This is a genomic window from Parabacteroides sp. An277, assembly GCF_002159645.1.
Classification (GTDB): Bacteria; Bacteroidota; Bacteroidia; order Bacteroidales; family Tannerellaceae; genus Parabacteroides.
The window spans coordinates 1-57,671 of the sequence record NZ_NFJB01000024.1 but is presented as its reverse complement, the minus strand read 5'-3'; the positions used below and the strand labels follow the sequence as shown (position 1 = coordinate 57,671).

At 45.4% G+C, this 57,671-nt stretch carries 29 protein-coding genes and 1 tRNA gene (1 of these 30 running past the window's edge); 27 read left to right on the top strand and 3 right to left on the bottom strand.

From position 1 onward, the window contains the following. The 3 genes from B5F77_RS10595 to B5F77_RS10585 form a co-directional block, all read left to right on the top strand. A protein-coding gene (locus B5F77_RS10595; RefSeq protein WP_087330574.1) for a glycoside hydrolase family 2 TIM barrel-domain containing protein crosses the window boundary here: on the top strand, window positions 1-2,722 show its 3' portion. 314 nt of this gene lie to the left of the window's left edge; 2,722 of the gene's 3,036 nt are visible here — the last part of the coding sequence; the start codon falls outside the window, past its left edge; it ends in the stop codon at window positions 2,720-2,722. Window positions 2,723-2,728: 6 nt separating this feature from the next. Further along, window positions 2,729-3,397: a hypothetical protein gene (locus tag B5F77_RS10590; protein WP_087330573.1), complete on the top strand. Its 669-nt coding sequence runs from the start codon at window positions 2,729-2,731 to the stop codon at window positions 3,395-3,397. A gap of 320 nt (window positions 3,398-3,717) precedes the next feature. After that, complete coding sequence (locus B5F77_RS10585) at window positions 3,718-5,193, top strand: ASKHA domain-containing protein (protein ID WP_087330570.1); 1,476 nt, start codon at window positions 3,718-3,720, stop codon at window positions 5,191-5,193. On the opposite strand, the gene B5F77_RS10580 is transcribed toward B5F77_RS10585, so the two are convergent. Beyond that, window positions 5,190-6,077 (bottom strand): AraC family transcriptional regulator, encoded by an 888-nt coding sequence (locus B5F77_RS10580; RefSeq protein ID WP_087330568.1) that lies wholly within the window; start codon window positions 6,075-6,077, stop codon window positions 5,190-5,192. The two genes, B5F77_RS10585 and B5F77_RS10580, sit on opposite strands and share 4 nt — an antisense overlap. A gap of 123 nt (window positions 6,078-6,200) precedes the next feature. Here B5F77_RS10580 and B5F77_RS10575 point away from each other — a divergent pair, with 123 nt between their 5' ends. The 18 genes from B5F77_RS10575 to B5F77_RS10480 all read left to right on the top strand — a co-directional run bounded on the left by B5F77_RS10575 (window position 6,201) and on the right by B5F77_RS10480 (window position 47,078). After that, entirely contained in the window at window positions 6,201-7,292 is a 1,092-nt protein-coding gene (locus tag B5F77_RS10575; RefSeq protein WP_087330567.1) for a uroporphyrinogen decarboxylase family protein, read from the top strand. Between the two features lie 12 nt (window positions 7,293-7,304). Further along, window positions 7,305-8,864, top strand: coding sequence for a sodium/sugar symporter (locus B5F77_RS10570; protein WP_087330565.1), 1,560 nt, complete (start codon window positions 7,305-7,307; stop codon window positions 8,862-8,864). Next, a complete protein-coding gene (locus B5F77_RS10565) occupies window positions 8,864-9,532 on the top strand; it encodes a corrinoid protein (protein WP_087330563.1) in 669 nt (222 codons plus the stop codon). The genes B5F77_RS10570 and B5F77_RS10565 overlap by 1 nt, the downstream gene beginning before the upstream one ends. A 609-nt stretch (window positions 9,533-10,141) precedes the next feature. Further along, window positions 10,142-11,131, top strand: coding sequence for a uroporphyrinogen decarboxylase family protein (locus B5F77_RS10555; protein WP_087330559.1), 990 nt, complete (start codon window positions 10,142-10,144; stop codon window positions 11,129-11,131). A 48-nt stretch (window positions 11,132-11,179) separates the two neighbouring features. Then, window positions 11,180-11,998 (top strand): AraC family transcriptional regulator, encoded by an 819-nt coding sequence (locus B5F77_RS10550; protein ID WP_239446282.1) that lies wholly within the window; start codon window positions 11,180-11,182, stop codon window positions 11,996-11,998. Between the two features lie 15 nt (window positions 11,999-12,013). Then, window positions 12,014-14,995 (top strand): glycoside hydrolase family 2 TIM barrel-domain containing protein, encoded by a 2,982-nt coding sequence (locus tag B5F77_RS10545; protein ID WP_087330555.1) that lies wholly within the window; start codon window positions 12,014-12,016, stop codon window positions 14,993-14,995. A 395-nt stretch (window positions 14,996-15,390) separates the two neighbouring features. Then, window positions 15,391-15,948, top strand: a complete 558-nt coding sequence (locus tag B5F77_RS10540) for an ORF6N domain-containing protein (RefSeq protein ID WP_087330553.1) — start codon at window positions 15,391-15,393, stop codon at window positions 15,946-15,948. A 533-nt stretch (window positions 15,949-16,481) separates the two neighbouring features. After that, window positions 16,482-20,972 (top strand): DUF6383 domain-containing protein, encoded by a 4,491-nt coding sequence (locus B5F77_RS10535; protein ID WP_087330551.1) that lies wholly within the window; start codon window positions 16,482-16,484, stop codon window positions 20,970-20,972. A 1,232-nt stretch (window positions 20,973-22,204) separates the two neighbouring features. Further along, on the top strand, window positions 22,205-25,378 hold the full coding sequence (locus B5F77_RS10525; RefSeq protein WP_239446271.1) for a TonB-dependent receptor: 3,174 nt from the start codon (window positions 22,205-22,207) through the stop codon (window positions 25,376-25,378). 11 nt (window positions 25,379-25,389) lie between these two features. Then, complete coding sequence (locus tag B5F77_RS10520) at window positions 25,390-27,411, top strand: RagB/SusD family nutrient uptake outer membrane protein (protein ID WP_087330545.1); 2,022 nt, start codon at window positions 25,390-25,392, stop codon at window positions 27,409-27,411. Between the two features lie 265 nt (window positions 27,412-27,676). Beyond that, window positions 27,677-30,388 carry a sugar-binding domain-containing protein gene (locus B5F77_RS10515; protein ID WP_087330543.1) on the top strand — a complete coding sequence of 904 codons (2,712 nt, stop codon included), beginning with the start codon at window positions 27,677-27,679 and terminating at the stop codon, window positions 30,386-30,388. A gap of 421 nt (window positions 30,389-30,809) precedes the next feature. Further along, window positions 30,810-31,730: a FecR domain-containing protein gene (locus tag B5F77_RS10510; RefSeq protein WP_087330541.1), complete on the top strand. Its 921-nt coding sequence runs from the start codon at window positions 30,810-30,812 to the stop codon at window positions 31,728-31,730. Window positions 31,731-31,964: 234 nt separating this feature from the next. After that, entirely contained in the window at window positions 31,965-35,441 is a 3,477-nt protein-coding gene (locus tag B5F77_RS10505) for a TonB-dependent receptor (RefSeq protein ID WP_162607983.1), read from the top strand. An 11-nt stretch (window positions 35,442-35,452) separates the two neighbouring features. Then, window positions 35,453-37,453, top strand: coding sequence for a RagB/SusD family nutrient uptake outer membrane protein (locus B5F77_RS10500; RefSeq protein WP_087330537.1), 2,001 nt, complete (start codon window positions 35,453-35,455; stop codon window positions 37,451-37,453). Window positions 37,454-37,936: 483 nt separating this feature from the next. After that, the gene (locus tag B5F77_RS10495; RefSeq protein WP_087330535.1) at window positions 37,937-38,740 is read left to right on the top strand and encodes a DUF6261 family protein; all 804 of its coding nucleotides are present in this window, start codon (window positions 37,937-37,939) and stop codon (window positions 38,738-38,740) included. A gap of 180 nt (window positions 38,741-38,920) precedes the next feature. After that, window positions 38,921-41,074 carry a TIM-barrel domain-containing protein gene (locus B5F77_RS10490; RefSeq protein ID WP_087330532.1) on the top strand — a complete coding sequence of 718 codons (2,154 nt, stop codon included), beginning with the start codon at window positions 38,921-38,923 and terminating at the stop codon, window positions 41,072-41,074. Window positions 41,075-41,300: 226 nt separating this feature from the next. After that, the gene (locus tag B5F77_RS10485) at window positions 41,301-43,967 is read left to right on the top strand and encodes a glycoside hydrolase family 2 TIM barrel-domain containing protein (RefSeq protein WP_204244966.1); all 2,667 of its coding nucleotides are present in this window, start codon (window positions 41,301-41,303) and stop codon (window positions 43,965-43,967) included. A gap of 345 nt (window positions 43,968-44,312) precedes the next feature. Further along, on the top strand, window positions 44,313-47,078 hold the full coding sequence (locus tag B5F77_RS10480; RefSeq protein WP_087330528.1) for an NPCBM/NEW2 domain-containing protein: 2,766 nt from the start codon (window positions 44,313-44,315) through the stop codon (window positions 47,076-47,078). Between the two features lie 285 nt (window positions 47,079-47,363). On the opposite strand, the gene B5F77_RS10475 is transcribed toward B5F77_RS10480, so the two are convergent. Beyond that, a tRNA-Arg gene (locus B5F77_RS10475) sits at window positions 47,364-47,437 on the bottom strand. A gap of 342 nt (window positions 47,438-47,779) precedes the next feature. Between B5F77_RS10475 and B5F77_RS10465 the strand changes: the two genes are divergently transcribed. Further along, a complete protein-coding gene (locus tag B5F77_RS10465) occupies window positions 47,780-48,148 on the top strand; it encodes a helix-turn-helix domain-containing protein (RefSeq protein WP_087330524.1) in 369 nt (122 codons plus the stop codon). Window positions 48,149-48,160: 12 nt separating this feature from the next. Here B5F77_RS10465 and B5F77_RS10460 read toward each other — a convergent pair whose 3' ends face one another. Next, window positions 48,161-49,309 carry an acyltransferase gene (locus B5F77_RS10460; RefSeq protein WP_087330522.1) on the bottom strand — a complete coding sequence of 383 codons (1,149 nt, stop codon included), beginning with the start codon at window positions 49,307-49,309 and terminating at the stop codon, window positions 48,161-48,163. A gap of 176 nt (window positions 49,310-49,485) precedes the next feature. Between B5F77_RS10460 and aroB the strand changes: the two genes are divergently transcribed. The 5 genes from aroB (at window position 49,486) to B5F77_RS10435 (ending at window position 57,505) form a co-directional block, all read left to right on the top strand. Beyond that, window positions 49,486-50,544 carry a 3-dehydroquinate synthase gene (gene aroB / locus B5F77_RS10455; RefSeq protein ID WP_087330520.1) on the top strand — a complete coding sequence of 353 codons (1,059 nt, stop codon included), beginning with the start codon at window positions 49,486-49,488 and terminating at the stop codon, window positions 50,542-50,544. A 236-nt stretch (window positions 50,545-50,780) separates the two neighbouring features. Beyond that, on the top strand, window positions 50,781-51,341 hold the full coding sequence (locus B5F77_RS10450) for an ORF6N domain-containing protein (protein ID WP_087330579.1): 561 nt from the start codon (window positions 50,781-50,783) through the stop codon (window positions 51,339-51,341). A 27-nt stretch (window positions 51,342-51,368) separates the two neighbouring features. Then, window positions 51,369-51,923 carry an ORF6N domain-containing protein gene (locus tag B5F77_RS10445; protein ID WP_087330518.1) on the top strand — a complete coding sequence of 185 codons (555 nt, stop codon included), beginning with the start codon at window positions 51,369-51,371 and terminating at the stop codon, window positions 51,921-51,923. Between the two features lie 27 nt (window positions 51,924-51,950). Continuing rightward, window positions 51,951-52,511 carry an ORF6N domain-containing protein gene (locus B5F77_RS10440; protein WP_087330516.1) on the top strand — a complete coding sequence of 187 codons (561 nt, stop codon included), beginning with the start codon at window positions 51,951-51,953 and terminating at the stop codon, window positions 52,509-52,511. A 545-nt stretch (window positions 52,512-53,056) separates the two neighbouring features. Next, window positions 53,057-57,505: a DUF6383 domain-containing protein gene (locus B5F77_RS10435; RefSeq protein WP_087330515.1), complete on the top strand. Its 4,449-nt coding sequence runs from the start codon at window positions 53,057-53,059 to the stop codon at window positions 57,503-57,505. Window positions 57,506-57,671: the final 166 nt, after the last annotated feature.

The window sequence follows — 57,671 nt, the reverse complement described above, 5'->3', positions numbered from 1 at the left end:
TAACCGTGCAGACTGGAAGCCGATTGTAGTTCCAGGAGAATGGGCTATGCAAGGATTTAAAGTCGATTCTGCGGGCTGGGCAGGTTATCAAACCTATTTTACATTGCCCGCGGATTGGAAGGATAAACAGATACGATTACGTTTCGATGGCGTTTCAAGTGAGGCTATCGTCTATCTTAATGGTAAACAAGTGGGAACGCATGCGGGAGGTATGACTGCATTTGAATTGGACATCACAAAGGCGCTACTGTTGGGAGAGAATAGGTTATCTGTCAGTGTACGCAGCGAGTCGCAAGCGGATATGTTAGGTAGTCTCACGCAGTATGCAGCTCATCAACTGGGAGGTATTACCCGCAAGGTGACTTTGGTAGCTTTACCCGATGTGTATATTTCAGACATGCGTATCGTGACGGATTTAGATGCGCAATATAAGGATGCAGAATTGAAGGTGTATGCGACTGTCGAAAACCGAAGTTCCCAGCCTCGCACCGACATTTCCTTGCAATTAAATATTGACGGCTTGTCTACGGATATTCATCAAACATTGCCGACCATTGCACCTGGAGAAAGTTGGAGCGGCTGGGTGACGGGGAAAGTCTCGTCGCCTCGCAAATGGGATTGCGAACATCCCCACCTATATACATTAAAGATGGCGTTAAATGAAAGTGACCAGACTAAGGAAATCGTTTCTCGCCGTTTTGGCTTCCGAGAAGTGGAAGTTTCAGGAAACCGATTGTTAGTAAATGGTACGCCCGTTAAACTACACGGCGTGTGCCGGCACGAAATGCATCCTTTGGGCGGACGTGTCATTACGCCAGAGCTTGCTCGGCGTGATGTAGCGCTTTACCGTGAGGCCAATTGTAATTTCATACGCACATCTCATTATCCCCCTTGTGAAGAGTTGATAGAAGCATGTGATGAATTAGGGATGTTTGTAGAATTGGAGGCACCTGTATGTTGGGTAGGACATCATGCCAACGAGAATTGGAAACATCTCGATTATAAAGACCCGAAATATTATCCTTATATATTACAGGCAAACATGGAGACGATCCATTTCTACCGGAATCATCCTTCAATATTATTTTGGTCTATGGCGAACGAGTCGTATTGGAATAAAGGTTTTGCACAGGTCCAGGTTTATGTGGAAAAGGCAGACCCGACGCGCCCGCATGCTTTCCATGACCAGGCGTATGGAGGATTCAACAACCAAGGCAGTACGGCTCCGATAGCGAACATACATTACCCTGGTCCCGACGGATATAAAGTGGCTGCCAAGAGCGACCGTCCGATGACCTACGGAGAATATTGCCATTTGAATGTTTATAACCGCAGCGAATTGGTTACCGACCCAGGTATTCGCAGTGATTGGGCGTTAGCTTTAGCACCTACGTGGGAAAATATGTACCATACGCCTGGTGTCCTTGGAGGATCAATTTGGTCCGGTATCGATGATATTTTCCAGCTTCCTGATGGGCAGGCTGTGGGGTATGGTGCTTGGGGCCCTATCGATGGCTGGCGGCGTCCGAAACCTGAATATTGGGATATGAAGAAAGTATACAGCCCAGTAAAGATACATACCAAATCTTTGTCTCCTGCGAACGAATTTCTTATTGCTGTAGAGAATCGCTATTTGTTCTCCAATTTGAATGAACTGAAGATAAATTGGCGCTATGGCGATGAAACGGGAGTAGCGGATGTCGATTGTCAACCAGGTGATAGTACTTTGTTTTCAATCGTGGTTGACAATCCGAAGGCTACCAACGAACTCCTGTTGGATATTATCGACCCCCGTGGTTTTAACGTAGATACTTATCGTATACCAGTAGGTGAGCAAGTACAGAATAGAATCCAACCGTTAGCGAAACAGAAGACGACATTTCAGGAGACGGAGGATAGTTACTTGATTTCCGGTACGGATTTTACTTGCAAGATAAGTCGGAAAGACGGACGAATCGTTTCCCTGCAAAGGAAAGGCAAAGAGATGCTCGTCGGCGGACCTTATTTGATGGCTTTGCCTTTGACGGGGGGTGGTTGTTATCCGAACCATAATGCAGATACGCCTCCATTCAACGAGCTGTGTTCGAAGTGGAACTGTAAATCGGTCAAAGCTGCTTCTCGTGGAGAGGATATAGAAATTAAGGTGAAAGGCTCTTATCTAGAGTTTACAGGTTCTTATACTTTGTCGATCAATGCCAGTGGAGCGATAGCGGTGACGTATACATTCAAAGCTTTACAGGATGTCAATCCAAGGCAATGGGGATTGGTGTTTGAAGCGCCTACTCTCTTTGACACGGCTTTCTGGCGTCGAGAAGGTTTATGGAGTGTTTATCCCAGTGATCATATTAGCCGTCCGGTAGGCGAAGCCAAGTTGTTTTATAACGGACTTCCGAAAGAGATAGATCCGCGTATGCAACCTTCCTGGCCGTGGAGTTACGATTTTAACCAGTTAGGAAGCAATGATTTCCGAGCTACACGCCGAAATATCTGGTATGCTGGGCTTCGTAGCGAGGAGAACGGACGGATTGTGGTGCCTTCAGACGGCACGCAGCATTGGCGTTCGTGGTTGGATGGAGACCGAATTCAATTCCTGGTGGCTGATTTCGCGACGCCGGGAGATGAGTTATTCCTCTCCAGTTATTACGAACCTTATCGGAAACCGTTGAAGAAGGGCGATACGATAAGCGGGGAAATTCAATTGCAATGTATCCCATCTAAATAGGAAGATATGCCGACTTGCGTATACGAGCCTCGTTTTTCGTTTGCGGAGGAGTCTGTGGATTCCTCCCTTTTCCCTTCAGAATACCTGCCTTATTGGGAAACAGAAGCAGAGGAGGTGATGGCGGATTTGCACGCTTGTTTGGTTCCGCGCTTGGCATATGTCCGGTATGAACATCCGGTATTTACGGATGATGCGGTTTATTTGGAGGGGCATGGGTTGCGCATTGGGCGGAAGTTGGTGCATTTGTTGGATGGATGCCAATGCCTTTTTTCGGTGGTATACACGTTGGGACAGGGCGTACATGACTTGTATCGGCGTTACCAACAAGCGGGCGAGTTCGTCAAAGGTTATGTATGCGATAGTTTGGCAAATCGGGCTTTGGACAAAACGGTGGCGGCTTTCCGTCGTTATCTTACGGAAGAGCAGGGACTGGGTAACCTCTCTTTCGTCGTAAGTCCGGGCTGTTGCGGATGGGGTATCACGGACCAATCCGCGCTTTTTGCCACGGTAGATGCGGGGATGATAGATGTGGAACTGACAGCCTCCCACGTCATGCGGCCATTCAAGTCGGTCAGCGGATTGCTGGCTGCCGGAGGTAAAATAGCCTATCCCGAATCAGGATGCGCTTATTGCGGACGAAAAGATTGCGGTTATCGGAAAATGAGACTTGGTTAGGTCCACAAAGTAGCAAGAGACGGCGTCTCCAGCTTCAAAAAGTTCAGGAAGTGACAAGAGACGGCGTCTCTAGCCTCAAAAAGTTCGGGAAGTGACAAGAGACGGCGTTTCTAGCCTCAAAAAGTTCAGGAAGTAGCAAGAGACGGCGTCTCCAGCCCCAAAAAGTTCGGGAAGTGATAAGAGACGGCGTCTCCAGCCTCAAAAAGTTCGAGAAGTAGCAAGAGACGCCGTCTCTTGTCACTTTGTAAGTAAAATAATGTAAAAATAAAACCGGAAAGGAACGTTTGGCCTGCCGGGTAGGTTTATTTAAAAAGAAAGATATGGAAAAGAACTATACGATACGTCTCGAACCGGGTGGAAAGACACTTCAGGCGGCGGAGGGCACTTCTTTTGCAGAATTGCTTCGCCACGAAGGCTTGGTATTGCCTTGCGGCGGAAAAGGGATTTGCGGCAATTGCCGGATAGAACTGCTTGAAGGAGAAATCGGCCTGGATGAAGCGCATCGCGCCTTGCTGGCAAAGAAAGGGGCCGACCCGGAGCGGTGGCGGCTGGCTTGCAGGAGCCGGGTGACTGCTTCGGCTGTGGTGCGTTTGCCTTGGGGGAAGAATCAGGTATTGACCGACGAACAGATATACCGAAGTGAGACCGAAACGGGTATTGGGATAGCGGTGGATGTCGGTTCGACCACGCTGGTGGTACAAAGCATCGACCTGCCTACTGGAAAAATCCTTTCTACGCAAACCCGTCTCAATGCGCAGAGTGCTTATGGTGCGGATATTATTTCCCGTATCGCGTATGCATTGGAATCGGAAGAGAAGGCAGCCCAACTTTGTCAGACCATTCGAAAACAGATAGGCGAAATGATTTGCCAGGCGACACAGGGAAATAAAGAGTCCGTTCGAAGGGTTGCGTTGGTAGGCAATAGCGCGATGCACCATCTATTCTGCGGGCTGGACGTGAAGCCTTTGTCCGTTTTCCCTTTCCAATCTTCGCACAACGAAGCGCGTACATTTACGGCGTCCGAATTGACATGGGATTTACCTTCAAGCTGTACCATTCAATTTTTTCCCAATATAAGCCATTTCGTGGGAAGCGATATTGGGGCAGGCATTTATCAGGTGGGGATGCAGGAGTCTTCTGCTTGGCAAGCGCTGGTGGATTTAGGCACGAATGGAGAAATCGTTATCGGTAATCGGACCCGTATAGTCTGCGCTTCTACGGCGGCAGGACCTGCTTTTGAAGGGGTGCATATCGCTCAAGGGATGCGGGCTGTGTCTGGAGCGATTGCCCATGTTCATGCCGATGGAAGCGTAGAGGTAATCGACGGTGGAGAGGCAAAAGGTATTTGCGGTAGTGGTCTGATAGATGCTATCCATTATTTTCGTGCCACCGGACGAATAGATGAAGGCGGGGCTTTGACGGAGCCCAGCGATAAATTGTGGTTGACGCCACAAGTGCGCCTCACGGAACAAGACGTGCGGGAATTCCAACTGGCCAAAGCCGCCATTGCAACGGGATTCCAACTCCTCGCGGAACATATCGGCATCACGCCTCAGGATATAGAGCATGTATACGTGGCTGGCGGATTAGGACATTATGCCAATATGCAGAAAGCATTGGCTTTAGGTTTATTGCTAGATGTAACCGAGTCACAAATCGTACAAGCAGGCAATACTGCGTTGGCCGGATGCAAGCGATTCTTGACGGCCTCTCCGTTTTTTCCTCACGTGGAACACTTGGCACTCGAGACGGTACCGAATTTCCAAGATGCTTATTGCGCGCATCTCTTCTTTTAGAGATGTTGTTGGGTGGGGATGTGGTTCAAGAATTTACTGTATTCACTCGGTGTTTGTCCGACAATCCGCTTAAATTGACGATTGAAATGGGAGATGTTGTTGTATCCGCAATCATACGCCACTTCGCTAATCTGGTTATGCCGGTAAGCCAATAGTTTCGTGGCGTAAGAAATACGCATCTCGGTGATATATTCAAATAATTTTTTACCAGTATGTTTTTTATAATAGCGGCATAGGGCACTGGGGTTCATACCTGCATAATCAGCTATTTCATCCAAGGTAATATTTTCTTGGTAATGTGTATTCATATAATAATTAGCTCGCTGGACGATAAGGTCGCTTTCATGGACCTGTTGTTGGATGTAATCTCGGCTGGCCAGGTATCGTTTGGGGCAATTCGATAAATCTTGTAAGATGCCGTAAAGCGTAACTAACCTTTCCATACCGATTAAAGAGGGTAAAAGGCGGAATTTATCCTGAATGGAGGATAGACTCGTTCCTGAAAAAGCCAATCCATTTTGCGATTCCTCCAATAAACGCCATATCGGATGAAACTCTTCCAAATTCCAATCTTGAGAGGGAAAAATGTGGGGCGAGAATTGGGCATATACGGAAACAGACTTGAGCTGGGTCCCGGGTTCATAATATTTATCGGCACTCAACCATAAGTGGGGCAGATTACTTCCGATTAACAAAAAATCACCAGGACCTAATTGATAGACACGGTCGCCCACAAACGCATGGCCTGTTCCCATTTCAAATAGAATCAATTCATATTCCGGATGAATGTGCATCGGAGCCGTGAAGTAAGCATGTTCGAATCTTACGGCCTTGAAAGAAGAGTAACTTGATTTTTCTACTTTTTCAATCGAGATAGGCTCCATTATTAGACTATTTTTTATATTTCGGCAAATATTGTATTGATAGCGGCAAATATAAGGAAAAAGAATGAGCCTGGCAAGCTTTACCTTTGCAACATAGAAAGAATAACATCTAAAACAACTAATATGATGACACACAAAGAAAGAGTTATTCGTGCTTTAAATCACGAAGAGACAGACCGTCCTCCCTTTCAGGCTACTTTCACACCTGAATTTGCCGACCGGTTACGCAAGGAGTTTCATTTGCCTCCCCTGTTTTCAGAACCGCATCATCGCGAGTGGTATGGATATGATTTGGAACGGCTCACGGGTCAAGATGCTTTGCAAGTCGGGGCTGGTTGGGTTACCAATTATTATTTGAAGCCGGAGCCTTATACGGACGAGTGGGGTGTAGAATGGAAAATAGATCCCTATCAGACTCCATTTGGAGAGGGACATTATACCAACATTGCACGCAATCCGTTGCGGGACGACGATGAGGCTGCCATGGCCTATAAGGCGCCGGATCCTACCCGTCCGGAATTGTATCGTAATGCAGAACGTCTGGTAAAGGAATTCGGGGCGGAATATTATATTATCGGGCGCGTACATTGTACGATTTTTGAATCTGCATGGGCATTGCGTGGGTTGGATACCTTGATGATGGATTTCTATCTCAATCCGGATTTGGCGAATCATTTGCTAGACGAAACAGCGAGGTATCATAAAGAGGCCTGTTGCCAGTTGGTCCGTCGTGGCGTCAATATGATTTGGTTGGGAGATGATATGGGAGCACAATCATCGCTTTTAATCGACCCGGAGTTGTGGCGCACCTATTTTAAACCACGTATGGCAGATATTATCCGTACGATTAAAGATATAAATCCAAATGTAAAGGTGGCTTATCATACGGACGGATGTAATTATGATATTATTCCTGATCTGATAGAGATAGGGTTGGATGTACTCAATCCAATTCAAACCGAGTGTATGGACCCAGAAGTTTTAGCCGAAAAATATGGAGAGCAGCTTTGCTTTTTCGGAGGAATTGCCGTGCAATCTACGTTGCCGCAAGGTACGCCCGAGGATATTGCTCGGGAATATGAATGGTTGAAGAACTCCATTGGTAAAGGTGGCGGTTGGATTTGTGCCCCGACGCATCATGTACAACTGGATACGCCGATAGAGAATTTCTTTGCCTTGCTGAACACTATCGGTATCGAAGATATGCGTCCCTAAACAGGTTGTGTCATGGGTACTTTTTCGGTATTGGATTATGCGATCTTCATCGCATACGCTTTTCTTATTCTTTTTGTCGGGCTTTTCGTGAGCCGCAATAAAGGAACCGATAAAACTTCGCAGGATTATTTCTTGGCGAGCAAATCATTGGCGTGGTGGGCTATCGGTTCGTCTATCATTGCTTCGAATATTTCGGCTGAGCAATTCATTGGCATGTCCGGTTCCGGTTTTGCTATTGGATTGGGAATCGCCTCGTATGAGTTTGTGGCAGCTGCGTCACTTATTTTCGTCGCGGTCTTTTTCTTGCCTATCTATCTTCGGGCAAATATCTATACGATGCCACAGTTCTTGGAAATTCGTTACGATAAAAGGGTAAAGACAATCATGGCCTTCTTTTGGATGTTGGTTTTTATCTTCGTCAATTTGACATCCATTCTCTATTTAGGCGCTTTGGCTTTGAACAAGATTATGGAGATCGATATGTTCTGGAGTATTATCGCATTGGCTGTTTTCGCTGGGGTTTATTCGATTTATGGAGGATTGAAGGCCGTGGCCATCACAGACTTTATCCAGGTAATATTCTTGATTGGAGGTGGATTATTAACTACATTCGTCGCATTGAATGCCTACGCGGATGGCGGCGGGTTTTTTGCCGGATTTGAAAAGCTGTTGGCAGAAGTGCCAGAGAAGTTTGATTTGATTCTTTCGAAGGAGGACCCCAACTATAAATATCTACCGGGTATTGGTGTGATATTGGGAGGTATGTGGGTCTCTGCACTCTATTATTTTGGTTGCAATCAATACATCATCCAGCGTGCTTTGGCAGCGAAGAGTTTGCCGGAGGCTCAGTTGGGATTGGTATTTGCAGGATTGCTTAAGATTCTGCTGCCGCTGATTGTGGTTATTCCGGGTATCGTAGCGTTTGCGATGCAGGCACCTCTTGAAAAGCCGGACCAGGCTTATCCCTGGTTGATGCACAATTTCATTCCTTCGGGTGTGAAGGGGATTGCATTTGCGGCCTTGGTTGCAGCCATTGTCAGTTCTTTGGCCTCTATGGTAAATAGTATTTCCACTATCTTTACGATGGATATTTACAAAGAATACATCGTAAAAGATGCCTCCGAGAAACGGTTGGTGGGTGTCGGGCGTCTTTGTGGCTTATTGAGTTTAGTTATCGCGGTGGTGCTTGCTCCCTTATTGGGCAATTTAGACCAAGCTTTCCAGTTTATACAGGAGTTCACCGGCTTTGTAAGTCCAGGCGCCTTGGCGATTTTCCTCGTCGGCTTCTTCTGGAAGCATGCCAACGCTGCGGGGGCGATTGCTGCCGCCATCGGAACCTTTGTTTTCTCGCTGATTATGATGCTCGCGCTGCCGGAAGTCTCTTTCCTCGACCGCATGGGCTATGTTTTCCTCTTATGTGTATTGTTGATGGTGCTGTTCGGTCTGAAATCGCCGGTATCGGAGAAGGCGATTGTCATAGACAAGACCTTATTCCGCACAACAACCCTATTTAAAGTATTGAGCATTTGTATTATCGGAATTTTAAGTTGTATCTATTATATTTTTTGGTAATGGAAGAGTTATTAGCGCGTATCGCCGAATGCGTAGAAGTCGGCAAAATTAGTAAAGCTACTCCTTATCCTCCCACGATGAAGGGAATGGATGGTGCAGAGGAGTTGACATTGCAGGCCTTGGATGCAGGCATCGCTCCAAGTGACATTCTGACCCGCGGACTCATCGCAGGGATGGAAAAAATAGGCGTCAAGTTCAAGAACAATCAAGTTTTTGTGCCGCAAGTCTTGATGAGCGCCAAGGCCATGAGTATCGCCATGAAACATTTGAAGCAGTTCTTCAACGATGGTAGCGTTCAACGGCGCGGACAATTTATTATCGGTACGGTAGAGGGTGACCTCCATGATATCGGCAAAAACTTGGTCGCGATGATGGTAGAAGGCAATGGTTATGAGGTTATCGACTTAGGTGTAGACGTGAAAACCGAGCAATTCATCGATGCGGTAAAGGCGCATCCCGGTGCTTACGTTGGTATGTCGGCACTCCTCACCACTACGATGGTCAATATGGAGCAAATTAATGCAGCCCTGAAGCAGGAATTTCCCCATATCGTTACATTTATCGGTGGCGCACCCGTGACACAAGAGTTTGCCCAGAAAATCGGGGCTGATTACTATACGGATGGACCTCAAGAATTGGTAGAAATCTTGAACCGAATCAGCGCCTAAATAGTTTCGTAAGTAAAAAAGAAGAGAAGGAATAGAAGCTAACTCTATTTATTCATAAAGGGTTATCTCTATTAAGTCGTCTTTCTTGCACCGCTGATGCAAATCACTTTCCGATGTGGAAATACATTTGCATCACTGATGCAAGAGCATTTCCGAGCTGAAAACATATTTGCGACGCCGTCGCAAGGGCATTTCCAAGCTGGAAACATATTTGCGACGCCATCGCAAGAGCATTTCCGAGTTGGAAACATATTTGCGACGCCGTCGCAAGAGCATTTCCGAGCTGGAAACATATTTGCGACGCCGTCTCAAGAGCATTTCCGAGCTGGAAACATATTTGCGACGCCGTCGCAAGGGCATTTCCAAGTTGGAAACATATTTGCGACGCCGTCGCAAGAGTATTTCCAAGTGGAAAAGTGATTTTTCCCACGGGAAATTCTATATTTCCAGACGGGAAATAAGAATTTACGCAGTATATTCTATATTCCCAGACGAAAAATAAGAATTTCTTTCGGGAAAAGGGCATTCCCGAACGGGAAAATGGTTTTTCCCGCCGTTGCAAATCATTCTCTTTTTCGAGAAAAAGTTTTATTTTTAAAAAATAGGAATATGATAGATTGGATTAAACAAATAATAGAAGGAAATAAACGGGTGGCTATGCCGATTATGACACATCCTGGCATTGAATACATCGGCAAGCATGTCGTAGATGCCGTTACAAACGGTGAGACCCATTTCCGGGCTATCGAGGCAGTCGTTGAACGATTCAATATGGCCGCCTGTACAGTAATCATGGATTTAACCGTCGAAGCAGAGGCTTTTGGCAGTAAAATCGAGTTTGCAACAGACGAATTGCCTCATGTGGTAAGTCGCTTAGTTGCCAGCGAAGCCGATGCACAGCAGTTGCGCGTACCGGACTTGACAGCAGGGCGCGTACCCGAGTACCTGAAAGCAAACAGACTGGCTGCACAACGGTTTACAGACCGTCCCGTCTTGGCGGGATGCATCGGACCTTTTTCATTAGCCGGTCGCTTGTATGATATGTCTGAAATCATGGTGGCGATTTACATCGAGCCCGATACGATAGGACTTTTACTCCAGAAATGCACGGATTTCCTATTGAAATATTGCCATGAACTCAAGCAGACAGGCGTAACCGGTGTGATTATGGCCGAACCAGCCGCAGGATTACTTTCCGAAGAAGATTGCCAAGCCTTCTCAACGCAGTATGTACGACAAATCATAGACGCGGTACAGGACGATACCTTTACAGTCATCCTCCACAACTGCGGAAACAGGGGACAATGTACGCAAGCGATGGTAGACAGCGGCGCGGCAGCCCTGCACTTCGGGAATGCCATCCCAATGACTGACGCGCTACGTGATTGCCCGACAGATCGGCTCATCATGGGAAATATCGACCCAGTTGGCATCCTGAAACAAGCCACCCCCGAAGTGGTATTTCAGCAAACAACCCAACTCTTGGAGCAAACCGCTTCGGCGAAGAATTATGTACTTTCGACAGGATGCGACGTGCCACTTGTACCCGAAGCCAATATCGCCGCATTTTATGAAGCATTAGCTCAATTCAATCGATAAACGTAAAAACAGCACGTCATGGAGGCACAGGATAAACATTCATTCTTTATGCAGTTAGAACAGCTGACCAAGCAGTTAGAACATCCACGGTTGGCAGAGGTTTTCCGTACGATTTCTTTCCATCCCTCGGAGAGCTACGGACCCCACGCACATCTACGGATTGAAATCAATTATGTAAAGCGAGGGAGCTGTATTCTGCAGGTCGACGACGAAAGTGTATTATTTCGCGAAGGCGAGATTATGATTATCCTCTCGAATGTACCGCATGTTTTCGAAGCCGGAACACAAGGTACCACCTTGTTGCAACTGGAATTCCTCCCGGAAATTTTCTCCATGTTCGGTTCGCACGACCGTTTTGATTCATTTTCTGTCTTTACACGCGAGAACCGGCTTATCCGCATCTGCAATCATATACGTATGATGCGGGTTATCCAGCGAATTATAAATGAATTAAACGAGAAACGGGAGTATTACCAGAATCTAGTAGTCATGTATTATGCCGAATTGTTGTTGCTTATCTATCGCCACTTAGATGAGATATATGTACCCATGGGAGCAAACGAGTCGCTTCGCCATGCCATTACATTTATCCGCGCACATGTCGACGAGGAAATTAGCGTCTCCCAAGTAGCTAAGAACGTAGGCATTAGTGAACGTTATCTGCGGAAGTTATTCGTCGATTCCTTGCATATCGCGCCACTCGAATACGTAAACCAACTGCGTGTAAACCGTGCCATCGAATTGATGAAGAACACCGAACTAAGTTTAAAGGAAGTCTGTTTTCAGTGCGGATTCAGTTCTCCGCAACAATTCGCCCGCATATTCAAGGGACATGTCGGAACCGTGCCCAGTCATTTTAAAAAATAATTAGAAATAGCTATCATGAAAGTAAAAAGGATTATACAACTGGCGGGAATGCTTTTCAGCTTCGCCTGCACGACATTCGCTGCAGAAGAGACGAGCAGCGACATAAGAACATACATAATACCTGCATCGCAAGCCGGCATCCACTCAGGTACACTCTTGCTGAACGGGACATGGGATTTCCGTTACTCCGAGAAAAGCTCATGGGATAAGATAAAAGTACCCGGCGAAGCCGTCATGCAAGGTTATGCCATTCGTCACGACCAGCCCTTCTTTTATCGGAAGAAATTCGCCCTTCCGAAAGATTTCTCAAACAAAAAAATCATCTTGCGCTTCGATGGCGTATACAGCCATGCCAAGTTATTTGTCAATGGCCAATATGTACGGGAACATCACGGCGGATTTACACGCTGGGAAACAGACGTGACTCCTTTCGTCCGCCCGGGAAAATCCAATGAAATACAACTGGAAGTAGAAGACCGCTTGGATGAAGTCTCTTATGCTTCCGGATATGCACATCATCCCATCGGAGGTATCTTGCGAGATGTCACGCTCTTTGCCTTGCCCCAAGCATTTATCTATGATTTCCATACCGAGACGGATTTAGACAGCCATTACCGCGATGCTACATTGCGCGTTCTCTTTCAATCCGAAGAGGAAATGGAGGCCGTATATACGTTGATGACTCCAGACGGAAAAGAATATCCATTGACCCAAACGAAATATACCGTAAAAAGTGGTACAAACCAGCACGACTTATCCGTATCTGCTCCCTTAAAATGGGACGCCGAGCATCCGAACCTGTATCGCTTGTCCGTATGCCTTCTAAAAGAAGAGACAGAAGTGGGGCGCTTTACACGCGAAATAGGTTTCCGTGAAGTAGAGATAAAAGGCGACCAAATGCTGGTGAATGGCATGCCGGTCAAGTTGCGCGGCGCTTGCCGTCATGATATTCATCCAACCCTGGGCCGTACCACAACCGCAGAGCTGGATAGCCTCGATGTGCTTCTCTTCAAGAGAGCCAATATGAATTTTGTGCGTACCTCGCACTATCCGCCCTCGGAAGCTTTTCTGAAATATTGTGACCGCATGGGTATATACGTAGAATGTGAGACCGCTGCCTGTTTCGTGGATACCTACCGGCAAAAGAATTACGCGCCGGGAAGGACGCAGGACAGTACGCTCTTCACGCCACGCTATATGGGACAATTGCAGGAGATGGTAAAGTCTCATCGTTCGCACGCTTCGGTTCTATTCTGGTCGATCGGCAATGAAAGTGTCTATGGAAAGAACTTTCAGGCTTCGTGGGACTGGGTGAAAGCGACGGACAAGACACGTCCGGTTATCTTCAGCTATCCGGGTTCGGTGGGCGACCGTGAGCCGATTTATGACATCCTCAGTATGCACTATCAAGATTATAACGGCAATCTCGACCAATGGAACCGCTCGGTGCGTGGCTTTCAGGGCGAAGGTATTCCGGCCCTTTTCGACGAATGGGCGCATCCGGCCTGCTATACCTACGAAACTTTGCAGCACGATCCGGGCATCCGCGAGTTCTGGGGACATTCTATCGAGAAAATGTGGAGCGGACTCTTCGACGCGCGAGGCGGATTGGGTGGTGCTATCTGGGGATATGTAGACGAAACATTCCAGATACCGAAGCCTAAAGTAGGCGATGCCTTCTGGAAGGAATTTGCCCATACCGCAAAGCCAGAAGGTTTCCGGGGCGAGTGTGTGGGCTATGGCGAATGGGGCATTGTCGATGTCTGGCGTCGGGAGAAACCGGAGTTTTGGGCTACCAAGAAAGCCTACTCACCTGTCCGCTTGTTGGAAACGTCAATACCGGACATGGGTGTGGGCGAACGTCTTCTGTTACCGGTCTATAATCGATTCGACCATACGAATCTTCGCGAGATACAAGTGCGCTATATATATAATGATATAGAAAAAGAGGCCGTCATGCCAGCCGTATCGCCGCATCACAAAGGTTTGCTGGTCATTCCGGCCGAGGACTGGAAGGCGGGTACAGCGGTGGATATTCACTTCTATACCTCGAAAGGTGAGCTGATTGATTCAGAGCGCGTGGCTTTGGGCGAACAGCAGGTACAAATGCCTGCTCGCCGGGATGCTTCTGTCTCCTTGACGGTAGAGGAGACACCGGAGCATATCATCGTCCGGGGTAATCGTTTCGAGATTCCTTTCTCGAAGGAGACGGGTTTGATTGAACGGGCCACGTCCGATGGACAAGTGTTTATTGAAAAGGGACCCTTCTTGAACCTTTTCATCAACCTGAATCATCTTTCGGGTGCCGAAGTTCGCAAGATGGCCGACCGCATCATCACCTCAGAAACCGATTGGAAGAAGTCTTCCTTGAATTATACGCAAAAGGAAGGGCGGGTAGAGGTATCGCTGGTGGGTACTTATCAGGATATCCAGTTGGATATGGAATTCCTCATTACCCAAGATGGCCGTTTGTCTATTAATTATAAAACGGAAGGGGAACCGAATGGGTATCTCCGCGAGACGGGAATCGCTTTCCATCTTTCCGATGCCATCGATCACCTGAAGTGGAAACGTCGTGGCATGTGGAGTTGTTATCCTGCCGATGCCATGGCCGGAAACGAAGGTGATGCACCGCTTTTCCAATCTCAGCAAGCTGCTTATGGACAACGCCCGACGCAACCTTGGGCAGACGATACGCACAATTATTATTATTGGGCGGATGCGGGTGCGAACTGTTCTCGTCCGCTGACCCAACGTGCCAAGAGCATGAAAGAGCATATCTATTATTATACCTTGACGGCAACGGGACATGCCGGTGCGCTTAGTGTTTGTTCACCTGCTGCTACATTGGCTTGCCGGATGGACACCCGTAGCGACGGGCAAGTGATTCTTTACATCAACGATCGTTGGGATTATCCCGAAATCGCGTGGGGTAATTATTGCCAGACGCTTGAAGCATCGCCCTGTGCTGGACGGATGGAAATCCAATTACATTGAAACCCATCTGAAACATAGTTATAGTTGCCGGAATTCACGCCGTGATTTCCGGCAATTATAGTTATAAATGGAAATGATTATGACTATGAAATGGGAAAAGGATAGGCATAAATCCTGCCATATATATCATAGTAATTTCCAAACATATCTTTTATATTTCTTCTATAATGCTTATGCTGAATGAGATCCTGTGAATCGTCTCATCTTGGACACCACGTTCACCCAATCATGCAAAAGGCGAGATGATGTAGTGTGAAAGAAAGAGACTATTCGCAGTTTCTCAATGAATAACAGAAGATTAGCCACTTGGTGAAAGATAAGTTTTGAAAAAATGATGTATATAAAAATAAGTTCGTACCTTTGTACAAGTATTAATAATAAAAACAGACTTGGCTATGAATAGTAACCTGCAACTCATCCAAAGCAAGATATACGAGATTAGAGGCCAGAGGGTCATGTTGGACCGCGATTTGGCTGAAATGTATTGTATAGAAACGAAAGTGCTGAAACAAGCTGTAAAACGTAATTTAAAGCGTTTTCCTTCTGATTTTATGTTTGAATTGACGCGGGAAGAATTTGACTGTTTGAGGTCACAATTTGTGACCTCAAATGCAAGAGGTGGTACACGTTACATGCCATTTGCTTTTACAGAACAAGGAGTTGCGATGCTTTCCTCGGTTCTTAACAGTGAGGTCGCGATAGAAATAAATATCCATATTATGCGTGCATTTGTTGCTATCCGCCAAATGGTTGCTACGCCTCCAACGGATAAAGTCGCTGAACTTCAAAAAGAAGTCAGGGAGCTGAAAGCATACGTCGAGGAAGCGTTTGCTGATTATAACGACATCAACGAGGACACGCGGATGCAGCTGGAGCTGATCAACCAAACCCTGGCGGAATTACAAGCCGGGAAAAGGAACCTGCCTCGCCCGAAAGTGGGGTATGTGAAGTGAAAGGAAGAAAAACAGTTTCATCCTCCAAACCCTGCCCTTTCGTACTCCAATCCCCGCCTTTCGGATAAGAACGCAAATTTTTTTTCTTAAAACTCTTGCTATTTCATTTTTCCTCCTTACCTTTGCATCGATTCCACAGCGAATAGGGTTTCGCCTTTGGGAATCGATGAAATATTGACAAGCATTTCGTGAAGATTATTCGTTCTTGAAAACGTGGAAATTTTCTAAGAATAACTGAATAATGGACAGTGAAATGCTTGCGCTATGTACAGATTATTTGTGCGGGTTTCTTATTCTCTATAGAATTTATAGAGTTTTGAGGAGACTTAAAAATATAATCGTATAGGCGCGGGCTGTTGTTCTATTATAGTTATTCGGGTTATTCCACGTACCTCAAGAGCATAATAGACAACATAAAGCCCGCGCTTTTTTTATGCTCATACATGACCAAAGCCGGGTAGTTGTTTTGGCTTCATGGAATTTGAGATTGAGTTTTATTTATCTATTTATTAATAACTTAAAAATCAAGTTTTATGAACAAAAAAGTACTTACGCTTTGTGCCGGCGTTCTGCTGGTAAGCGGTTCAGCGGTATTCACGGTGAACGCTTTGAACGCGGGCGGTGAGAAGGTGCAGACGGCTTATGTGGCTGATTTGAGAGCCGGAAGTGTCGTTGGCTACAATTTAGTAGCAGCTGATCCAGAAGCAGAAGCTGCTGATGTTACTATCTGGAGTTTAGTTGAAACGAAAGAGGGTAGCGGAAAGTATTATCTGAGTCCGAAGGAAGGTTATTATGTTGCCAAAGATGGTACGATTGTAGAAGGTACAAAGGGCGTGACTAAACCTGCTACCGTTACGATTATGTCTAAAGATGACAACTATGCGGTTTCTTTGGATGGAAAGAATGCGTGGACAATTAACGACGTAGAAGTTTTCTTGTGGAATGAAGAAGGGATAAAAGTTACAAGCCCGGAAGAATCCCAGAAGTTGACATTAGCTACAGAAAAGGATGCTTACAAGAATTTAGAAGCAGACGGTGATTTGTATGTTGTAAGTTATACAACAAAAGATGGAAAACCATCTGTAGCTAAAACGACAGAAGATTTTGAAGTTGCAGCAACCAATACATGGAAATGGGAAAGCAGCAAGTATCTTTATTTGAGTCGGACAGATGATGGGAAAACTACAAAATTGTACTTGCATAATAACAACGGTGCCATAACAGTTAGTACAGAAGACAAAAGTGTCGTTAGTTACGATGGTGAAAACCTTTCGATTGGAGGAGAAAAGGTTTATATCTCTTCTAAAAGCTTTACGACAAAGTCTTCATCGGCTCAACCTGCAGCATTATACGCAATCTCAAAGTCTACAGTAGGCCCGCAGCCTGAAAATGGAGAAGTTACTTCTGGTTATTTCGTTATTGCTCAACGTGTTGCTACAACGGTTGCTGATACAAAATTCAATATCCAGAAAGCTGAAGCTATTGAAGGTAGCACAGTAGGAACCGAATATGGTCCTATTAAGAATGTTCAGTTCACGGAAGATGGTGTGTTGAATATTATTGCAGATGTAAACAATGCTGAAGTGCCTGTATACATTTCTTATAAGTCAGGTAACGAGACGAAGTACTTGATGAGCAATGAAAAATGGGGCGACACTAAGCAACAGTGGATTTTGCGTGATGGTATCTTGGTTAACTTGGATACGAACACAACGCTTGGAACTGAAAAGAATCCGGTTAAATATACTCGTACAGAAAGCACTGTAGGCATTAGCGGCGTTGAAGTTCCTGCTGGCGTAAAGGTAACTATCGAAGTTTCTAAGATTTCGCTGAAGGCTGAACAATTCAACGAATGCGATATTCCTTTGTTGGCTGATGAGAATGAAGATTATATTGTATTAGGTGGTCAGGATGCAACAACAGGAGATCCAAGCTATATTACTTATAATCCTTCTACAGGATTTGGAGTAACTACTGATTATACCGCTGCTGAATTGTGGAAGGTAACAAAGCATCCGTTGACAAACGGTCGTTATTCATATACCTTTACAAGCCGTCAATACAAAGATGCTGCTGGTAAACCTATCGTATTGAAAGTTGGTAATTATACAAGCTTTGCAGGTTGGGATTACGCAAGCGGTGTGCAATTGATTGGTATTGACAATGCGGGTAATATCGAAACGTCTGTTATCATTGACAATGGTCAGCTTGTAGCTCAGTATGCTGCTGCTACAGTATTAGGTTTCTACCAGTCTCCTGTAGAACAGTATACAGCTCAATGGTTGATGCATCGTTATGGAAGTAGCTTCCAGTTGAACTTCACGAACTACGACAACCATGCAAACAAGACTTGGACAGACAATATCTTCGAAGGTGTTGATTTGGTTCCGGTTGCAGTAGATTTCATCAATAATACGTTGACGGAAGTAACTCCAGAAAACGAGGATATACTCGGAAAGCATACTACTCAATTCTTATTGAAGAAGAAAGGTTCAGATCTTTACATCGCATTGGATGTTACTACTCCTGTTTCGAATGTTATCAAAGACATGGTGAACACAGGTGGCTACAGATTCCAGTTGTTGAGCGAGGAACATATTAAGGAGGTTGTATTTGGTCGTGGACAAGTAAACAATATTACTTATTATCCATTCTTCCGTATCAACTATTTGGAAGGACAGACGGAATATACAGCTTTATCAGGACATGATTTCATTAATAATGATATCTTAGATCCTGAAAAGACAGATCCGTATTGCATTGAAGTAGGTAATGGCAATAGTTGGCCATATGATGTTATCATTGTCGACATCAATGACGATGTAAATAGCGATCATTTGAATTTGTATGTAACGGTTAACGACCACTGCGAAAACGACGATCGTCGAGTTGATGTTACATTCTATACAGATGACGAAAACATTGTTCGTGGCGAAGATAAAGAGAACAACCCATTGAACTATCGTTATGTGAACATTGCATTCAAGGCAAGTCGTACAATGCAATTCTATAACAATGGTGCAAAAGTTAACTTGGATGGCAAAGTTCTTGGTATCAGCGAAAATGGAGGGTACGCTGTTCCTACAGAGAAGGAATACTTCTTGTCTGATAAGGCTGAAGGCCAGTGGGCTGTTTCAATGACTGACGTAACGAAGTCTGGAACAAGCAAAGATGGCATTGATACGCGTAAGTTTACATTCACGAACCGTGAGAACAAGAAAGCCGATATACATATTGCTGCTATGCACTATATGGGTAATAACATGTATGCTGTAGAATATGATTCAAGTTATGGTGATTATCCGTTTGGTATCGGTGCTACTCGCGACACATTGATCATTACTCCGGCTAAGGGTAACTTGAAGTTGACTGCAAAAGAAGATGCATTCAATATGGATAGTTACGCTAACTGGACGAAGGAAGACTTGCAAGACAAGACATTCCAGTTGTCTATCGATGCAGCTGCTCAGCTCTATGTAACAGAAAATGAAGGTAAGGATAGCCACTTCTTAGGCTTGACGGACGATGCATTGGAAGTTACGAACTGGAGACTCGTTCCATTCACAGCAGCTCGTGTTCATGATGTAGATGCAGCTAAGTATTTAACTGCTGGTACAGACTCTGTTTATACAATGTCTCAACCGCAGTATTATGACGGTGGTAAGTTCTATATCTATACTGATACAACAGCTACTATCACATACGCATTGCAGAACATCCAGAATAACGAATGGTTGACTTACGATCCGAGCCAGAGCCAGACAATTCTGTCTATGATTTGCGATCCGAATTCGAAGAACTACACGACGGCTAATTTGAACGAAGCATATCGTTTCGTATTGAAAGAGAAAGCTGAAGGTGCTCAGAAGATCGAATCAGGTGAATATAATATCATTGGTGTAGACGCTTGGGTATATGGTGATAATGGTAAGAGCAAGTATGTACAAAACGGTGCTGCTGGTGCTTATTATGAATTAGACCTGACGAAGAAGCTCTATGGTGCGACTACTTACCAGAATTTAGGTGCAGTAGAAGTAAAGGGTGCTTATGAAGATCCGACTTCAAACGACATCTTTACAATTGCTACAACGGCTTCTCAGGAATATGTAAAGGCAACGCCAATGGATACGGTTCGCATCTACGGTGCGGAAGACAACAACTACCTGTTGTATGAAAACAACCGCTTCCTGAACTTGAGCAATGCTAACGGTATCGCTCCGGCTATGGTTCTCGATACAGCTTACTACGATCGTCCGGGCAACAACCGTTATCAGTATCTGATTGTGGTGAACCCGCATTACACGGAACCGGTTTACGACCAGCTTCACGGTGGAGACTACCACTTGGTAACTCCTGAAAAGATGGAAGGCCGCTTCTTGGTGAACATGATTGACTCGGCTGTAGCTGTGGCTCGCAACCATAACAACCCATATATTAACGATATCGAGGCAGACCAGAAAGAATTGAAGCTCGGCTTCGAATGGGGTTATCGTACACAAGATACCTTATTCTTAACGAAGGGTCAAGGCGGTGAAGTTGTTGATACGATTCCGTTGGGTACACCTGACTTCAACAAGGCGAAGTTCGCGTTCAAGTATGTAAACCAGGCAGCAAGCGACGAATTCAAAGTTCAGACTGCATTCTACGACTACGACGCAGCTGTGAAGGCTGGTGATAGCAACGCGGCAGGCGTGATGAACAACGAAGGTTACTTGAAGTCTGTAAACGGTGTGATTGTCGTAACAGAAGGTTATACGCACGGCGAAGAATTCTTGATGGCTCAAGAAAATTCGGATCCGACAGCCAACGAATCCATCACCGCTGAAGGTGCAGTTAGCGTAACAGCTACCGACGGTGCCGTAGTTATCAAGGGTGCAGAAGGCAAGAACGTCATCATCGCTACTATCTTGGGTAAGGTTGTCGCTAACGAGACAATCAACTCGGATAATGAAACCATCGCAGTTCCGGCTGGTATCGCAGTCGTTTCGGTTGACGGCGAATCGTTCAAGGTAGTCGTTAAATAATTGACAATGGAGAATTGACAATTGACAATTATCTAAGCTCAGACATTTAATTGTCAATTGTCCCTTGTCAATTGTCAATTGAACTAAAGTTCATAGCATATAAATTTAGTTTTTAATAAAGTAAATAGTTAGCTGCAAGAGTGCCCCTCGCGAGAGTCGCCGCAGCCAGATTGTAAATAAATTAGTATAATAAAAAGTTCTATTCAAAGCTCGCCCTCGTCTGCGAAGACCGGGGCGTGAAACTGATAAGGAGGCTGTGTCGAAATAGGCACCGCCTCTTTTTTATTGGAAAAGTAGAGAAAGGTAAAGAGGAAGTGCATCGAAATAAGAAATGGAATGCAGACAAACGCAGATTCTTTTCATGGCTACGCGATATTTACCACGAAAAATAAAAATCTGCGTGCGCTTTAGTCCGCGTTTTTCTGCGTGCTATATATCCCTTACGGCATGCCCTCTTTTTGCTTATTAGAACCATAGGACGGTTAGCCTCGGCACCGCCACACGGTTAGCTTCGGCACCGTCACATGGTTAGCCTCGGATCCTTCCGGAGGTATCGAACGTAGGCCTACGTTCGAAGGTGACGTAGTACTATGTGGCGACCAGACGTAGCGTTACGTCTGCATCGAACGTAGTACTACGTCTGGTATCGACGCAAATGTGAATGGGATTTAACATATCAACTCACGATTACCTCTTCAACGGGGAATGTAGAGGATTCTCCCATCTACCAGAATCCCTATTGGCAATCGATGTCATTTTCCCTCTGCTCGATTGTCCTTCCTCAACAACATCATTTGAGCCTCCTCAAAAGCATCGTTTGAGGTATGGTAAGGGTACCGCTTGCCGAACGGCAAGCGATGCCTTTGCTTATTTTCTTTCTCTTGGTTCATTTCGTCGGTGTTTGATTGTTCCGAATTTGAACTTGATTTGGATGGATTAGTTCCGTTTTTGCATCCATTTTTCTATCTCTTTGGTGAATCGTAAAATAGTCCATGCTGATAATAATTTTATCTATTTTTTGTAATTTGAAAGCTTGATACCTTTGCTTCTGAAAAAGCCAGAGAGGTGCTTTTAAAATGAACGAGATTATGCGAACCATGAAAGCATAGATCTTTATTGTTAATATCTAAAATGTTTATTATGAAGAGGTTAATTACCCCCCCTATGCGGATTCTACGCTAAAGAAAGCGAGTGCCGCATTGTTGGCATTGGCCTTATCGGCGCCAATGGCCATGGCAGAGGCAACTTCTGCGGTTGATTTGCCAGTAATGGATAATGTCCAGCAGACGATTAAGGTGAAAGGCCAGGTGCTGGATCATACGGGCGTTCCGGTTATCGGAGCTAATGTGGTCGTGAAAGGAACGACGAACGGAACGATTACCGACCTTGACGGAAACTTTACGCTCGAAGTACCGCAAGGAGCTGTCCTCTCGATTACGTATGTCGGTTTTACCGAACAGACCGTTACCGTACGAGGAAGCGAACCGCTAACGATTCAGTTAAAAGAAGATGCCGAAGCATTGGAAGAAGTGGTTGTAGTCGGATTCGGTACGCAGAAGAAGGTGAATTTGACGGGTTCGGTCGGTACGGTCGACAATGAGATATTGGAATCCCGTCCGGTGCAGAATGCGGTCCAAGCTTTGCAGGGAGCCGTTCCGGGTTTACAAATATCTACAACGGGTGGAGCGTTGGATAAGACAATGGATATAAACATCCGTGGTACGGGTACGATTGGTGATGGTTCATCGGGAAGCCCATTGGTTTTGATTGATGGCATGGAAGGCGATATCAACTCCATCAACCCGCAAGATATCGAAAACATTTCTATTTTGAAAGATGCAGCAGCCTCTTCTATCTATGGTTCTCGTGCGCCGTTTGGTGTGATCTTGATTACCACAAAAAGTGGACGGAGTGGAAAAGTAACAGTCAATTACAACAATAATTTCCGTTGGAATTCTCCGGTGAAGACGCCGAAGCAAATGGATTCGTACACGTTTGCCAATTTCTATAATGATGGTATGATGAATGGCGGAAACTCGCCGTATTTCGATGCCGAACATTTGCAACGTATTCAGGATTACCAAGCCGGCATATTGACCAATCCGTTGATTCCAGACCCAGGCAACCCAAGCGTATGGGGCGATGGTTATACGTATGGTTGTGCCAATACGGACTGGTATGATGTAATATATCGCGATTGGGCTTTCTCGCAGGAACACAACCTGAGCATTAATGGCGGTTCGGAGCGTGTCACGTATTACGTCTCGATGAACTACTTGGACCAAAATGGCTTGATGGAATTCAACCAAGATACTTACGACCGTTATGCTACGACTGCTAAAATAAACATTCAACTGACCGATTGGGCGAAGTTTAACTATAGCAATCGTTTTACGCGGGAAGACTTTGGGCGTCCTTCTTCATTAACGAGCAGTTTGTTCCAAAGCCTTGCTCGCCAAGGTTGGCCTACGTTGCCGGTATATGATGTCAACGGGTATATGTATTCTTCACCCTCCCCAGCTATGGGATTGAGAGATGGCGGACGCGATAAGACGCAGACCGATAATATATACCAACAGGCCTCGTTGATTTTAGAACCGGTTAAGAACTGGGTTACTCATGTAGATTTCAATTATCGTATCAAATCGGCCAATCGCCACTGGGATAAGCAATATTTATACAATCACGATGTGAATGGAAATCCGATTATATGCGACCAAAGTTCAAACGTGCATGAAGATTATCTGAAAGAGAACTATATGAACGTCAATGCCTATACGGAATATACGTATAATTGGGCGTCAGGACATAACTTGAAAGGAATGGTCGGTTTCCAAGCAGAGCAATTACGGCATACGGAATTTGGTTTGCAACGCGACGGCATTATCATCAGTTCCCTGCCAGAAGTAGACATAACAAACGGCATGGATTACAATGGGAATACGGTAACGCCTTCGGTGAACGGTGCACGTTCGTCGTGGACGACAGCCGGTTTCTTTGGACGTATCAACTATGACTATAAAGGAAAGTACTTGGCCGAGTTCAACATCCGTTATGACGGGACCTCTCGTTTCCGGGAAGACCAACGATGGAATTGGTTCCCCTCTTTCTCATTGGGTTGGAACATGGCGCAAGAAGAATTCTGGGAGCCACTTACTGATTACATAGGCACATTCAAGTTCAGAGGTTCGTATGGTGAATTAGGAAACCAAAACACAGAATCTTGGTATCCGACGTACCGGATTATCGAAGTGAAGGCAAACAATGGGGAATGGTTGCAAAATGGCATTAAATCCAATACGGCGACGGTTCCGGCTTTGATTAGTTCAACCATGGGCTGGGAACGCATCCGGAACTGGAATGTCGGTATCGACTTTGGTGCATTCAACAACCGTTTGACCGGTTCGTTTGATTACTTTACGCGTAAAACCCTCGATATGATTGGCCCGGCTCCCGAATTGCCTTATATCATTGGTTTGGAGGTGCCGAAAACCAATAATACCGACTTGGAAACGTATGGATTTGATTTAGTCGTAGGTTGGCAAGACCGGTTGAAGAATGGACTGGGATATGGCATTAAGTTTGTATTGTCGGATGCCCAGACGAAGATTACCCGCTATCCGAACCCGACCAATACGTTGGATAAGTATAAAGCCGGAGAGATGATGGGCGATATTTATGGATACGAAACCATCGGTATTGCTAAGACGAAGGAAGAGATGGATGCCCATTTGGCTACGCTTCCGAATGGTGGCCAGGATGCGTTAGGTACCAACTGGGATGCGGGCGACATCATGTACAAAGACCTGAATGGCGATGGCAAGATAGACAATGGTGGAAACCAATACAATAACATGGGCGACTTGAAAAAGATAGGAAACGACACGCCGCGTTATTTGTTTGGTATTGATTTGAATGCAGATTGGAAAGGATTTGATTTCCGCGCGTTCTTCCAAGGCGTCATGAAACGGGATTATTGGCAAGGTAGCGCTTACTTCTGGGGAATTGGCAATAGCGGCATTTGGCATTCGACTGGTTTCGTAGAACATGAGGATTATTTCCGTGCCGATGCCGACCATGCGTTAGGCCAGAACCTGGATGCTTATTATCCGCGTCCTGTATTCGATACGGCCAAAAACAATCAGAAACAAACAAAATACTTGCAAAGTGCGGCTTATATTCGTTTGAAGAATGTACAATTAGGTTATACATTGCCTAAGACGCTCACCGAACGGTTCTATGTGCAAAAGTTACGTTTCTTCATTTCGGGTGAAAACTTGTGGACGGGAACAGGCATGGCGAATATGTTCGACCCGGAAACGGTAGGTGGTGGAGATGACGATAATAATGGTAATGCCTATCCGTTGTCACGCACAATTTCATTTGGTTTAAGTCTTACTTTATAAACAATAATATTATGAACACGAAATATATAAAGGTATTATGCGTATGTTTTGCAGGACTTGCATGTACGGGTGTATTTAGTTCTTGCAATGATTATTTGGATGAAGAGCCTCAGTCGTCCATTTCTCCTGAATTATATTTGACGGAAGAATCGCAGTTGGCTTCTTACGCGAATGGATTGTATACGGATGTTTTACCGGGCCATGCGTATGGTTACGGAATTTTTGGGGAAGATAATGATACAGATAACCAAGCCAGTTTTACGGCTAACAATCGGTATTTGCCCGGACAATGGAGAACAACCCAATCGCAAAGCATGGACAACGATGCCTATCGTTTTAAATTCATCTATAGCTGTAATTATTTTTTAGAGAATGTGTTGCCGCGCTACAATGCTGGCGAGATTTCCGGAGATGATACGAATATCCGGCAATATATAGGGGAAATCTATTTCCTCCGGGCGTATGAGTATTTCAAGCGTTACCAGCAGTTTGGCGATTTCCCGATTGTCCGGAATACGTTGCCTGACCAAATGGAACCGCTGATAGAAGCCAGCAAGCGTGCTCCGCGAAATGAGGTAGCTCGTTTCATTATTTCGGATTTGGATTCGGCTGCGATGTTGATGGGTAATGCCAGCGGTGATAAGACTCGTTTGAATAAGGAATGTGCTTTGCTGCTGAAGTCGCGCGTAGCTTTGTTCGAAGGCACTTGGTTGAAGTACTTTAAAAATACCGCATTTGTGCCTAATGGTCCGGAATGGCCCGGCAAGACGAAAGAATATAATGCCAATTACCAATATCCGTCGGGAGATATTGATTCGGAAATCGATTATTTCTTAGGGTTGGCGATGGAATCGGCCAAAGCGGTAGCAGAAAATGCGATGTTGGTAGAAAATACAGGGTTGGTGCAACAATCAGCAGAAGAGGCTCCGAATCCTTATATGGATATGTTTGCCGATGATGATATGTCAGGTTACAGTGAAGTACTTTTGTGGCGTCCGTATAGCAAGGCGTTAGGCGTTACGCATAATGTACCAACAGCAGGTCAACATGGTAATTATGGTATTGGTTTGACCAAAGGTATGGTGGAATGCTTTGTGATGGCGAACGGTTTGCCTATTTATGCGGCCGGAAGTGGATACCAAGGGGATGAAACGATTGCGGATGTACGTAAAGATCGTGATTCCCGTCTGACTATCTTCCTGAAAGAACCGGGGCAGAAGAATATTTTGTATGAAGATCCAATTGGTACGATGGCTGTGTTAATCGAACCTTATCCGGTTATTTTGGATAGTAATCCGGAGAAGGGGTATTCAACCGGTTATACATTGCGAAAAGGAAACTCGTTCTACCAGAATCAATGCGCTAATACGTTGGGGTATACCGGTGCTTTGGTATTCCGTGCGACGGAAGCGTTGTTGAACTACATGGAGGCTTGCTATGAAAAGAATGGTTCGTTGGATGGAACGGCTCAAACCTATTGGCGTCAGATTCGTGAACGTTCTCATGTGGATGCAGACTTTAACAAGACGATCTCTGCTACGGATATGAGCCGGGAAGCGTTAGGCGACTGGGGTGCTTATTCGGCTGGTAAATTAATCGATCCGACTTTGTACAACATCCGTCGCGAACGTCGTTGCGAACTCATGGCTGAGGCGCTCCGCTATATGGACTTGCGCCGTTGGCGTGCGATGGATCAGATGATAGAGACACCTTATCATGTCGAAGGTTTCAAACTTTGGGGCGAAATGCAACATTGGTATGACAACGAGGACGGGACATCCCAGCTGGTGTATGGCATGGATAATCCTACTTCGAATGTGTCGGAACCTACGCGGAGTTTGTATCTGCGTCCGTATGAAAAGGTGAATACGAATATCGCCAAAGATGGATATTATTGGAAGATGGCGCACTACCTGACTCCGTATAACATCCAACACTTCACGATTACCTCTTCAACGGGGAGTGTAGAGGATTCCCCCATCTACCAGAATCCCTATTGGCCGACTGAGGCAAACATGCCGGCTATCCAGTAAATAGGGAAGGCGTACATAGGAACTGAGGGAAGGCTTCCCTTGGGCTTGAGGGAAATGTTCCCTTAGTCCGTAGGGAGGCCTTCCCTGCCTGTTTAGGGAAAATGATATTTAGACAATGTTAATATGATATATTGAGCGTGTCGATATAGCATATGGAGAAAACGGGGCCTTTATAAGAAGATTGTCTATCTCTTTACGTAAATTGTCTATTTCTTGCAAGGGAAATGCAGCGTATCTTTGTATCAGAATATAAATGTATAAATCGATGAATCGGATAAATCGTTACTTAGGAAGTTTTTGTTGTGTGTTAGGCTTTTGTGCCTGTAGCCATTCGCCCGCGGAAATGTCGTTGGAGGGCGAGTGGGCATTTGCGTTGGATAGTTTGGATGTGGGCGTTGCGGAGCAGTGGCCGACGAAGACGTTTACGGATGTCATCCCTTTGCCGGGTACGACGGATGATGCGGGTTATGGCATTTCCAATACCTTGCCTCCTTCGATAGAGAAGCCGCAAGTACTGCATCTGACGCGCAAACATAGCTATGTCGGACCGGCTTGGTACAGCAAAGAGGTCGAGATTCCGGAGGCTTGGGATGGCAAGCAGGTGGAGTTGGAACTGGAGCGGGTCATTTGGGGAACCTCGGTCTGGGTCGACGGTCAAGCGGTGGAAGAGACGCAGGAGAGCCTTGTGGCGCCGCACCGTTACGATCTGACGGCTTATCTCTCTCCCGGAAAACATCGCATCACGGTGCGGGTGGATAACCGCGAACGCTATGCTATCTCGACAGGAGGAATGGCGCATGCCTATACGGACCATACGCAAATCCGTTGGAATGGTATCATTGGCGAAGTGAAGCTGACAGCTAAAGATGCGGTTTCCATCGAACAGGTACAGGCGTATCCGGACAGCAAGCGCGGAGAGGTGAAGTTTGTCGTGCATATCGACAATGCAGGCGAAGCCACGGAAGCGGTCGTCCGCGTGGAAGAGGCGCAGCAAACCCTTTCCTTGCAACCGGGTATGAACGAAGTAGCGTTGGTGCATCCTATGCAAGGTTCCTATTTGATGTGGAATGAATTTAACCCGAACCTCTATCATGCTGACGTGACGGTGAAGACGAAAGACAGCCAAGACACATACCCCGTGACGTATGCCTTCCGAGAGTGGCGGCACGATGGTAACCGGTTATTGCTGAATGGCAATCCCGTCTTCCTGCGCGGCACGTTGGAATGTTGTATCTTCCCCCTGACGGGCTATCCACCCATGGAATCGGCTGGTTGGCGGAAGGTATTCGAAACTGCGCGTGAATGGGGCTTGAATCACCTGCGGTTCCATTCTTGGTGTCCGCCGGAAGCTGCCTTTGCGGTGGCCGACTCGATGGGGATGTATTTGCAAGTCGAGTTACCGCTATGGGAAGCCTATACGAAAGAGAACGCAGGGTTCTTGCAGCAGGAAGCTGAAAATATCTTGAAGGAGTATGGGAACCATCCCTCGTTCTGCTTCTTTAGTATGGGAAATGAGTTGTGGGGCGATTTCGAAGGGTTGCAGCAGTTGGTAGCCGACCTGAAGAAGGAAGACGACCGCCGTCTCTATACCATGACCTCTTTCTCTTTCTCAGAGTATGGCGAATGGCCCGAGCCGAACAGCGATTTCTTCATTACGCAGCGCACGAAGAAGGGATGGGTACGCGGCCAAGGGGTGTTTGATGCCGAGCCGCCTCGCTTCGATAAAGATTATGCCGCTTCGGTCGAGGGGATGCGTGTGCCGCTCATTACGCACGAGATGGGGCAATATGCCGTTTATCCGGACTTGAAGGAAATCGAGAAGTACACGGGCGTCTTGGCCCCTTTGAACTTCAAAGGTGTCAAAGCGGATTTGGAGAAGAAGGGATTGCTGGATAAGGCCGACGATTACCTGATGGCTTCCGGCAAGCTTGCGGAACTATTATATAAGGAAGAAATCGAACGGTCGCTGAAGACGAACGGCATCGCCGGGTTCCAGCTCTTGGACTTGCATGATTTCCCGGGGCAAGGTTCCGCGTTGGTAGGTTTGCTGAATGCCTTTTGGGAGAGCAAGGGTATCACCGAGGCCGAGCAGTTCCGCCAGTTCTGTTCACCTGTTGTGCCGTTGGCTTATTTCCCGAAAGCGGTATATACGGCAGGCGAAACGTTGGAAATAGGCGCGAAGATTGCCAATTATAGCGATAAGACATGGGAAGATATGCCTGTGCGGGGTAGTTTGGCGACTTGGGACGGACACGTTGTCTCGGAATGGGACTATCCGGCTCAAGGCATCGCATTGGGCATGAACGAACTGGACGCACATACGGTGACGCTACCGGATTTGGAAGAGGCTAAACCCTTGCGCCTGACAATCGAACTCCCTGGTACGCCTTATCGGAATAGCTGGAACATCTGGGTTTATCCGAACTCTCTGTCGGTAGAGAAAGGTGACATTGTCTTGACAGCTAATTTCTCGGAAGCCGAACGGGCGCTCCAGGCCGGTAAAAAGGTATTCCTCAATCCGCCCTACGAGCAACTAAAGGGACTGGAAGGCAAGTTCGTGCCGGTCTTCTGGAGTCCGGTGCATTTCCCGAAGCAGGCGGGGACGATGGGCTTACTCCTCGACAACCACCATCCGGCTTTTGCGCATTTCCCCACCGCGTCGCATACGGATTGGCAATGGTGGAATTTGGTGAAGCATTCGCGCACCCTTTGTGTGGATAGCCTTTACCGCCAACTGACGCCTTTGGTGGAATGTGTGGATAATTTCGCCAACAACCGTCGCCTGACCAACCTCTTCGAGACGAAAGCCGGTAAAGGTAAACTTATCTTTTGTACCCTGGATTTGCTTCGCCAGGCCGACCAGCATCCCGAAGCCAAGCAATTGCTGTATAGTCTTGTGGAATATATGAAATCGGACGACTTCCAACCCTCCGCTACGCTCTCTGTCCCGTTGCGCGAGTTGAAGACGCTGGAATGAAGCGAGGAAGGCGTGAAACGTACGGAATACGGTTATGTAAAGGGTATCGGATATTCTTAGTAAAGGGTATCTGGTACCCTTTTCTTGCGTTACCTTGGATCTATTTAGCGTGAATTCTATCTAAGAAAAAAGAGAAAGACGGGGAGAAAAAACTTTAGATAGCCGAGGGAAAGTTCGTAATATACCGTACAATTTTCTATCTTTAGTCTAAAGATACATATCTGCAGCTTAAAGATATATATCTTCAACCTAAAGATGTATATCTGCAGCCTAAAGATAGACTTTTCTTCGTAAGATTTTGTTTTTTCCTGCCGATTATCCCATTTTATCCTCGGCCCTTCAAAAGAAAAATGAAAAAAGTGCGGTTTGGATTTAGGGATTTTCTTTTCCCATTCGTATTATATATAAAGCGGCAAAAAAGATGGACGAATTGTTGATGAAATATATCCGGGGCGAGGCTTCGGCAGACGAACGCGAACAGGTGGTGCGCTGGATTGACGCGGATGCGGCACACGAGCGGCAATACCGCCGGATGCGCAAACTGTACGACGTGTCGCTTTGGAACGGCGATGAAGCGAAGATAGAGCGTCGGCCGGGTCGTATATTCCTTTTCTTCCGCGAGGCACTGAAGGTGGCGGCTTTCTTGGCAATCGGCTTCTTTGTGGCGCAATGGTGGGGCGGGAAGATACCGCAGGATGCCGAGATGCAAACCATATTCGTGCCGGCCGGGCAACGGGCGGAACTAACGTTGGCAGACGGTACGCGGGTGTGGTTGAATGCACGTTCGACGTTGCGGTTCCCGAATCGTTTCGAACGGGATGCGCGGAGGGTCGAACTGGATGGCGAAGGCTTCTTTGATGTTGCGCGAGACGAGCAAGCCCCTTTCACGGTCGAGACCGAGCAGTACGATATCCAAGTATTGGGGACGGAATTCAACGTAAAAGCCTATCATGAGAGCGACTTCTTCGAGACCTCTTTATTGGAAGGATGCGTAGAACTGCGAGATGCGAACGATACGCCGTTATTGTGCATGAAACCCAACGAACGAGTGGTTGCAGCACATGGAACGTTACAAAGAGGGGTAATTCCAGACGTGAACTATTTCCGCTGGCGGGAAGGATTGTTCTGTTTCGACAACGAGACGATAGGAGACCTCATCCAGAAGCTCCAGCTTTATTACGATGTGCATATTGTAGTGAAAAAGCCGTCCCTCATGCAATATCGATATTCGGGTAAGTTCCGGATAAAAGACGGTGTCGAACATGTACTGAAAGTATTACAATTGAAACATGCGTTTCGTTATCGGGTAGACGACGAAACCAATACGATTACGATAGAATGAACCAGAGTTGCTAACACTAAAAATAGAAATGCCTATGAGGAAAAAGAAAGGAATCTGCTAAGAAGTAAAAAGGTTCAGGAAACAGGGCCATTGTCTCCCGAACCTAAGTCAGCGTAAAAAGACTAATACGGTAATTAATCTAAGTTCTAACTTTTACAATGCAAATGTATGGAAAATATTTGTACAGGGCTATCTTTGCCCCTAATAAAAACACCTTTTAAAATAAATCGAGCCATGAAGTTAACTTGTGCTTTGTTATTTTCGGCAGCGATGGGGCTGTCAGCCGCAGGAAATGCGCAGACCATGCGGGTAAACATACAGGTAAAAAACGTCGCTACCTCCCAAGTTCTTTCGGAGATAGAGAAACAGACGGACTATCTCTTTGTGTATAACAAGAAGGAAGTGGACCTGAACCGGAAAACATCCGTAGATGCCGTTAACCAGACGACCGCCGAAGTCCTCTCCCAGTTGTTCGAAGGCACCGACATCGTCTTTGCCATCGAAGGAGAGAATATTATGTTGATGAAGAAGGGCGAGGCTGGAGATAATCCGTCGGCTCACCATGCCACACAACAATCCAAGCAGATCACGGGCGTAGTTGTTGACCAGAACGGCATCCCCGTCATTGGTGCCAATGTCGTGGTCAAAGGCACGACGAACGGAACCATCACCGACATGGATGGTAAATTCTCGCTGGAGGTACCGGAGAATGCTACCCTCGAAATCACCTATATCGGCTATACGAGTGAAGTAGTAAGAGTTGGAGGAAAGAACACATTGGACATTACTTTAAGAGAAGACAATCAGGCGTTGGATGAGGTGGTAGTGGTAGCGTTTGGAACGCAAAAGAAATCCAACTTAACGGCATCCGTTGCCACTGTCGATACAAAAGAGTTGATGAATAGACCTGTTGCCAACGTTTCGCAAGCATTGCAAGGTGTATCTCCAGGTTTGAATGTCGTGGCCTCAAACGAAGGTGGTGCCTTAAATAGCACTCCCTCAATAAACATTCGAGGAACGGGCAGTATTGGCGAAGGTTCAAGTTCTGCACCGTTGGTATTGATTGATGGAATTGAGGGCGATATGAACTTGATTAATACGCAAGATATAGAAAGTATTTCTGTCTTGAAAGACGCTGGAGCTTCTGCTATCTATGGTTCTCGTGCCGCATTTGGTGTAATTTTGATTACGACCAAAAAGGGAAAAGCGGGTAAAACAACCGTTAATTATAATAATAATTTTCGTTGGTCTACCCCGACTACTCTTCCTTCTTTTTTGGATGGTTACTCATTTAATCAATATTTTAACGAGGCTGCCGCGAATGCTGGTTTGGGTGCTCAATATACACCTGAAGTAATGGAAAAGACTAAATTGTTTATGGAAGGCAAACTTCAATATGCAACAGAATATGATGAAAATGGCATTTGGAAAAAGAATTTGGATTCTTGGGGAAATACCGAATGGTTTGGCGTGTATTATAAAGATTGGTCTTTTTCACAAGAACATAATTTGAGCATAAGCGGCGGTACAGAAAAAATAAATTATTATTTATCCAGTAATATCCAAGATTTAGGAAGTGATCAGAACTATGGGAATGAGGATTTTAAGCGTTATACATTTAATGCAAAGATAAATGCGAAGCCTTTTAAATGGATGGATATCAATGCAAATGTGAAATTTTCTCGAAAAGATTATCAAGCTCCATCTTATCAAATGGATTTGGTATACTATCATAGTATGCCACGTCGCCGTCCATCTAATCCTGTATATACGCCGGATGGTCAATTCAACAAGGAATCTCAATTAAATGAAATGGATCATGGAGGTATGTATACTGAGGATATGGATGTATTATATCAACAGGTTCAATTAGTTTTGAACCCAATTGATGCGTGGAAGATCTATGTCGAAAGTAATTTTAGAGTAGATAGAATAGAGAAACATACAGATGTTCAATTGATATTGGAAAGGAAGGAAGATGGTTCCTATTTTGCAATGGATAGAGATGACGGTTATGGAGGTCGTTCTTTTGTGAAGGAAGAAACAGCAAGAACAAACTATATTAACCCGAATGTTTATACACAGTATAATAAGAGTTTTGATAGTGGGCATTCTTTTTCTGTAATGGCTGGTTTTCAGGCTGAGGTAAATAAATATAAGCAAATATATGCCCAACGTGATGGTATAATTTCTCCTGAAATACCAACATTGGGTAATACGACATCTACGACGGCTTATGAAATGGGTAGTGAATTGTATGAATGGGCTACGGTTGGATTCTTTGGGCGAGTGAATTATGATTACAAAGGCAAATATTTAGCTGAAGTAAACTATCGTTATGATGGAAGCTCCCGTTTCAATAAGGAGCAAAGATGGAATAGTTTCCCTTCTGTGTCTGCTGCATGGAACATGGCAAGGGAACCTTTTATGGAAGATTACACAGATCTTGTAAACAATTTGAAGATACGTGCGTCTTATGGTAATTTGGGAAATCAAGCAACGGATGATATTTATCCATTCTACTCTGCGATGGAACTTGGAATGGGTACAGGTAACTGGTTACTAAATGGAGCTAAGCCCAACATCGCCCAACCGGCCACGCCGATTTCGCCCTTGTTGACTTGGGAAACAGTCACGTCCTATAATTTAGGTTTGGATTTCGGGTTGTTTAATAATCGCTTGACAGGTTCGTATGAATATTTCTGGCGTTATACAAATGATATGGTAGCACCCGGCGAAGAAATACCGAATACCGCTGGTGTTACTTCTCCATATACTAATAATGCGAGAATGCGGACTACAGGTTGGGACTTGAGTATTGGTTGGAGAGATGTGTTGGATTCCGGTTTTAATTACGGTGTTAATCTGGTCCTTTCAGACAACAAATCCAAGATATTGGAATATCCGAATGCTACTAAAACTATATTCGATGCAGATGGGAATGTACGTTATTACGAAGGGGCGATGTTAGGTGAAATATGGGGATTTGAAGTAATTGACTTGGCTCGCACAGAAGAACAGATGCAAGAACACTTAGCCAGCTTGCCGAACGGAGGCCAAGATGCGTTAGGTTCTAACTGGGCGGCTGGCGATGTCATGTATGCCGATATCAATAATGATGGAAAGATTGATGGTGGACAAGGGGTTGTGGGTAATTCTGGTGATAGAAAAGTCATTGGAAACAATACGCCTCGTTATAATTTCGGTTTAACTTTAAATGCCGCTTATAAGGGTTTTGATATTAGCTTATTCTTCCAAGGGACCATGAAACGTGACGTTTGGTTAACAGGTCTTTATTTCTGGGGGGCTGATAATGGATATTGGCAATCTACGGCATTGAAAGAGACGATGGATTATTTCCGTCCCGCAGACACGGATAGTTATTTTGGCCCAAATGTGGATGGTTATTTGCCTCGTCCTTTGTTGAGCGGTGATGCTAAAAACAAAGAAGAAAGTACGATGTATTTGCAAAATGCAGCTTATATGCGCTTAAAGAATTTGCAGATAGGCTATACATTCCCTCATGAATGGTTGCATAAGGTAAATGTAACAAATCTGAGGCTCTTTATGTCTGTGGATAATTTATTTACGATTAGCGGTCTTAAAGCAGATGCTTTTGACCCGGAAGTATTAGATGGTTATGCCAGTGGGTCAGGAAAAGCTGCTCCGTTAAAGACAACAATTTCTTGTGGATTAAATATTACATTGTAAAAAGGAATAAGATGAAAAAGATTGCATTATATATTTTAGCAAGTTTGTCTTTTATGTCATGTAATGATTTCTTAGACAGACAACCGTTGGATGAGATTACGCCTGAAATATATTTTTCTACATCTGATCAATTAGGTGCGTATGCTATCGGATGTTATGAAGATAATTTTATCGCAAATACGGAAGCCAGTGGATATAGTTTAGGTGTGTTCAAAGTAGATGATAATACCGACGTTCAAGTTACATCAGAAGGCGATCAAGAACGTTGGGTTCCTGGAATTTTAAAAGTAAGTGATGGTGATGGCGACTGGGAATTTGAACAAATATATAAAGCGAATTATTTCTTTGATCGTGTAATCCCAAAATGGAAAGCTGGAGAAATTTCTGGTAGCGAAGGGGATATAGAGCATTATATCGGAGAAATGTATATGCTACGTGCAAAGTTTTATTTTGATAAGGTGAAAATATTCGGAGATTTTCCTATCATTCGAAATACAATTTCCTTGTCGGATAAGGAGGCTTTGATTCAAGCAAATCGGCGTTATCCAATGAATGAAGTAGGTCGATTCATTTTAAGCGACTTGGATTCGGCTGCAGTTTTGATGGAATCGCCAGCTCCGGATGATACAAAGCGAAATAGGTTGACGCGTAATGCTGCGTTATTGTTAAAATCAAGAGTGGCTTTATTTATCGGTTCATGGTTAATCAATTTTGAAGGAACGCCATTTGTTCCTGGAGGAAATGGTTGGCCTGGTGCTCAAAAAGATTATAATAACGGATTTCAGTTGGATGTAAGAACAGAAGCTGATTTCTTTTTAACTGAAGCGATGAACGCGGCTAAAGAAATAGCTGAGAATATTCCATTGGAACAAAATACGCAATCCAATTATGAGGAAGAAAATAATCCGTATGTTTTAATGTATACAGATCAAGATTTATCTCCTTATCAAGAAGTGTTGTTCTGGCGGGCTAATAGTACCATTACGGGCGCTTTAGGTTATGGGTTCGCGCATAGTAAAGGCGGTTCTGGTACTGGATATACAAAAGACTTTGTGAATAGCTTTCTTTGTAAAGATGGTTTGCCAATTTATGCCTCCAATTTGTATAAAGGGGATGATAATTTGGCAAATGTGAGAACGGATAGGGATAATCGGTTAGTACAATTTATGAAAATAAAAGACGATGTCATGTCTGTACTTTCTGATGGTTCTAAGGCGTACTTCCCGGCACCTATTATTCTAACAACAGCTGAGTATAAATCAGTAACAGGGTATGATTTAAAGAAGGGCTTGACAATGGCCGTGGATGATAAAACAGGACCGGTTCAAGAATCTGGTATTATCGAGTACCGTGCAGCGGAGGCTTATTTGAATTACATCGAAGCCTGTTATCTAAAGAACCATTCCATTGATGCGTTTGCTGAGAAGTATTGGAAGGCTTTGCGGGAAAGAGCTGGTGTTGACACGGATTTCAACAAGACGATTCAGGCGACGGATATGTCCAAGGAAGCGGGGCTGTTGTCTGCCTATACCGCAGGTAAATTGGTGGACGCAACTATGTATAATATCCGGCGCGAACGTGCTTGCGAGATGATGTCGGAAGGGTTGCGTTGGGACGACCTTCGCCGTTGGCGTTCGATGGACCAACTTATCGGTAACAAATACATCGTGGAAGGATTTAAGCTTTGGGGTGAAATGCAGGATTGGTATAAAGACAGCAGCGGCAATTCGTTGTTGATTTATGAAGGCGCTGGTTCTTTGAGCGATGCGAACGTCTCGAATCCTTCCATAAGCGAATATTTGAGGCCATATCAAATTATTTCAGCCAACAATAATTTGTATGAAGGTTATAGTTGGACGGCTGCCAACTACTTGTCTCCGATCGGCATGAGCCAATTTAATATTACATCTGGAACAGATAACGGACTTGATTACAATGCTTCTCCGCTCTATCAAAATCCAGGGTGGCCTTTGGTGGCAGGTGGAAATGCCGAAGAGGTGGAAGGATTTTGATAACCCGCTTACGCTTCGATTCGTAAACGACTCTTGGAGAGTACCGGACAAAAGTACCGGTTTGCCGGAAGGGAAATGAATGTGTTTCCCTTCCGCTCATATCCCAAACATACAGAAAATAGAAATCGGAAATTTCCGAAAATAGGATGTAAATAGTAACATCTGTTCGGAAATTTCCGATTATTTGTTTTATGCTGTATCCTATTTTCAGAAATTTTTTATCGATAGCTATCTATTTCGTCATATAAAAGGAAATTTCCAATGAATGGCTATATGGTGTATAATATCTTTGGAAATTTTCAATTGATATTTTTATTGTGCAAAATAAGATTGGAAATTTCTTATTAGTTGTTACAATAGGTAACTGCTTTTCGGAAATTTCTGAAGATTCAGAATGGGAATTTTGGCTAAGCGGAAAATAATTTTTATCTTCGTGCGGGCGGGGAGAATCCCGTCTTTTTTATCCTATAACAACCGACGAAGATGGAGATTAAGAAAATAATAGTGGATATTCCACTCTACGAGATGCGCAATCTGGAACATTACGAATTGTGCGCGAATGTGAAGGAGACGGTGACACCGGAATTGGCGGAGCAACTGCATCTGACGCCGCTGCTGACTCCTTTTTTGGAATGGTATGCCGTGGAAGAAGAGCGCACGCTTGAAAGGCGAGCTTATAAAAACACGGACGCTATCAAGGAGGCAGACCGCCGGCGCGACGAGTTGTTCCTTGTGATGAAACGGAGCATCGAGACGGCTAAGCTCCTGCCCATCGAGGCGAAAAAGCAGGCGGCCCAGCATTTGAGTTTCGTGCAGAAACCTTACCTGGGGGCAGCGCGTCGCTCGTATATGCAGGAAACGGCATTCATCCGGGATTATGTCGAGAAAATGCGAGACGAGGCGAACGCGGCAGATGTTGAAACGCTGGGCCTGACGGAAATACTCGGACTGCTGGAAGAGGCGAATTCGCATTTTAGTGACTTATATAATGAACGTTCCGGCGAAATCTTGAAGCGGAACGAATCGGAAACGATACAGTCGGTTCGCCCGAAAGTGGATGAGGCGTTCAAGCAACTGGTGTATGGCATCAATGCGCTGTATGTCGTGAACGAACTGAAAGAAAAGGATACGGAAACGCGCGACACGTTGGGCCGTATCATCGACCAGATCAATAGCGATATCATACAGTGGAAAAAGAATTTGATACGCGCCGGTGTGATTCGTCCGCGAAAGAAGGATAAGAAAATCGAGACGGCGGGCGACGGGGCCGCGGAGAACCCTGCGTAAAGTCTCTTTATTTTATGCTCTTTTTTAGGTACAAATTCCGCTATTTGCGGTCTAAAGAAAATAGAACAGATAAAGTTTTGTAAAGATAGTTATCTTCGTGTTGGAAAGTAACTACCTTTCTTTCGAAGTATAAGGATAAATGGTAGAAAATATAGTATTAATTGAAAAAAGATTCAGTGAATGAAAAAGGCTTGTTTTATAGTTACGGCCATTTCTTCTTTATGGCTATCCGCGTGTAGTAGTTCGCCCCAGCCGAAAGATAAACCGGTGCAATGGGAAGAGAAGACGGCTGGCGTATGGAATGTTTCGGTGGGGACACCTGAAAAGTTCAATCTTTTAAGCGAATTGCAAATAACGCCTAAGTATGAAGCCATCCAGCAAATGGGGGAAGCTGATTTACCCATTTCCAAAGAGGATATTTGTATGGAGGTGGTAGATGGGAAAACATATATCCGCTTCCCCTTGGAAAAAGGAGAGAAGATATTCGGCTTAGGATTGAATTTTAAAACGGTAGAACAAAGAGGCCGTATTATGCGTTTGCATGTAGACCATTATGGAGGTGACGATAATGGCCGTACACATGCGCCTGTTCCTTTTTTTGTTTCTTCGAGAGGATATGGCGCATTGATTAATTCGGCTCGTTACATGGATGCTTGGATAGGAACTTCAGTTCGGAAGGATAGCAAGAATCCTCCGGTGACGAGAGACCGCAATACGGATAAAGATTGGGAAGCGCAGCCCTATTCGGATAATCTGGAGTTTCTGGTGCCGGCGGAAGGCGTGGAGGTGATTCTTTTTGGCGGGCCAAGCATGTTGGATGTGGTTCGGCGTTATAATTTGTATAATGGAGGCGGTGCTTTGCCTCCCCGGTGGGGATTGGGTTTCTGGCATCGTGTCCCGACATTGTATTCGGATAAGGATGTGAATAAAGAGGTGGCGGAATTTGAGGAACATGGTTTCCCTTTGAGCGTGGTTGGACTGGAACCGGGTTGGATGAGCCGCTCTTATCCTTGTACGTATGAATGGGACAAAGGGCGTTTCCCGAATCCCGACGATTTTGTAAAAGGACTGAACGACCAGCACATCAAGACGAATTTGTGGATGAATCCGTACGTTTCGCCAGACGGAGAATTGTATGACAAGATTGAGCCTTACACGGGGTCTCATACAGTGTGGTGCGGGATAGTGCCGGACTACACTTTACCCCAGACGCAGGATATCATGACGTCTCATTTCGAGAAACATCAGCTGGATAAAGGGGTAAGCGGCTATAAGATGGATGAAAACGACGGCTATGATTCTTGGTTGTGGCCGGATGTCGCTACCTTCCCCTCCGGACATGCGGCGGAACAGATACGGCAGGTTTATGGCTCGTTGATGCAGGATGTGACTACCCGAATGTATCGCAAGCGGAACCAGCGGACGTATGGCCTGGTGCGGGCAAGCAATGCGGGCACTTCTTCTTTTCCGTATGTCATATATAACGATTATTATGACCACCGTGATTTCATTACGGCTTTGATCAATAGTTCTTTCATCGGTATTTTATGGACTCCGGAAGTCCGTTCGTCGCGTAACGCGGAAGAGTGGCTCCGGCGAATGCAGACCGTTTGCTTCTCTCCGGTAGCCCAGTTGGACGCGTGGGCAGACGGTACGAAGCCATGGACTTTCCCGGAAGTGGAAAAAGAGGTGCGCGAAATCGCCTTGTTGCGTATGCAACTGATTCCTTATCTTTATACGGCCTTTGCAGACTATGCGTTTAAGGGTATACCTCCTGTCAGGGCCATGAACTTGGAGGAGGGCTATAGCGCGGAAGCAACTTTGCAAGAGGGAAAATTGGATGCGACCGAGAACCCTTACGCGATGGCTGTCCGGAAAGAGGTGAAAGACCAGTTCATGGTAGGACCCAGCTTGTTGGTGGCTCCGTTGTTTGCCGGAGAGAAAGAGCGTCAGGTCGTCTTGCCACAAGGAAAGTGGTTCGATTTCTATACGGGCAAGTACGTCGGCGAGGGAGAGGTGATACACGTATCCCCCCAGTTGGGACGCATTCCGGTGTTTGTCAAAGATGGCGGCATCGTTCCCCTCTGGCCGGCTATTACCAAAATCACGAGGGAAAAGCATCCTTTGGAGATTCGGCATTATGGAAACAAGCCTGCGGTTTACGAGCTTTATGACGACGACGGGGAAACTTTCGATTATGAAAAGGGAGAGTTTACTCGTATCCAACTGAAGGTTACAAATGAGCAGGGCAAGAAATCCGGCGAGGTTCTCCTTCCTGAAAACGGGCAGGTGTGGTCGTTCCGCGATTTCAACTTCCATTTCATGACAGATTGAGGCTGCTTCACATAAAAGGTAGCGATTGCGCATGAAGTTCCTGACAGGCATTCAGCCTCCTGTCAGGAACTTGTCGTTTATAGGTCGGGGACATGAGGAATCCAGTATCTCCTCCGGAAATCTTTTTGGGAAAGGTTTCCAGGATGATTTTTTGTATATTTGTGGCACGGATGTGCTCATGGCGTGCCGTGCCTCCGGAAAGTTTAATTGTTAATCTTTATTTTGCATTGAAAATATGAAAGTTATTTACTGCTTACTGCTTTTGTTGATGGGCTTGCCTTTGCGCTCGTATGCCCAACCTTCGTTTTCGACGGCCGGTTTTTTTCAGGTGGAAAATAGTGGTCGTGAGGTCTATTCGATGAATCCGGCCTGGCGTTTCTACAAAGGGGCGCAGACGGGGGCCGAGGCGGCAGATTTCGACGATGCGTCGTGGTCGGTTGTCTCTCTTCCTCACGGGATTGAGTATTTGCCTACGGAGGCGAGCGGGTGCATCAACTACCAAGGGGAGGTTTGGTACCGGAAGCATTTCTCGCCGGATGCGGCCTTGCGGGGGAAGAAGCTTTTCCTGCATTTCGAGGCGATTATGGGAAAGAGCCGGGTGTTTGTGAACGGGAAGCTGTTGGCGGAACATTTTGGGGGTTATCTGCCGGTCGTGGTGGACGTGACGGATGCCATCAAATGGGGCGAAGACAATGTGGTGGCCGTTTGGGCGGACAATAGCGACGACCCTTCGTATCCTCCCGGAAAACCGCAAGACATGTTGGATTTTACCTATTTTGGCGGGATTTACCGGGATTGTTGGCTGGTGGCGCACAACCGGGTGTTCATAACAGATCCGAATTATGAAGACGAGGAGGCGGGCGGCGGCTTGTTTGTCGCTTTCGGCGAGGTCTCTGAAGAGCGGGCGGAGGTGCAACTGAAGACGCAGGTGCGCAATGCGGATGCGAAAACGTTTGCCGGCTGGGTGGAATATGTCTTGTTGCGGGCGGACGGAAAGGAGGTCGCCTCTTTGAATCGGGACATCCGCGTGAAAGCGGGCAAGGCGGCGCACGTATCCGGACGGATGCAGGTGGAAAATCCGGAGCTGTGGACGCCGGCATCGCCTACGTTATATAATCTCATGGTTTATGTGAAGGATGAAGCGGGAAATACGGTCGATGGTTATAGACGGCGCGTCGGAATCCGCAGCATCGAGTTCAAAGGGAAAGATGGCTTCTGGCTGAACGGGAAACCGTACGGGAAACCGGTGATAGGCGTGAACCGCCACCAGGATTTTGCCGTGGTAGGGAATGCCGTGGCGAATCAGGCACATTGGCGTGACGCGAAGAAGTTGCGGGAAGCGGGTGTGGAGGTCATCCGCAACGCGCATTGCCCGCAAGACCCGGCCTTCATGGATGCGTGCGACGAGTTAGGGCTGTTTGTGATTGTGAATACGCCGGGCTGGCAGTTCTGGAACGATGCGCCGGAGTTTGGCGAACGTGTGTATAGCGACATCCGCAATCTGGTACGCCGAGACAGAAATCATCCCTGCGTCTGGCTGTGGGAACCTATCTTGAATGAAACGTGGTATCCGGTCGAGTTTGCCAAGAATGCACGTGAGATTGTCGACAAGGAATATCCTTACCCTTATTGTTATAGCAGTTGCGATAGTGAAGCACGCGGCCATGAGCATTTTCCGGTCTATTTTGCCCATCCCGGCAATATGCAAGACGCTGCCCAGTCGTATGACCCGACCAAGACCTATTTCACGCGGGAATGGGGCGACAATGTAGACGATTGGAGCTCGCATAATTCGCCGAGCCGCGTGGCGCGTAATTGGGGCGAGCAGGCGATGCGGGTCCAGGCGGCGCATTATGCTAACCCGCCCTATCCGGTGACGAGTTACAACGAATTGTACAAACAGTCGTCGCAGCACGTGGGCGGTTGCCTGTGGCATTCGTTCGACCATCAGCGGGGATACCATCCGGATCCTTTTTATGGCGGATTGATGGATGTGTTCCGCCAGCCGAAGTATTCTTATTATATGTTTATGGCGCAACGTCCGGTGGAGAAGAACGGGCAGACGGTAGGAAGCGGGCCGATGGTTTATATCGCGCATGAGATGACGCCCTTCTCCGGTGGAGACGTAACGGTTTATTCCAATTGCGATGAAGTGCGCCTCACCTTCAACAAAGGAGGCAAGACCTATTCCTACACGAAAGACAAGCAGCGAAAAGGGATGCCTTCTCCGATTATCGTGTTCCCGGATGTTTACGACTTTATGGCAGACAAAGCTCTGTCCCGCTCGCAGAAGCAAGAGGAAGTTTATCTGCTGGCGGAAGGGTTGGTGAACGGGAAAGTCGTGGCGACGCATAAGGTCGTGCCGGCTCGCCGGGCGGAAAAGGTTCTGCTCTGGCTCGATGATGAAGGCACGGGACTGAAGGCGGACGGTTCGGATTTTGTCACGGTCGTAGCCGCTATAGCCGATAAGAATGGAAATATCAAACGCTTGAACAACGAGTATATCCGTTTCTCTATCGAGGGGGAGGGACGCATCCTCGGCGGAGCGGAAGTGCTGGCGAATCCGGCACCGGTGAAATGGGGGACAGCTCCGGTACTGGTGCAATCGACCGTCAAGTCGGGGAAAATCCGGATTACGGCCAGCGTGCTGTTCGAAGGTTCCCAGAAGCCTCTCAGCGGAGAATTGGAGTTTGAATCCGTGCCTGCCGCTTATCCTTTATTATATAAGGAATCGGAAATGCAGGAACTCTCGACAGCAAATGCGATGGAGGCAGAAACGTATGCCACAAAAACGGATTTGGAACGGGAAGTGGAAAGATTGCGCAAAGAATTGAGCGTTTTGAAACTGAAAGAGGTAGAAAAACAACAGACGGAGTTCGGAGAGAAACAATAGGCGAAGGATTCCAGCACGCTGGAAAGTCTCCCGACGACGTGGCGAAGGATTCCAGCACGCTGGAAAGTCTTCCGACGACGCGGTGAAAGATTCCAGCACGCTGGAAAGTTTCCCGACAACGCGGCGAAGGATTCCAGCACGCTGGAAAGTTTCCCGACAACGCGGCGAAGGATTCCAGCATGCTGGAAAGTCTCCCGACGACGCGGCGAAAGATTCCAGCATGCTGGAAAGCTCCCCTAAGTGTAAGAGGGCTTTTTCAGATAGTATTCTGACACACCCACGTTGAGTTTGGAAATAAGTGTTTATATTTGCACTCGTAGAGATACTTATAAAACGGAAAAGAATATGTATTTGAAATCGATTTTAATGGCAGGCTTGTTGGGCTTGTCGGGCGCTTTGGCGGCGCAGGATGTGGTGCAGATGGATGAGCTGGATGTGGCAAAGATTTGGCAGGAATATGGAAGCCCTTTTACGCATGACGGTGTGTTGGAGCTTCAGGCGCGGAGCGTGGCGAAGGTGAAGCTGGGCGGTCATGCCGAACGTTTCGAGGCTCAGATTCGCCTTTCGGAGGAGGTCGTATCGGCGGACGAGGCCGATTGGATGGTGCAACCTTTGGTCGACGGGACAAAGTTGTTGTTTCGCCAGACGGAAGAAGGCGGTAAACGCCTGGCCGGCGTGGTCGGAAAGGATGGCAAGGTGGCCAAAGGGTCGGTGCGTTTTATCCTGAAAGCAGATGGGAAAGAGGTGTATAACAGCGGTGTGTTTTCACGTGGAGCGACGTTTCATGTGAATATATCGTTGAAAGGCGTGCAGCTATTGGAGATGGAGGTTGACCCGACGGACGACGGCGCGAGCGGTGATTGCCTCTGTTTGATTTCACCTCGGTTTACCTATCAAGGTTCGCGCCCGGAGTTGGTTGACGTGAGTGCTTTGGGAGAAGGTCCTAAACAATCTGCCGAAATAGTAAAACGTTTGACAGCCAAAGTAAATCAATTGCCTGTTTATGACGCATTGTTATCCGAACGGACACCCTTTGATTGGCTTTTGACGCCGGAGAAGGTAAAAGCGGGTGTTTATCGTACGGCAGACGGCAAGGGGCTTGTTGTGGCGAATGAGTTGGTATCGCGTACGTTTCGTATCATGCCGAATTTAGCTACGGTTGATTATACGAACCGAATGTTAGGAGAGAGCCTGCTTCGGGCCGTGAGCAGTGAAGGGGCGATTTGGATAGATGGCAAGAAATGGCAGATAGGAGGATTGGCAGGACAACCCGAACGTGGATACTTAAAGCCGGAATGGGTGGAGGCGATGCAAACCATGCCGGAATCATTCTTGGTAGAAGATTTTGAGGTAAAACCTGTTGAGGAGGGGATTCATTGGGCACGTTCCCGTTGGGCATTGAACAAGAAAGCTCCGACGGGAAAAGAGATTGTCTTTACCATGCGAGGTGACAAGGCAATGAAAGAGGTGATCGTGAAGCTCCATGTGGCGGTATACGATGGGATTCCGGTCGTTCGCAAATGGTTTGAAGTGGAGAATACGTCTGGATTGCCTATTACGGTAGACCATTTCCAGGTAGAAGAGTTGGCTTTTGCTGAACCTGAGTCGCCCAGTGGAGGCGACCCTTCGACGTTCCTGTTGCCCAATATCCATGTCGAGAGCGATTATAATTGCAAAGGAAGCTTTACGGAAAAAGAGACGGACATTACGGAGCATTGGGTAGAAGACCCAGCCTATACCTCCCAGCGAAACTATTTGTTGCAGACACCTTGCGTTTTGCAGGTGACGCCTCCTATCGGTCCAGATCAACAAGTGGCATCGGGCGAGACGTTCCGTTCATTTAGCGTCTATGAAATGCCTTTTGATAGCTTCGACCGAGAGCGGAAAGGATTATTTACACGTCGCTTTTATCGTACCATCGCTCCCTGGACGACAGAGAATCCCATCTTTATGCATTTGACGTCGAGCGAACCGGATGTTGTGCGCCGGGCTGTGGACCAATGCGCCGAGACGGGCTACGAGATGATTATTCTCAGCTTTGGCTCCGGAGCGGATGCGGAAGACATTTCGGAGGCCAATATAGCTAAGTTTAAAGCTTTGGTAGATTATGCAAAGAGCAAGGGCATCGAGATGGGATGTTATTCCCTATTGGCAAGCCGTTGGATTAGCGACGAGGTCGATGTGATTAATCCGAAGACGGGCAAGCGGGGTGGCATGACGTTCGGAAGTTCACCTTGCTTATGCAGCGATTGGGGATATGAATATTTCCAGAAAATAAAGACTTTCTTTGAGCAAACCGGCATGACCTGCTTTGAGCATGACGGTTCCTATCCGGGCGATGTATGCGCTTCGACGAAACATGCGCACCATAAAGGATTGGAAGATTCGCAATGGAACCAATTCCATAAGATAACGGATTTGTATCATTGGATGTGTGAGAACGGTATCTATTTGAATGTACCCGATTTCTATTTCTTAAATGGTTCTACGAAGACGAGTATTGGCTATCGGGAAGTGAATTGGTCTCTTCCGCGCGAACGGCAATTAATTCACACGCGCCAATTGAATTACGATTGTACATGGGAGCGCATTCCTTCGTCTCTCTGGAGTTTTGTTCCTTTGGTTGAATATCATGGTGGAGGTGCTGCCGCTACGTTAGAGCCTTTAAGTGAACATCTGTATGAATACAAGACATTGATGTTTCAAAACTACGGTGCTGGCATCCAGGCCTGTTATCGTGGCCCTCGCCTGTACGATACAGAAGAGACAAAAGAGGCGGTGCAGGAAATCATCTCGTGGTATAAGAAGTACCGTCGCATCTTGAATAGTGATATCATCCATTTACGGAAACCCGACGCGCGAGATTGGGATGGCATCATGCACGTCAATCCGCAAGAAAAGGAGAAAGCTTTGGCCCTGTTCTTTAATCCGACAGACCAGGAAATTACGCGTACTATCTCTTTACCTTTGTACTATACTGGTTTGAAAGAAAAAGCCAAGATTCGCGAACAGGAGAAGGCTGAGCAGACTTATACGCTTGATTGTAACGGCCATGTGAAATTAGAAGTAAAGATTCCCGCCCGAGGTTATACGTGGTATGTAGTGGAATAATAGGAAAAGAAAAGGCGCGTCATAGTTTGGATGCGCCTTTTTTTATCTCTTTTGAAATAGGTTTATTTTTCCTTTTGTTGCCATTTCGCTTTTCGGCCTTGCAAGGTGAAGTAAATGCCTCCTGCAAATGCGATTACGATAAGGAAACCAAACATAAATAAAGTTCCTTCCATGTCTTATCCTCCTATTTTTTTCTTGATTAGACGATTCTTTGGTTAAAAATAATCCCCAGCCTAACGAAATAAAAAATCCGCAAATAAAATGATTATCTGCGGATTTAATCTGTGACCCGGGTGGGATTCAAACCCACGACCTTCAGAACCGGAATCTGACGCTCTATTCAGCTAAGCTACCGAGCCTTGTTTTTTTGATGGTACAAAAGTAGGGATATTTTTTTTACGAACCAAATGTAAACGGATTTTTTATTGAAGAATCTTTGTGAAAGGAGGGCGGGGAAATTCGTTTGGGCTAAGATTAAATTCATTGGGCCCGTTGAAAAAAGGGAAACACCCGATAAATTCTCTATCTTTAGGTTAAAGACATGTATCTGCAGATTGAAGATATATATCTTTAAGTTGAAGATATGTATCTTTAACCTAAAGATAGAGAATTTATCGGGTGTTTAAACTTTTTGGTTGGGAGTTTGCCAGTTTATCCAAGGCTTTTGCTTACTTTTGTAGAGTGTTTTGAAATACAAAGGTATGAATAGAATGATAGTGGAAGATAGGATATTCCCGGATTGTCCAATTCGGAATATTTTGGCTCGGATTAGTGATAAATGGTCGTTATTGGTGATTTATACGTTACGCAATGCAGGAAACACATCGATGCGTTTTAAGGAATTGCAACGTGCGATACCGGATATTTCCCAAAAGATGCTGACCGTAACGCTTCGGACGTTGGCGGAAGATGGGTTGGTAACGCGGACTGTCTTTCCCGAAGTACCTCCACGTGTGGAATATGCGTTGACGGTTCGCGGCCAATCTCTTTTGCCTCATATCGACGCGTTGCTCGATTGGGCAAAAGAGAATATGGAGGCTATTTTGCGTGACCGTCGTGCGGCGGTTTGAGGAAAGTGGGTTTTATCCCATGATATATATCGCTGCTTTACCCAAGTACTTCTTGACAATCGCCACGATGCCCCATGAGAGGGTGAATATCAATACGGCCGCGGCTGGTATTTGTAACGGGACGGGCAAATCGAGGTGGGTAATCAGCTCGTGTGCCAACCCGACGAAATAATAGTGTATCATATAGATTCCAAATCCGCAGAAAGCCAGATTGCCCAGCCATTGAGCCGTATGCGATTCGAGCTGGAAAGAGATGTGTTTCAGTACCAAGAACCAAGCGGCAGACATGAGGGCGACGTTTATGCTATTGTACGTCCAGAACAATTCGATTTGTTCGGGTGTCTTTTCGGGTAATGACATGATGTAGCCATAGCCAAAATAGGTAATGGCAAAGCCCACAATGAGCATCACGGCCGCAATGGGGAGTGTTTGGCGTAGATTCCACGAGACGTGGCATCGGATGTAATGCCCTAACAAAAGGAATCCGTTGAAACCCGCGAAGTAATAAAACAGGCCGAAAGCGTTCCATGAGCACGTCCCGAAAGCATATGGGCCGGCAAACTCTTCCAGATAAGGCAAGAAGGTACTTGCCAGCCATAATCCTAAGACAAGCTCCTTTTGTCGTTTGGTGGCGCGTTCAATCCAAGCCGAGAAGATAGGCATATAAAGATATAGTCCAATCAACATATAAATGTACCACATGTGCGAAGCGGAATAGTTGAAAGTGAACGGAATGCGGGCTATATTGATGAGGCAAGGTACAATAGATTGGCTATCCGTATCCGACCAGATAAAGCATTTATAGATAATACTCTTGTCGGCGCCTGCCAATCCGGAGAACCAAGGGAATAGATAATAAAGCACCGACCAAATCAAAAAAGGCCAAAGCACGCGCAGGATGCGCCGTTTGTAAAATGCCCCCATTTCCATTTTTACGGGAAAGGAAAGCGCTCCGGTTATCATGACAAATAAGGGAACGCATGGACGCACAAATGCCATCCATCGTTCGGCCCATTGTATCATGTAAGGGTCTACGGGTGCCATGCCTTCGGCTGTTGCATAAGTAGCCGTAGCATAGAACGGATCTGCCGCATGGCAGCAAATCAACATAAAAAAGGCTGCAAAACGAATCACGTTAAGCCATACAATCTGTGTTTTCATTCTTTATCTCTGTTTTTGTTATTATAGGTTTGAAAGTCGCAAAGATAACTTTTTCCAAAAGAAATATGTACCTTTGCTCTGAGAAAATAGAAAGGAAAAGTGATGTATACTTCTTTTTTCGTAGGGAAAAGGAGGTTGGTTTGCGAATCCAAGAAAACAAATAATAAAAGCAGAAGATGAACCAAAAAGTAGTAATATGTCAGGATTTGCCTTCCGAATTACAAGTGTTTTTGGAAGGTATGAGTTATGATAAGTTGTTCGTGCTTACGGATATGAATACGCACGAGAAGTGTTATCCGTTGGTTAAAGAGGTACCGTTGCTGAGGGATGCGCCTGTTATCACCGTCGAGGCAGGTGATACGCATAAGAGTCTCGAGGCATTGTCGTCCATTTGGATGCGTCTTTCCTCAGAAGGAGCTACGCGCCATTCGGTATTATTGAACTTGGGTGGTGGCATGGTAACGGATATGGGCGGATTTGCGGGTGCTACTTTCAAGCGGGGAATTCGGACGATTAATGTGCCTACCACGTTGATGGCTTCCGTCGATGCGGCTGTAGGTGGTAAAACAGGTGTGAACTTCAACGGGTTAAAGAATGAAATCGGAGCGTTTTATCCGCCTGAATGTGTTTTTATTGATTGCGAGTTTCTTCGCACGCTCGACCGGGATAACATCCTTAGCGGGTATGCCGAGATGATAAAGCATGGGTTGATTAGCTCGATGGAGGTCTATACGTCGGTCATGCTCTACGATATCGATACGATGAATTACCGCTATCTGAATCAGCTTGTGGCGCAGAGTGTGGCGGTAAAAGAAGAATTTGTGGCCAAAGACCCCAAGGAGCAAAACATTCGCAAGGCGTTGAACTTCGGGCATACCGTGGGTCATGCTTACGAAAGCCTCTCATTTCGGAAGAATGCGCCTTTGCTTCACGGGCATGCGGTAGCAGCAGGTATCATCAGCGAGTTGTATCTTTCGCACAAGCTTTGCGGTTTTCCGATGGAGAAATTAAGCCAGGTGGTTTATTATATAAAGGAATATTACCGCCCGTTCGCCTTCTCGTGCGACGATTATGATGCGCTTTATGAACTGATGACGCACGACAAGAAGAACGAAGCGGGCATTATCAACTTTACGCTCCTTGGTGGCGTGGGCGATGTTCGTATTAATCAGCAAGTTAGCCGGGCGCATATCCTCGAGTCTCTCGATTTCTATCGCGAGAGTTGGGGCGGATGATAAAGGCATAAAAGCAGGGAGCCGTAAACAAGCAGAAGCTCCTTGCTTTTGTTTATAACTATAATCGCCAGCGATTATAATTATAAATGAAAATGATTCTCGTTATAAACGGAAACGATTCTCGTTATGAATTGGGGCAAAGTCGTTTGAAAACAGGGAAAGTCTTTTTGTATTTAGGAAATAAGTCCGTACCTTTGACCTAATTATTCATATATAAATATAAAACAGACTTGGCTATGAATCGTAATTTACAACTTATCCAAAGTAAGATATACGAGATTAGAGGACAAAAGGTCATGCTGGATTTTAATTTAGCAGAAATGTATCAAGTGGAAACGCGTGTCCTGAATCAATCCGTAAAACGTAATCTCAGTCGTTTCCCTACTGATTTTATGTTTCAATTGACAGCTATGGAATGGGAAAATATCTCATCACAATTTGTGATGACATCACGTATGAAACGACCGAAATCCGCTTTACCTCTGGCTTTTACCGAACATGGCGTAGTGATGCTGTCAAGTGTCTTAAAAAGCGATATCGCTATTCAAACGAGTGTGTTAATAGTTCGTGCTTTCGTGGCTATGCGCCAGATGCTAAATATGCCTTCTACGAATCGCATGGCTCAGTTGGAAAAACAAGTCGAGGAGTTGAAAGCGTATATGGAAGAAGTATTTGCGGATTATAATGATATCAATGAGGATACGCGAATGCAATTGGAATTGATACATCAGACCTTGGCAGAGTTGCAAACCGGGAATAGGAATTTACCTCGTCCAAAAGTAGGTTATGTGAAGTGAAAGGAACATACTAAAACAGATAGAGCTATGAGTAGTAATTTACAACTTATCCAAAGCAAAATATACGAGATTAGAGGACAAAAGGTCATGCTGGATCGCGATTTGGCAGAACTCTATCAGGTGGAAGTTCGTATTCTAAATCAAGCAGTAAAGCGAAACATAAAACGATTTCCACCGGATTTTATGTTTCAATTAGCACCCGATGAATGGGAAATCTTGAAGTCACAATTTGTGATTTCAAGTTGGGGTGGAGTACGAAAACGACCTTATGCTTTTACCGAACAAGGTTTGGCTATGCTTTCTGGTATATTGAATAGTGATGTTGCCATACAAGTCAACATTAATATCATGCGTGCCTTTGTGGCTATGCGTCGCATGGTTACTTCTTCTCCTATCGAAGAAGTGACAGAGTTACGGGCAGAAGTCAAGGCGTTGAAAGCGTATATGGAAGAAGTATTTGCGGATTATAATGATATCAACGAGGATACGCGAATGCAATTGGAATTGATACATCAGACCTTGGCGGAATTGCAAACCGGGAATAGGAATTTGCCTCGTCCGAAAGTGGGTTATGTGAAGTGAAAGGAACATACTAAAACAGATAGAGCTATGAGTAGTAATTTGCAACTTATCCAAAGTAAGATATACGAGATTAGAGGACAAAAGGTCATGCTGGATCGCGATTTGGCAGAACTCTATGGCGTTGAAACGCGTACCTTAAACCAAGCGGTTAAACGTAATAAAGAACGTTTTCCAATTGATTTCATGTTTCAGTTAACAAGTGATGAACTGGAAATTTGGAAATCACAAATTGTGATGTCCAATTCTATCAAAATGGGTGTACGGCGTAATCCTTATGCTTTTACGGAATTAGGTGTTGCTATGTTAAGCAGTGTTTTGAATTCTCCTGTCGCAATACAGATAAATATGGGGATTATGCGTGCCTTTGTGGCTATGCGTCGCATGGTTACTTCTTCTCCTATCGAAGAAGTGACAGAGTTACGGGCAGAAGTCGAGGGATTGAAAGCGTATATGGAAGAAGTATTTGCGGATTATAATGATATCAACGAGGACACGCGAATGCAATTGGAATTGATACATCAGACCTTGGCAGAGTTGCAAACCGGAAATAGGAATTTACCTCGTCCGAAAGTGGGTTATGTGAAATGAGAAGCATGTTTGGTATAAATCCGGTTTCATCCTCCAAACCTTGGGGGTTCGTCCAGAAAAACCAAGGTTTCGGATAAAAACCAAAAAGTTTTTTCTTAAAACTCTTGCTATTTCATTTTTCCTCCTTACCTTTGCATCGATTCCGCAGCGAATAGGGTTTCGCCTTTGGGAATCGATGAAATATTGACAAGCATTTTACGAAGATTATTCCGATCTAAAAATCTGGTAAATTTTTAAGTCTTGCGGAGTAATGGACGGTAAATGCTTGCGCTACATACGGGACAGATGAAGGTTTCCTATAATTCGTGCATATAGGTTATATGTAACAGTGTGGGGAAACTGGAAATATCGTATAGGCGCGGGCTGTTGTTCTATTATTGCAAGACAGGCTTACCAGAGCCTTTAGATCAATTATAGACAACGTAAAGCCCGCGCTTTTTTATGTCTATTCATAACCAAAGCCGGGAACGTTGTACTAAGCCTTCGTAAAATTTGAGATTGAGTTTTTATTTAACTATTTATTAATAAATTAAAAATCAAGTTTTATGAACAAAAAAGTACTTACGCTTTGCGCCGGCGTTCTGCTGGTAGGCGGTTCAGCTGTATTTACGGTGAACGCTGTGAACGCGGGCAATGGGAAGGCTCAGACAGCTTACGTGGTTAAAGCCAATGCTGAAGGTGTGGCTGGCTACGAGTTGTCTGTGGTAGAGAAAGCAAGCTACACTTGGAGCTTGGTGAAAGGTGATGTGTATTATCTTTCTCCTGTAGATGGTTACTTCTTGGCAAAAGATGGTTCTATCAAATCTATCAAGACTTCTACGCCTGATAAGGTTACGATCTTAACCGATTTGAGTATTTCTTTTGATGGAACAAATTCTTGGGAGCAGAACGGCGAAAAGCTGTATTTGTGGAAAGAAGATGGTACAATGCAATCTTATGAAGGATTGAATGGTACAGTTAGCAAACTGGCATTCGCTACTTCAAAAGAAGTTGTAGAGTTGACATCAGGTTCTACAAACACTGTTTATATTAATACTGAAGAAACATCTCATGTAATAGCTGTTGGTACGTATGGTGATAAAGTTGATGCTAATACGTGGACTTTGCATGAAGGTGGCAAACTTAGTGTAAAAGGAACAAGTGATGCTTATTTGCAGAGTGACCTTTCTCTCTTGTATTCTGGAGAATCAACTGCTGCTACCTTCAAATATGAAGATGGTATATTGCAGATGGCTATAGTTGGTGGTTATACTCCAGTTTATGTCATTTCTACAGGTCTTACTACAGATGCTGATGCAGAAGGCGCTGTTCCTGCAGTATTGTATGCTATTGACGAAGAAGGTAAGGTAGATCCAGAAGCTGCTACAGACGCAACAGAAGGTTCTTTCATCTTGGGTCAAGGCATTGCTAAAGATGTAATTGGAGATACAGCTTATGGAACAGAAACGATTTCGACTGTAGGCGAAGGTGGTGCTCCGGGTGCTGAATATGGTGATATCTATGGTATCCAATATCAGAATGATGGTACTTTGGTTATTACAGATGTAGTTGAGACGGCTATTGTTCCGGTTTATATCTACTATAAGGATGGTGACCACACTTATTATTATACAACAGATGGCTGGAAGGAAAATACTCCGGTTGCATGGTATCTGAATAATAAGACGTTGATAACATTGGATGGCGAATGGGGCAAATCAGGCATTACTTATACTCCGGATGGCGTGACTGGCGTTGGCGAAGAAGGTAGTGGTGCGACAATTGCTTTAGCTGAAAAGTCCATTCCAGCTGATGAGATTAACAATTGTGAAATACCTTTGCTGAATGCTGTGAATGGAGATTATATTATTCTGGCAGGACGTGATGAAGCTGGCGCTACAATTTACATCAATGGCGATGCGGATGGTAAGGCTGTAGCAGGAACAAGCTGGCAAACAGCTGACTTGTGGAAAGTAACTGAAACAGTTGCTTTAGGTGATGGTCGTTATGCTTATAAATTCGTAAATCGTGAAACAGGCAAACAACTTGAAATTAACGGTTACGAACGTTTCATGGCTTACCAATATAACGGTGGTATCCAGTTGTTAGGCGTAGATGAAAGACGTGCTGAAGAATCAGTTGTAATCACAACAACAAGCGGTACGACTTCTATTACTACGACTGTGGGTAGAGCTACTGTTCTTGGCTTCTATCAGTCTAAGTTAGAACAATTCACGGCTCACTGGTTATTGCATCGTTATGGCAGTAGCTTCCGTTTGAATGTGGTAGACAAGTATAAGGATATCGCCAATAAGACTATCAATGGAAATGAATTTGATAATACAGATTTAGTTCCGGTTTATTGGGATGCAACAAACGGATTCCACGAAATCGCACCTGAAAATGACGAATGGAACAAAGAAAACGAAAAAGCATTCTTGTTGAAGAAGAAAGGCACGAACCTGTACATCGTATTGAATGTGACAGATAAGTGGAGCAATGCGGTTAATGACTTTGTTCAAGGTGGATACAAGTTTGAAGTCTTGAGAGAAGCCAATGTAGAAGATGTTTTGGAAGGTCGTCAGGTAAACAACAAGACTTATTATCCTTACTTCCGCATCAACTATTTGGAAGGTAAGACAGAATATGATGCAACAAGCGCTATCAATGCAGATATGGTATTGGATAATACGCCTGTATATTGCGTTGAAATCGGTAGTGCAAGCAAAGTATTCGCTTACGACTTAGTAAACTTGGAAACTACAGATGCGAACGGACATTTGGATGTATTTGTAACTGCAAACGATCGTTGCGCGGACAATAGTGCACGTAGACCGAACGTTTCGTTCTATACAACAAACGAAAACATCGTACGTGGTGAAGACGCTACTAACAACCCGTTGAATTACCGTTATGTGAACATTACATTCAAGGCTGGTGCTAACATGCAGTTCCAGAATGAGCGTAACAATTGGGTGAACTTGAACGGTAAAGTTTTGGGTATTAATCAGAATGGCGTTGTAATGCCGACTGAAGCTGACTACTTCTTAGCAGACAAGGCTGAAGGACAATGGGCAGTTTCTGTTGATACAGATGATACACGTAAGTTCACATTCACGAACCGTGAGAACCCGAGTAAGTCTATCAGTGTTAAATCTATGCATGCATTGGGTAACGATGTTTATGCTGTAGAGTATGAACAGAATGATGAATGGGGCGCTCAATATAATTGGTATACAAGACCATTCGGCTTCAATACGGCTGGTACGGTTCGCAATCAAGCATTACGCGATACGTTAATCATCAAGGCTGCTGAAGGCAACTTGAAGATTACGAAGGGTGAAAATGCTTACAATACAGACAGCTACGCTAACTGGACGAAGGAAGATTTGCAGGATAAGACATTCCAATTGTCTATCGATGCAGCAGCTCAGCTTTATGTAACTGAAAACGAAGGTAAGGATAGTCACTTCTTAGGTTTGTCTGATGATGTGTTGGATGTTACAAACTGGCGTCTTGTTCCGTTCACAGCAGCTCGCGTTCACGATACGGATGCCGTTAAGTATCTGACTGCTGGAACAGACTCTGTATACACGATCTCTCATCCGATGTATTGGACAGGTTCTGAGTTCAAGACATACAACGATACAACCACTATCGTAGCGTATGCATTGCAGAACATCCAGAACAACGAATGGTTGCGTTACGACCCGAGTCAGAACCAGACAATCGAATCAATGATTTGCGACCCGAATTCGAAGAACTTCACGACGAAGGATTTGAATGCTGCTTATCGCTTTGTATTGAAAGAGAAAGCAAAAGGTGCTCAGAAGATTGAAGCTGGTGCTTACAACATCGTGGGTGTTACTCCTTGGGGCTTGAATAACGATAAGTATGTAACAGACAGCAATTACGATAAAGATGGCAATGTCGTTACAGGTAAGGCTCACTACGAATTGGATTACAGCAACAAGTTGTATGGTGCATCTACGTACCAGAACTTAGGTGCAATTGAAGTTGAAAACATGTACACACAACCGACTTCAAACGACATCTTCACAATTGCTACTACTGCTTCTCAGGAATATGTAAAGGCCACGCCGCGTGATACGGTTCGCATCTACGGTGCAGAAGAGAACGACTTCCTGTTGTTCGAAAAGGGTCAGTTCCTGAACTTGGGTAATGCGAATGGCATCGCTCCAGCTATGGTTCTTGATTCGGCTTACGTAGAACGTCCGGGTAACAACCGCTACCAGTACTTACTTGTAGTGAACCCGACTTATGTAGAGGCTAAATTTGATAATCATCCGAACAGTCCGTCTGTTCCTCACATGATTAAACCGGATACAATGTACGGTCGCTTCTTGGTGAACCAGATCGACTCTGCTGTATTCGTAAGTCGCAACCATAACAACAAGTTCATCAACGACATCGAAGCAGATGAAAAGAAGGTTAAGTTAGGCTTCCAGTGGGGCTTCCATACAGGTGATAAACTGTTCTTGACAGATGGCGAGAATGGTCCTGTTATCGAAACGCTCAACTTAGGCACGGCAGACTTCAACAAGGCTAAGTTCGCGTTCAAGTATGTGAACCAGGCTGTAGATGAAACATTCAAAGTACAAACTGCTTGGTATGATTACGATTCAGCTGTGAAGGCTGGTTTGGACAACAAGGATGCTTGGACTTGGAACAACGAAGGATTCTTGGAATCTGTAAACGGTGTGATTGTGGTAACGAACGGTTACACGCACGGTGAAGAGTTCTTGATGGCTCAAGAAGATTCGAACCCGACAGCTAACGAAAGCATCACCGCTGAAGGTGCAGTTTCAGTCGTAGCAACTGACGGTGCCGTAGTTATCAAGGGTGCGGAAGGCAAGAACGTGGTGATTGCTACTATCTTGGGTAAGGTTGTCGCTAACGAGACAATCAACTCGGATAACGAGACGATCGCCGTTCCGGCTGGTATCGCAGTGGTATCGGTAGACGGCGAATCGTTCAAGGTAGTCGTTAAATAATTGAACTAAAGTTCATAACACAATAAATTTAAGTTGTTAATAAAATGGGCTGCATCTGCCCCTCGCGAGAGTCGCCGCAGCCAAGAAATACGTTAGTATTAATATTAGTAGAAAATTCTATTCAAAACGCGCTCCCTTCTGGGAAGACCGGAGCGTAAAACTTTTA

Excerpts from the sequence above, each read along its gene's own strand:
- B5F77_RS10590 (WP_087330573.1), top strand. The coding sequence starts at position 2,729 with ATGCCGACTTGCGTATACGAGCCTCGTTTTTCGTTTGCGGAGGAGTCT.
- B5F77_RS10585 (WP_087330570.1), top strand. The coding sequence starts at position 3,718 with ATGGAAAAGAACTATACGATACGTCTCGAACCGGGTGGAAAGACACTT.
- B5F77_RS10580 (WP_087330568.1), bottom strand. The coding sequence starts at position 6,077 with ATGGAGCCTATCTCGATTGAAAAAGTAGAAAAATCAAGTTACTCTTCT.
- B5F77_RS10575 (WP_087330567.1), top strand. The coding sequence starts at position 6,201 with ATGATGACACACAAAGAAAGAGTTATTCGTGCTTTAAATCACGAAGAG.
- B5F77_RS10570 (WP_087330565.1), top strand. The coding sequence starts at position 7,305 with ATGGGTACTTTTTCGGTATTGGATTATGCGATCTTCATCGCATACGCT.
- B5F77_RS10565 (WP_087330563.1), top strand. The coding sequence starts at position 8,864 with ATGGAAGAGTTATTAGCGCGTATCGCCGAATGCGTAGAAGTCGGCAAA.
- B5F77_RS10555 (WP_087330559.1), top strand. The coding sequence starts at position 10,142 with ATGATAGATTGGATTAAACAAATAATAGAAGGAAATAAACGGGTGGCT.
- B5F77_RS10550 (WP_239446282.1), top strand. The coding sequence starts at position 11,180 with ATGCAGTTAGAACAGCTGACCAAGCAGTTAGAACATCCACGGTTGGCA.
- B5F77_RS10545 (WP_087330555.1), top strand. The coding sequence starts at position 12,014 with ATGAAAGTAAAAAGGATTATACAACTGGCGGGAATGCTTTTCAGCTTC.
- B5F77_RS10540 (WP_087330553.1), top strand. The coding sequence starts at position 15,391 with ATGAATAGTAACCTGCAACTCATCCAAAGCAAGATATACGAGATTAGA.
- B5F77_RS10535 (WP_087330551.1), top strand. The coding sequence starts at position 16,482 with ATGAACAAAAAAGTACTTACGCTTTGTGCCGGCGTTCTGCTGGTAAGC.
- B5F77_RS10525 (WP_239446271.1), top strand. The coding sequence starts at position 22,205 with ATGGCAGAGGCAACTTCTGCGGTTGATTTGCCAGTAATGGATAATGTC.
- B5F77_RS10520 (WP_087330545.1), top strand. The coding sequence starts at position 25,390 with ATGAACACGAAATATATAAAGGTATTATGCGTATGTTTTGCAGGACTT.
- B5F77_RS10515 (WP_087330543.1), top strand. The coding sequence starts at position 27,677 with ATGAATCGGATAAATCGTTACTTAGGAAGTTTTTGTTGTGTGTTAGGC.
- B5F77_RS10510 (WP_087330541.1), top strand. The coding sequence starts at position 30,810 with ATGGACGAATTGTTGATGAAATATATCCGGGGCGAGGCTTCGGCAGAC.
- B5F77_RS10505 (WP_162607983.1), top strand. The coding sequence starts at position 31,965 with ATGAAGTTAACTTGTGCTTTGTTATTTTCGGCAGCGATGGGGCTGTCA.
- B5F77_RS10500 (WP_087330537.1), top strand. The coding sequence starts at position 35,453 with ATGAAAAAGATTGCATTATATATTTTAGCAAGTTTGTCTTTTATGTCA.
- B5F77_RS10495 (WP_087330535.1), top strand. The coding sequence starts at position 37,937 with ATGGAGATTAAGAAAATAATAGTGGATATTCCACTCTACGAGATGCGC.
- B5F77_RS10490 (WP_087330532.1), top strand. The coding sequence starts at position 38,921 with ATGAAAAAGGCTTGTTTTATAGTTACGGCCATTTCTTCTTTATGGCTA.
- B5F77_RS10480 (WP_087330528.1), top strand. The coding sequence starts at position 44,313 with ATGTATTTGAAATCGATTTTAATGGCAGGCTTGTTGGGCTTGTCGGGC.
- B5F77_RS10465 (WP_087330524.1), top strand. The coding sequence starts at position 47,780 with ATGAATAGAATGATAGTGGAAGATAGGATATTCCCGGATTGTCCAATT.
- B5F77_RS10460 (WP_087330522.1), bottom strand. The coding sequence starts at position 49,309 with ATGAAAACACAGATTGTATGGCTTAACGTGATTCGTTTTGCAGCCTTT.
- aroB (WP_087330520.1), top strand. The coding sequence starts at position 49,486 with ATGAACCAAAAAGTAGTAATATGTCAGGATTTGCCTTCCGAATTACAA.
- B5F77_RS10450 (WP_087330579.1), top strand. The coding sequence starts at position 50,781 with ATGAATCGTAATTTACAACTTATCCAAAGTAAGATATACGAGATTAGA.
- B5F77_RS10445 (WP_087330518.1), top strand. The coding sequence starts at position 51,369 with ATGAGTAGTAATTTACAACTTATCCAAAGCAAAATATACGAGATTAGA.
- B5F77_RS10440 (WP_087330516.1), top strand. The coding sequence starts at position 51,951 with ATGAGTAGTAATTTGCAACTTATCCAAAGTAAGATATACGAGATTAGA.
- B5F77_RS10435 (WP_087330515.1), top strand. The coding sequence starts at position 53,057 with ATGAACAAAAAAGTACTTACGCTTTGCGCCGGCGTTCTGCTGGTAGGC.